Source organism: Ruegeria sp. HKCCA5839, from assembly GCF_013035585.1.
Taxonomy (GTDB): Bacteria; Pseudomonadota; Alphaproteobacteria; order Rhodobacterales; family Rhodobacteraceae; genus Ruegeria.
In genome coordinates this window covers 57672-112673 of the sequence record NZ_WQIE01000003.1, presented here as the reverse complement: position 1 = coordinate 112673, position 55002 = coordinate 57672, and the positions used below count along the sequence as shown (strand labels likewise).

60 protein-coding genes (2 of these 60 running past the window's edge) are annotated in these 55002 nt (G+C 57.4%); 29 read left to right on the top strand and 31 right to left on the bottom strand.

The genetic code is table 11. The annotated features are described in order from the left end of the window. A protein-coding gene (metF, locus tag GOV38_RS10165) for a methylenetetrahydrofolate reductase [NAD(P)H] (RefSeq protein ID WP_171213007.1) crosses the window boundary here: on the top strand, nt 1-769 show its 3' portion. Its footprint begins 98 nt before the window's first position; the window shows 769 of its 867 coding nt (coding positions 99-867); its start codon lies off the left edge, out of view; its stop codon occupies nt 767-769. A 212-nt stretch (nt 770-981) separates the two neighbouring features. Further along, nucleotides 982-1626 (top strand): J domain-containing protein, encoded by a 645-nt coding sequence (locus GOV38_RS10160; protein ID WP_254430634.1) that lies wholly within the window; start codon nt 982-984, stop codon nt 1624-1626. A 67-nt stretch (nt 1627-1693) separates the two neighbouring features. On the opposite strand, the gene GOV38_RS10155 is transcribed toward GOV38_RS10160, so the two are convergent. After that, nucleotides 1694-2212 (bottom strand): YHS domain-containing (seleno)protein, encoded by a 519-nt coding sequence (locus tag GOV38_RS10155; protein ID WP_171209946.1) that lies wholly within the window; start codon nt 2210-2212, stop codon nt 1694-1696. Nucleotides 2213-2456: 244 nt separating this feature from the next. Here GOV38_RS10155 and yghU point away from each other — a divergent pair, with 244 nt between their 5' ends. Next, nucleotides 2457-3332 carry a glutathione-dependent disulfide-bond oxidoreductase gene (gene yghU, locus GOV38_RS10150; protein WP_171209947.1) on the top strand — a complete coding sequence of 292 codons (876 nt, stop codon included), beginning with the start codon at nt 2457-2459 and terminating at the stop codon, nt 3330-3332. Between the two features lies 1 nt (nt 3333). On the opposite strand, the gene GOV38_RS10145 is transcribed toward yghU, so the two are convergent. Together GOV38_RS10145 and GOV38_RS10140 are read right to left on the bottom strand one after the other, a co-directional pair. After that, a complete protein-coding gene (locus GOV38_RS10145) occupies nt 3334-4122 on the bottom strand; it encodes an SseB family protein (RefSeq protein WP_171209948.1) in 789 nt (262 codons plus the stop codon). Then, nucleotides 4115-4702 (bottom strand): uracil-DNA glycosylase family protein, encoded by a 588-nt coding sequence (locus GOV38_RS10140; RefSeq protein WP_171209949.1) that lies wholly within the window; start codon nt 4700-4702, stop codon nt 4115-4117. Before GOV38_RS10140 ends, GOV38_RS10145 begins: the two co-directional genes overlap by 8 nt. 215 nt (nt 4703-4917) lie before the next feature. Here GOV38_RS10140 and GOV38_RS10135 point away from each other — a divergent pair, with 215 nt between their 5' ends. The 4 genes from GOV38_RS10135 to GOV38_RS10120 are packed head-to-tail and all read left to right on the top strand — an operon-like array spanning nt 4918 to nt 9474. Next, entirely contained in the window at nt 4918-5577 is a 660-nt protein-coding gene (locus GOV38_RS10135) for an ABC transporter ATP-binding protein (protein ID WP_171101920.1), read from the top strand. Then, nucleotides 5555-7123, top strand: coding sequence for a capsule biosynthesis protein (locus GOV38_RS10130; RefSeq protein ID WP_171209950.1), 1569 nt, complete (start codon nt 5555-5557; stop codon nt 7121-7123). The genes GOV38_RS10135 and GOV38_RS10130 overlap by 23 nt, the downstream gene beginning before the upstream one ends. A 5-nt stretch (nt 7124-7128) precedes the next feature. Next, nucleotides 7129-7962: a 3-deoxy-8-phosphooctulonate synthase gene (gene kdsA, locus GOV38_RS10125; protein WP_171209951.1), complete on the top strand. Its 834-nt coding sequence runs from the start codon at nt 7129-7131 to the stop codon at nt 7960-7962. Between the two features lie 15 nt (nt 7963-7977). Then, the gene (locus GOV38_RS10120) at nt 7978-9474 is read left to right on the top strand and encodes a phosphomannomutase/phosphoglucomutase (RefSeq protein WP_171209952.1); all 1497 of its coding nucleotides are present in this window, start codon (nt 7978-7980) and stop codon (nt 9472-9474) included. 35 nt (nt 9475-9509) lie between these two features. Here GOV38_RS10120 and GOV38_RS10115 read toward each other — a convergent pair whose 3' ends face one another. Further along, nucleotides 9510-11480 carry an AsmA family protein gene (locus tag GOV38_RS10115; protein WP_171209953.1) on the bottom strand — a complete coding sequence of 657 codons (1971 nt, stop codon included), beginning with the start codon at nt 11478-11480 and terminating at the stop codon, nt 9510-9512. 98 nt (nt 11481-11578) lie between these two features. Between GOV38_RS10115 and rimO the strand changes: the two genes are divergently transcribed. Next, entirely contained in the window at nt 11579-12976 is a 1398-nt protein-coding gene (gene rimO, locus GOV38_RS10110) for a 30S ribosomal protein S12 methylthiotransferase RimO (RefSeq protein ID WP_171209954.1), read from the top strand. 9 nt (nt 12977-12985) lie between these two features. Here rimO and GOV38_RS10105 read toward each other — a convergent pair whose 3' ends face one another. Beyond that, nucleotides 12986-13342, bottom strand: a complete 357-nt coding sequence (locus GOV38_RS10105; protein ID WP_171101798.1) for a diacylglycerol kinase — start codon at nt 13340-13342, stop codon at nt 12986-12988. 524 nt (nt 13343-13866) lie between these two features. Between GOV38_RS10105 and GOV38_RS10100 the strand changes: the two genes are divergently transcribed. Further along, nucleotides 13867-14109: a CDGSH iron-sulfur domain-containing protein gene (locus GOV38_RS10100; protein WP_171209955.1), complete on the top strand. Its 243-nt coding sequence runs from the start codon at nt 13867-13869 to the stop codon at nt 14107-14109. 28 nt (nt 14110-14137) lie between these two features. Here the strand turns inward: GOV38_RS10100 and GOV38_RS10095 are convergent, their stop codons facing one another. The 3 genes from GOV38_RS10095 to GOV38_RS10085 form a co-directional block, all read right to left on the bottom strand. After that, nucleotides 14138-14389: a DUF6455 family protein gene (locus GOV38_RS10095; protein ID WP_171209956.1), complete on the bottom strand. Its 252-nt coding sequence runs from the start codon at nt 14387-14389 to the stop codon at nt 14138-14140. 77 nt (nt 14390-14466) lie between these two features. Next, a complete protein-coding gene (locus tag GOV38_RS10090; protein WP_171101795.1) occupies nt 14467-14829 on the bottom strand; it encodes a YigZ family protein in 363 nt (120 codons plus the stop codon). Then, nucleotides 14826-15530 carry a M48 family metalloprotease gene (locus tag GOV38_RS10085; protein ID WP_171101794.1) on the bottom strand — a complete coding sequence of 235 codons (705 nt, stop codon included), beginning with the start codon at nt 15528-15530 and terminating at the stop codon, nt 14826-14828. The genes GOV38_RS10090 and GOV38_RS10085 overlap by 4 nt, the downstream gene beginning before the upstream one ends. Nucleotides 15531-15650: 120 nt before the next feature. Here GOV38_RS10085 and GOV38_RS10080 point away from each other — a divergent pair, with 120 nt between their 5' ends. The 3 genes from GOV38_RS10080 to GOV38_RS10070 all read left to right on the top strand — a co-directional run bounded on the left by GOV38_RS10080 (nt 15651) and on the right by GOV38_RS10070 (nt 17284). After that, the gene (locus tag GOV38_RS10080) at nt 15651-15899 is read left to right on the top strand and encodes a hypothetical protein (RefSeq protein ID WP_171101793.1); all 249 of its coding nucleotides are present in this window, start codon (nt 15651-15653) and stop codon (nt 15897-15899) included. Nucleotides 15900-16016: 117 nt separating this feature from the next. Beyond that, on the top strand, nt 16017-16595 hold the full coding sequence (locus GOV38_RS10075) for a nitroreductase family protein (protein WP_171209957.1): 579 nt from the start codon (nt 16017-16019) through the stop codon (nt 16593-16595). Next, entirely contained in the window at nt 16592-17284 is a 693-nt protein-coding gene (locus GOV38_RS10070) for an EI24 domain-containing protein (protein WP_171209958.1), read from the top strand. The genes GOV38_RS10075 and GOV38_RS10070 overlap by 4 nt, the downstream gene beginning before the upstream one ends. Here GOV38_RS10070 and GOV38_RS10065 read toward each other — a convergent pair. Further along, on the bottom strand, nt 17281-17556 hold the full coding sequence (locus tag GOV38_RS10065) for a DUF1467 family protein (RefSeq protein WP_171101790.1): 276 nt from the start codon (nt 17554-17556) through the stop codon (nt 17281-17283). The two genes, GOV38_RS10070 and GOV38_RS10065, sit on opposite strands and share 4 nt — an antisense overlap. Nucleotides 17557-17560: 4 nt before the next feature. Continuing rightward, a complete protein-coding gene (gene mce, locus GOV38_RS10060; RefSeq protein WP_171209959.1) occupies nt 17561-17965 on the bottom strand; it encodes a methylmalonyl-CoA epimerase in 405 nt (134 codons plus the stop codon). 134 nt (nt 17966-18099) lie between these two features. On the opposite strand from mce, the gene GOV38_RS10055 reads away from it, so the two are divergent. Continuing rightward, on the top strand, nt 18100-18813 hold the full coding sequence (locus tag GOV38_RS10055; protein WP_171209960.1) for a response regulator: 714 nt from the start codon (nt 18100-18102) through the stop codon (nt 18811-18813). Nucleotides 18814-19001: 188 nt separating this feature from the next. Here the strand turns inward: GOV38_RS10055 and aspS are convergent, their stop codons facing one another. From aspS to GOV38_RS10035, 4 genes are all read right to left on the bottom strand, one after another. Next, nucleotides 19002-20777: an aspartate--tRNA ligase gene (gene aspS, locus GOV38_RS10050; RefSeq protein ID WP_171209961.1), complete on the bottom strand. Its 1776-nt coding sequence runs from the start codon at nt 20775-20777 to the stop codon at nt 19002-19004. A gap of 79 nt (nt 20778-20856) precedes the next feature. Further along, nucleotides 20857-21528, bottom strand: a complete 672-nt coding sequence (locus tag GOV38_RS10045; protein WP_371808538.1) for a CPBP family intramembrane glutamic endopeptidase — start codon at nt 21526-21528, stop codon at nt 20857-20859. Further along, the gene (locus GOV38_RS10040; RefSeq protein ID WP_171209962.1) at nt 21525-22172 is read right to left on the bottom strand and encodes an aminotransferase class IV family protein; all 648 of its coding nucleotides are present in this window, start codon (nt 22170-22172) and stop codon (nt 21525-21527) included. The genes GOV38_RS10045 and GOV38_RS10040 overlap by 4 nt, the downstream gene beginning before the upstream one ends. Continuing rightward, a complete protein-coding gene (locus tag GOV38_RS10035) occupies nt 22127-23248 on the bottom strand; it encodes an aminodeoxychorismate synthase component I (protein WP_254430635.1) in 1122 nt (373 codons plus the stop codon). The genes GOV38_RS10040 and GOV38_RS10035 overlap by 46 nt, the downstream gene beginning before the upstream one ends. A 181-nt stretch (nt 23249-23429) precedes the next feature. On the opposite strand from GOV38_RS10035, the gene carB reads away from it, so the two are divergent. Next, nucleotides 23430-26774: a carbamoyl-phosphate synthase large subunit gene (gene carB, locus GOV38_RS10030; protein ID WP_171101784.1), complete on the top strand. Its 3345-nt coding sequence runs from the start codon at nt 23430-23432 to the stop codon at nt 26772-26774. Nucleotides 26775-26969: 195 nt separating this feature from the next. After that, nucleotides 26970-28094 (top strand): beta-ketoacyl-ACP synthase III, encoded by a 1125-nt coding sequence (locus GOV38_RS10025; protein ID WP_171209964.1) that lies wholly within the window; start codon nt 26970-26972, stop codon nt 28092-28094. Nucleotides 28095-28282: 188 nt separating this feature from the next. Here the strand turns inward: GOV38_RS10025 and GOV38_RS10020 are convergent, their stop codons facing one another. After that, entirely contained in the window at nt 28283-28744 is a 462-nt protein-coding gene (locus GOV38_RS10020; RefSeq protein WP_171101782.1) for a hypothetical protein, read from the bottom strand. Between the two features lie 353 nt (nt 28745-29097). Here GOV38_RS10020 and GOV38_RS10015 point away from each other — a divergent pair, with 353 nt between their 5' ends. Next, the gene (locus tag GOV38_RS10015) at nt 29098-29697 is read left to right on the top strand and encodes a thymidine kinase (protein WP_171209965.1); all 600 of its coding nucleotides are present in this window, start codon (nt 29098-29100) and stop codon (nt 29695-29697) included. Here GOV38_RS10015 and GOV38_RS10010 read toward each other — a convergent pair. The 5 genes from GOV38_RS10010 to GOV38_RS09990 form a co-directional block, all read right to left on the bottom strand. Continuing rightward, a complete protein-coding gene (locus GOV38_RS10010; RefSeq protein WP_171209966.1) occupies nt 29673-30623 on the bottom strand; it encodes a D-glycerate dehydrogenase in 951 nt (316 codons plus the stop codon). The two genes, GOV38_RS10015 and GOV38_RS10010, sit on opposite strands and share 25 nt — an antisense overlap. Further along, entirely contained in the window at nt 30623-30961 is a 339-nt protein-coding gene (locus GOV38_RS10005; protein WP_171101779.1) for a tRNA-binding protein, read from the bottom strand. Before GOV38_RS10005 ends, GOV38_RS10010 begins: the two co-directional genes overlap by 1 nt. Beyond that, a complete protein-coding gene (gene proC / locus GOV38_RS10000) occupies nt 30954-31769 on the bottom strand; it encodes a pyrroline-5-carboxylate reductase (protein WP_171209967.1) in 816 nt (271 codons plus the stop codon). The genes GOV38_RS10005 and proC overlap by 8 nt, the downstream gene beginning before the upstream one ends. 36 nt (nt 31770-31805) lie before the next feature. Then, complete coding sequence (locus GOV38_RS09995; protein WP_171101777.1) at nt 31806-32306, bottom strand: YbjN domain-containing protein; 501 nt, start codon at nt 32304-32306, stop codon at nt 31806-31808. Between the two features lie 320 nt (nt 32307-32626). Beyond that, the gene (locus GOV38_RS09990) at nt 32627-32875 is read right to left on the bottom strand and encodes an accessory factor UbiK family protein (RefSeq protein ID WP_050604795.1); all 249 of its coding nucleotides are present in this window, start codon (nt 32873-32875) and stop codon (nt 32627-32629) included. 97 nt (nt 32876-32972) lie between these two features. Here GOV38_RS09990 and lgt point away from each other — a divergent pair, with 97 nt between their 5' ends. The 4 genes from lgt to GOV38_RS09970 all read left to right on the top strand — a co-directional run bounded on the left by lgt (nt 32973) and on the right by GOV38_RS09970 (nt 37173). Then, the gene (lgt, locus tag GOV38_RS09985) at nt 32973-33860 is read left to right on the top strand and encodes a prolipoprotein diacylglyceryl transferase (RefSeq protein ID WP_171209968.1); all 888 of its coding nucleotides are present in this window, start codon (nt 32973-32975) and stop codon (nt 33858-33860) included. Beyond that, nucleotides 33857-34924 (top strand): class I SAM-dependent methyltransferase, encoded by a 1068-nt coding sequence (locus GOV38_RS09980; RefSeq protein ID WP_171209969.1) that lies wholly within the window; start codon nt 33857-33859, stop codon nt 34922-34924. The genes lgt and GOV38_RS09980 overlap by 4 nt, the downstream gene beginning before the upstream one ends. Further along, the gene (gene pgeF / locus GOV38_RS09975) at nt 34921-35679 is read left to right on the top strand and encodes a peptidoglycan editing factor PgeF (RefSeq protein WP_171209970.1); all 759 of its coding nucleotides are present in this window, start codon (nt 34921-34923) and stop codon (nt 35677-35679) included. Before GOV38_RS09980 ends, pgeF begins: the two co-directional genes overlap by 4 nt. A 711-nt stretch (nt 35680-36390) precedes the next feature. Further along, on the top strand, nt 36391-37173 hold the full coding sequence (locus tag GOV38_RS09970) for a Hint domain-containing protein (protein WP_171133264.1): 783 nt from the start codon (nt 36391-36393) through the stop codon (nt 37171-37173). 120 nt (nt 37174-37293) lie between these two features. On the opposite strand, the gene GOV38_RS09965 is transcribed toward GOV38_RS09970, so the two are convergent. Further along, nucleotides 37294-37794, bottom strand: a complete 501-nt coding sequence (locus GOV38_RS09965) for an Lrp/AsnC family transcriptional regulator (protein ID WP_171209971.1) — start codon at nt 37792-37794, stop codon at nt 37294-37296. Nucleotides 37795-38021: 227 nt separating this feature from the next. Here GOV38_RS09965 and trxB point away from each other — a divergent pair, with 227 nt between their 5' ends. The 4 genes from trxB (at nt 38022) to GOV38_RS09945 (ending at nt 43653) form a co-directional block, all read left to right on the top strand. Then, nucleotides 38022-38963, top strand: a complete 942-nt coding sequence (gene trxB / locus GOV38_RS09960; RefSeq protein ID WP_171209972.1) for a thioredoxin-disulfide reductase — start codon at nt 38022-38024, stop codon at nt 38961-38963. Between the two features lie 116 nt (nt 38964-39079). Then, complete coding sequence (locus GOV38_RS09955; RefSeq protein WP_171133266.1) at nt 39080-40765, top strand: adenylate/guanylate cyclase domain-containing protein; 1686 nt, start codon at nt 39080-39082, stop codon at nt 40763-40765. A 200-nt stretch (nt 40766-40965) separates the two neighbouring features. Next, nucleotides 40966-42684 (top strand): bifunctional sulfate adenylyltransferase/adenylylsulfate kinase, encoded by a 1719-nt coding sequence (locus GOV38_RS09950; protein WP_171209973.1) that lies wholly within the window; start codon nt 40966-40968, stop codon nt 42682-42684. A 111-nt stretch (nt 42685-42795) separates the two neighbouring features. Beyond that, a complete protein-coding gene (locus tag GOV38_RS09945; RefSeq protein ID WP_171209974.1) occupies nt 42796-43653 on the top strand; it encodes a hypothetical protein in 858 nt (285 codons plus the stop codon). Here GOV38_RS09945 and GOV38_RS09940 read toward each other — a convergent pair. The 4 genes from GOV38_RS09940 to GOV38_RS09925 all read right to left on the bottom strand — a co-directional run bounded on the left by GOV38_RS09940 (nt 43650) and on the right by GOV38_RS09925 (nt 46140). Continuing rightward, entirely contained in the window at nt 43650-44519 is an 870-nt protein-coding gene (locus GOV38_RS09940; RefSeq protein WP_171209975.1) for a glycosyltransferase family 10, read from the bottom strand. The genes GOV38_RS09945 and GOV38_RS09940 overlap by 4 nt on opposite strands. After that, nucleotides 44516-45403: a PhzF family phenazine biosynthesis protein gene (locus GOV38_RS09935; RefSeq protein ID WP_171209976.1), complete on the bottom strand. Its 888-nt coding sequence runs from the start codon at nt 45401-45403 to the stop codon at nt 44516-44518. Before GOV38_RS09935 ends, GOV38_RS09940 begins: the two co-directional genes overlap by 4 nt. Before the next feature lie 93 nt (nt 45404-45496). Next, entirely contained in the window at nt 45497-45721 is a 225-nt protein-coding gene (locus tag GOV38_RS09930) for a DUF1150 family protein (RefSeq protein ID WP_171101765.1), read from the bottom strand. A gap of 5 nt (nt 45722-45726) precedes the next feature. Then, nucleotides 45727-46140 (bottom strand): Hsp20 family protein, encoded by a 414-nt coding sequence (locus GOV38_RS09925; protein ID WP_058275530.1) that lies wholly within the window; start codon nt 46138-46140, stop codon nt 45727-45729. 163 nt (nt 46141-46303) lie between these two features. Here GOV38_RS09925 and GOV38_RS09920 point away from each other — a divergent pair, with 163 nt between their 5' ends. From GOV38_RS09920 to GOV38_RS09905, 4 genes are all read left to right on the top strand, one after another. Next, the gene (locus GOV38_RS09920; protein ID WP_050604880.1) at nt 46304-46528 is read left to right on the top strand and encodes a YdcH family protein; all 225 of its coding nucleotides are present in this window, start codon (nt 46304-46306) and stop codon (nt 46526-46528) included. 76 nt (nt 46529-46604) lie between these two features. After that, the gene (gene purE, locus GOV38_RS09915) at nt 46605-47090 is read left to right on the top strand and encodes a 5-(carboxyamino)imidazole ribonucleotide mutase (protein ID WP_171101764.1); all 486 of its coding nucleotides are present in this window, start codon (nt 46605-46607) and stop codon (nt 47088-47090) included. Beyond that, the gene (locus GOV38_RS09910) at nt 47087-47842 is read left to right on the top strand and encodes an NAD(P)-binding domain-containing protein (protein WP_171209977.1); all 756 of its coding nucleotides are present in this window, start codon (nt 47087-47089) and stop codon (nt 47840-47842) included. Before purE ends, GOV38_RS09910 begins: the two co-directional genes overlap by 4 nt. A gap of 2 nt (nt 47843-47844) precedes the next feature. After that, complete coding sequence (locus GOV38_RS09905; RefSeq protein WP_171209978.1) at nt 47845-48918, top strand: 5-(carboxyamino)imidazole ribonucleotide synthase; 1074 nt, start codon at nt 47845-47847, stop codon at nt 48916-48918. Nucleotides 48919-48974: 56 nt separating this feature from the next. Here GOV38_RS09905 and GOV38_RS09900 read toward each other — a convergent pair whose 3' ends face one another. The 6 genes from GOV38_RS09900 to GOV38_RS09875 form a co-directional block, all read right to left on the bottom strand. Then, the gene (locus tag GOV38_RS09900) at nt 48975-50126 is read right to left on the bottom strand and encodes an alpha-D-ribose 1-methylphosphonate 5-triphosphate diphosphatase (RefSeq protein WP_171209979.1); all 1152 of its coding nucleotides are present in this window, start codon (nt 50124-50126) and stop codon (nt 48975-48977) included. Then, nucleotides 50123-50896, bottom strand: a complete 774-nt coding sequence (locus GOV38_RS09895; protein WP_171209980.1) for a triacylglycerol lipase — start codon at nt 50894-50896, stop codon at nt 50123-50125. Before GOV38_RS09895 ends, GOV38_RS09900 begins: the two co-directional genes overlap by 4 nt. A gap of 38 nt (nt 50897-50934) precedes the next feature. Continuing rightward, nucleotides 50935-51777 carry a DMT family transporter gene (locus tag GOV38_RS09890; RefSeq protein ID WP_171209981.1) on the bottom strand — a complete coding sequence of 281 codons (843 nt, stop codon included), beginning with the start codon at nt 51775-51777 and terminating at the stop codon, nt 50935-50937. Between the two features lie 182 nt (nt 51778-51959). After that, complete coding sequence (gene groL / locus GOV38_RS09885) at nt 51960-53603, bottom strand: chaperonin GroEL (RefSeq protein WP_171101758.1); 1644 nt, start codon at nt 53601-53603, stop codon at nt 51960-51962. A gap of 55 nt (nt 53604-53658) precedes the next feature. Further along, nucleotides 53659-53946 carry a co-chaperone GroES gene (gene groES / locus GOV38_RS09880; RefSeq protein WP_170423103.1) on the bottom strand — a complete coding sequence of 96 codons (288 nt, stop codon included), beginning with the start codon at nt 53944-53946 and terminating at the stop codon, nt 53659-53661. A gap of 172 nt (nt 53947-54118) precedes the next feature. After that, entirely contained in the window at nt 54119-54793 is a 675-nt protein-coding gene (locus GOV38_RS09875; protein ID WP_171101757.1) for a DUF2161 domain-containing phosphodiesterase, read from the bottom strand. A gap of 110 nt (nt 54794-54903) precedes the next feature. Here GOV38_RS09875 and GOV38_RS09870 point away from each other — a divergent pair, with 110 nt between their 5' ends. Continuing rightward, a protein-coding gene (locus tag GOV38_RS09870; RefSeq protein ID WP_171209982.1) for a TraB/GumN family protein crosses the window boundary here: on the top strand, nt 54904-55002 show its start. 882 nt of this gene lie beyond the right edge of the window; only the first 99 of its 981 coding nucleotides appear in the window; its start codon is at nt 54904-54906; its stop codon lies off the right edge, out of view.

Here is a 55002-nt window from a genome sequence, read left to right as displayed (position 1 = left end):
CCCCCGGTTTGTTTCGGTTACCTATGGCGCAGGCGGGACAACGCGTGAGTTGACACGGGACGCGGTGGCCACATTGCACAAATCCTCTGGATTGCAGGTTGCGGCGCATCTGACTTGTGTTGATGCATCGCGTCAGGAAACGCTGGAGATCGCTGACGGGTTTGCCCGCGCCGGGGTTCAGGACATCGTGGCGCTCAGAGGTGACCCGCAGAAAGGACAGGACAAGTTCGAGCCTCATCCAGACGGGTTCGCCAATTCGGTGGAACTGATCTCTGCGCTGGCGGAGACCGAGATGTTTTCGATCCGCGTTGGCGCTTATCCCGACATTCACCCCGAAGCGCGCGATGCGCAGGCCGATGTGGATTGGTTGAAGGCTAAACTGGATGCGGGCGCCGACGAGGCTTTGACGCAATTCTTCTTCGAAGCCGAGACCTATTTCCGGTTCCGCGATGCGTGCGAAAAAGCCGGGATCGACAAGCCCATCGTTCCGGGCATCCTGCCCATCGAGAACTGGAAAGGTGCACGGCGCTTTGCCCAGCGCTGCGGCACCAACATCCCGGTTTGGGTCGAACAGGCATTCGAGAAGGCTGTGCGCGACGACCGCGAAGACCTTTTGGCCACAGCTCTGTGCACCGAACTGTGTTCAGATCTGATCGACGGCGGTGTCGACAAGCTGCATTTCTATACACTGAACCGCCCCGAACTGACGCGGGATGTGTGCTTTGCGCTTGGCATCACACCGCAAACTGAATTGCAAAACGTCGCCTGAAAATCCACCACCTCACAAACCCCGGTCGCACCCGCTATGCGGGTGCGATCTGGCGTTGCAGGCACCAAAATCCACAAAAAAGGAGACAATGGGCGGCAGCGATTGCCATTGTCAGAAATCTAGGGCCAATCCTTTGTAAAATTTGACAAAAACGTGACCAGTGTAAAAGTAGGCTCAGTGTAATGAGTACGAGTTTTTTGAGTATGGAGCCAATGACGACAATAAAGGCTCGGTCCGATGCTCTGTTAGAGCTGGGCCTATCAGCAAACGCAACCGCGCGGGATATTCGTGAAGCATGGCGTAATGTCGCGTTTCACGAACATCCTGACCACGCGGGCGGCGACTATTCCGAGTTTTCAAGGGCCAAAGCTGCGTATGATTTCTTGCGCGAACAAGGATTAACCACAGCTTCCCGACCCCAAACAAAGAAACCGCGCCGCCCACAACTGCGTAAGCGTGTGGTTGAATTGACAGCAGAAGAAAAAGAGACCTGCGATACTCTGTTGCGCAATGAGCGCGCGCTTTCTTCAGACAGGCTCAACTCAGCCGATAATGGGATTTGCGCATCGTGTGACCATCTGCCTGACGCCATAGGCTGCCACGGGCGCGACTTGACTTATTTCGTGCCGACCCCGGTGCGCGAAGGCCAGAACCGTGTGGCCCTGCCCATTTCTGTCCTGTCCGGCGCGCGGAATGCTGACCCTCAGATCGTGACCTTCAAGGCCAAGAGTGCAGGACAAGGGGAAATTGTTGTTCCCGACAATATCCGCGAGCGAAAGTTCCCCGGTGCGCGCAGTGTCCGCATCAGGTTCAACGCGGATGAACAGATGCGCGACTCGTTCTGGCTTGCCAGCTAGACACCACTCGCGTCGAATGAAAAAAGCCCGGCCTAATAAGCCGGGCTTTTCTGTGAGCGGTGGATGATCAGTTGGCGATTGGGCCTTCAGATGTCCATTTCGGAATAACGCTGGTTGAAGCTGCGTCGCCTTCAATGCCAGGCCAGTTGCCTTCAGCCAGATTGATGTTGCCGGGAACATCCTCTTCCCAGAAACCCACAACAACATCAGTGATATTCAGGTAGAGTTTGTCGTCGACAATCCGCCACAAGTTCGGATTGGCAGGTACTTTGCCGCCTTTCGAAACCCCATAAGCGCAGTGGCCGTCATATTGGGGGGCATAGTAGGCAGGGTTCTCCAGAAACTTGTCGCGGTTCTCGGCGCTTGCGAAAGCCCAAGTCGCACCGTTGTACTCGGCAGTGTAGTTCGAGTTTCCGCGCACTGGTGCTGGCTGCGACTGGCCTACAGGAACCTGGTCGAGGGTGCGATAAGCCACAACATCATAGCCCGACACGGCAAAACCTGTACCGTCGATATACTGTTCACCAGCGAAAGCCGGCAGGGCAAAGGCCACCGCTGCGGCAAAGCTCAGGGCAAAACGTTTCATGTGATATTCCTCTTGTCCTTTGGATTACGGGGCACCCGGGGGTCGGGCTTGGTAACAGAATAGGCGATTCTGCGATCCAGCGTAGTAGTCCTCGCGCCGCTGTGACATCGGACGAGCAAATGTGAGCGCAGCAGCGGCCTTTGTTACAAAATAAGGATGAATTGCGGGGTTGGACTCGGGCAATTGCAATATTAGCTGTGATGGCAACGGCATTTTGTCTGCGAACGCGCAAGAAAGGCACGAGATGAGCGACGATACCACCTATACCCCTCCGAAGGTTTGGACCTGGGACAGCGAAAGCGGCGGGCGTTTCGCCAATATCAACCGGCCGATCGCCGGGGCGACACATGACAAGGACCTGCCGGTGGGCAAGCACCCCCTGCAGTTGTATTCTCTGGCAACACCGAACGGCGTCAAAGTGACGATCATGCTGGAAGAGCTGTTGGCGCTTGGACATACTGATGCGGAATACAATGCCTGGCTTATCAATATCGGTGAAGGTGATCAGTTCGGATCAGGTTTTGTCGAAGCCAATCCAAACTCGAAAATTCCCGCGTTGTGGGATCGTTCGGGGGACAGGCCTGTTCGGGTCTTTGAAAGCGCTTCGATCCTGTTCCATTTGGCCGAGAAATTTGATGCGTTTTTGCCTGCCTCAGGCCCTGAACGCACCGAAGTTATGAACTGGGTTTTCTGGCAGATGGGCAGCGCGCCCTACCTGGGTGGTGGTTTTGGTCATTTCTACGCCTATGCGCCCGAGAAATGGCAATACCCGATTGACCGCTTTGCGATGGAAGCCAAACGGCAGCTTGATGTGCTGGACCGTGAATTGGCCGACAAGACCTATATCGCAGGTGAAGACTATACCATTGCCGATATGGCGATCTGGCCCTGGTATGGGCAATTGGTGCTGGGCCGCCTCTATGACGCGGCAGAGTTTCTTGACGTCACATCCTACAAAAACGTTATGCGTTGGGCCAAAGCCATCGACGCGCGACCGGCTGTCCAACGTGGACGCATGGTGAACCGCGCCTTCGGAGAGCCGCATACCCAGCTGCACGAGCGTCACGACGCCAGCGATTTTGAGACCCGGACTCAGGACAAGCTGGAACCGACGGAATAGCTTATCGCAGGATCGGGGGCCGCTGCGGATCACTACCCGGAGCGGCCCGTTCCAGCTGCGCAGCCTGTGGTTGTGGCAGGTCGAACCGCAACCCAACCTTGGCCAATGCAGCGGTTTGCGGCGCGTCGGGCTCGAAAAAGCCCACATCCAGCACACCCGCTTCGATCCCTGAGAACGTCAGCACCTCGGACACGGCTTGCGTCAGCGCCGGTTTGGCCTCTTCCACAGCAGCAACAAAACCCAGAAGATGGCCCTGCCCTCCGCTTTCCGTTTTTGTACCCACTAAATAGGCTGTTGCAGCCAAACCCGCTGCGGTCGCAAGCTTGGTATCCAACGCGGTCAGCAGCACTTCGGGCAAACCGGCCGGTGGTAGAAATTCTATAACCTTCTGTTGAAGCTCTTCAGGATCGTTTTGAAGGGTTGCCGACAACCAGGTCAAAGCCTCGGCCGGGATTAGCATCGAAGACGGCGCGGTATCCAGATTGAGCCCCAATCCAATCCCCTGCCCCTCAAGCATCTGCGCCAATACGCGCCCAGACAGCGCGATATAGGGCACCGCGTGCCCCGCGAACTGAGCCAACCTGTCCTCGCGGTCGAACACGAGCACGAACCGACCGTCCGCGACATCAAATAGTTCGGGAGAAACGTTCTCGCCCTTCGCTTCTTCGGTCAGCATCAAGAACAATTCGCTGTCGGCCAAACGTTCGAAAAACCGCAATCTGGCGGCATCATCGTCGGGATTGTCTTGCATCTTGCTATGCGCAAGATCCAGTGCAGTTGTCTCAGCCATCAAGAACCTCTTTGACACGGGCCCGCAGTACCGGCAGCAGATCCGCCTCGAACCAAGGGTTTTTCTTTAGCCACCCCGTATTGCGCCAAGAGGGATGAGGCAAGGCAAAGACGCGCGGCGCATGAGCGCGCCAATTACGCACCGTCTCGGTCACAGCCGTTTTTGCACCCAGATGATATTTGTGCGCATGGCCGCCCACCAGAACCGTCAAAGGCACTTTGCCCAGCTCGGACATGACGCGGTCATGCCATGTGGTCTTGCACAGCGGTGGTGGTGGCAAGTCGGCACCCCGGTCGTTGTAGCCCGGAAAACAAAAGGCCATGGGCACAATCGACACGCGAGACTGGTCATAGAACACCTGCTGGTCGATCCCCAACCAATCGCGCAACCGATCACCAGACGGATCGGTGAAGGGCCGGCCTGACTCGTGCACCCGCGCACCAGGTGCCTGCCCCGCGATCAGCAAACGTGCCCCGGGCTGGAACCAAACGACAGGGCGCGGTTCATGCGCTGTTTCGGTCTTTGCGAACCGGTCAGCGCATAAGCGACACGCCGATATTTCGTCCGTCAGTTTGGTCATATATTTCCGCGCTGGTCTGGAACAGTTCACATCGACATAGGCGTCAGATCATCGAAATCAAAGCTTTAACACAAGGCAAGCTGATCACACCTGGTGTGAACTTGCCCTTGGCGCATTGATCATTTGTTTCATAATTCGGCATACTGTCGCCAAAGTCGATCGGTGGCGTGCATGCCAACAATCCGGTGCGGCGCAGAAAAATGAGCAGTTCGCAAATGCTGGAATTTGAAAATGTCAGCAAGTCTTTCTGGACCGGAACACGCCGCAAGGTGATCCTGGATCAGGTGTCTTTTCGGGTCGAGCTTGGTCGTTCGATCGGCATACTCGCGCCCAATGGAACCGGCAAAACCACTCTGATCAACATGATGGCAGGACTGGAAAAACCTGATGAGGGCGTGATCCGCCGTGACTGTCGTGTATCCTTTCCGATGGGATTTACCGGTGGCGTCGCCAAAAAGCTTTCGGCGCTGGAAAACGCGCGATACATCGCCAAAATCTATGGCATGGACCCGGATTATGTCGAAGCCTATTGTCGTTGGCTGTGTAACCTGGGTGAATATTTCGATCAGCCCTTGGGCACCTATTCGACCGGTATGCGCGGGCGTTTTACCTTTGCGTTGATGCTGGCGCTGGATTTCGACATGTATCTGATCGATGAAGGCATGCCCGCGTCGACCGATGTGGAGTTCAACAAAAAAGCAGGCGACATTCTGCGCGAGCGTTTGCGTACCACCACGATGGTGATTGTCTCGCACAATCCTGAGGTGCTTGAAAAATTTGCGCAGCAAGCTGCGGTTCTCCTGGACGGGCAGCTTTACGTGTTTGAAACCCTGGAAGAGGCAAGACAGTTATATGACTACCAAACCCAAGGTTAACAAATACAGCGCCAAGCGAACGCCGCAAGGATCTGGCACGGCCGAGGCCCGCTCGAAAGCCATGGCCAAAATTCGCCAGGCGACACAAGACCAGGCAAAGGGCGACCCTTCTTCCGACATAGAAAAAATCAAGAACGAAGGACTAACCGGTCGCCAACTACGCGTTGCAAGACGGCTGGCACAGAAACACGGGCTGGACGCGCAATCCGATTTTGAAGCGGTCAAATTGCTGCGAGAAATGGGAATCGATCCCTTTCAACGTGCCAACTTGTTGGATCTGGCGGCAAATGACCAAACGGGCCCGAGTTCGACAGCTCAAGAGAATACCAAAATTCAGCTACCGCAAACCTTTGACGAAAAATCGAAGTCCGTGCCCGGGCTGGAACTCAGCCCAGCTCAGCGGCGTGAATATGAGATCGGTCAGATCCAGAAAGATGTTGCGCGGCGGCGGCGGCGCAAGCTTGTCGCGCTGTTCATGCGTCTCGCGGTGTTCGTATTTATCCCGACCTTTGTGGTGGGCTACTACTTTTACCGAGTGGCGACACCGATGTACGCCAGTTCCTCGGCCTTTTCGATCTTGCAAGCGGATGGCGGAACCGGGGCGGTCGGCGGGTTTCTTTCCGGCACACAATACGCAACCGCACAGGATTCCGTCGCCAGTCAGGAATTTCTGGAATCGAAGGACGCTCTGGAGAGGCTCAATCGCGACATTGGGTTTAGCGATGTGTTCAAACAGGACTGGATCGATCCCATTCAGCGTTTGTCACCGGATTCAACGCTTGAAGAGGAACACAAGCTCTACAAGAAGGTGGTGACAATCGGGTACGATCCTTCGGACGGGATTGTCCGAATGGAAGTCGCAACACCGGACCCTGAATACTCGGTCGAAGTGTCGCGGCGACTTATTCACTATGCTGAAGAGACGATTAACAACCTGTCCGAACTGAAACGCGAAGACCAGATGCGCGAAGCGCTCAAAAGCTTTGAGATCGCGCAAGAGGCGCGCCAGCGCGCGCAAGAAGACCTGATCGAGTTGCAGTTGCAGGGGGCCATTCTGGATCCGCAAAGCGTAATTGCCAGCTTGCGTGCCCGCAGCGATCAGGTGGAAATTCAGTTGCAGGACAAGGAATTGGAACTGGCCGCCCTGCTGGACAACACCCGCCCGAACCAAGCAAAAGTCGATGGTGTCAGCCGCGACATCGCCCGGCTTGAGGCTGTTCTGGCGGAGCTCAACGCCGAGATGCTGGACATGTCGGCAGGCGAAAACTCGCTGGCGCGGTTGAGTGTGCGCATTCAGATGGCTCAGGCCGATCTGGCCGCGCGCGACATGATGCTGCAATCGGCCATGCAGCAAGTGGAAACAACCCGGACCGAGGCCAACCGGAAAGTGCGGTATCTGACCGTATCGGTGAACCCCGTGGCCAGCCAGGAACCCACATATCCGCGTAAATTCGAAAATACGATTTTGGCATTCCTTCTCTTTGCTGGTATCTACCTGATGATCTCGCTTACTGCGTCGGTCCTTCGTGAACAGGTATCCTCGTAAGACACATGAAACATGTAAAAATCGCTGACCTTACGGTTGGCAACGATCTTCCGCTGACGATCATCGCGGGCCCCTGCCAGCTGGAAACGGCTGACCATGCCCAAATGATTGCCGGTACAATGAAAGAAGCCTGCGCTGCCGCGGGCGCGCAATATGTGTTCAAAGCCTCATATGACAAGGCGAACCGCACATCTCTGTCGGGCAAACGCGGCATGGGCATTGATGCGGGGCTCAAGGTGCTCGACGACATTCGTCGCACCATGGGCATCCCGGTGCTGACCGATGTTCATACCGAGGCGCAATGCGCCGTTGCCGCTGAGGCGGTCGATGTTCTGCAAATCCCGGCTTTCCTGTGCCGCCAGACAGATATGCTGCTGGCAGCAGGCAACACCGGCGCCGTGATTAACGTCAAGAAAGGGCAGTTCCTGGCGCCTTGGGAAATGCCCAACATCGTGGCCAAGATCGAAAGCACCGGAAACCGGAATGTTCTACTGACCGAACGCGGAAGCTCATTTGGATATAACACATTGGTGGCGGACATGCGCTCGTTGCCGCAGATGGCCCAGACCGGTTATCCTGTGGTGATGGACGCCACGCATTCGGTGCAACAACCGGGTGGGAAAGGCGGATCTTCGGGTGGACAGCGTGAATTCGCACCTGTCATGGCGCGCGCTGCAGTGGCGATTGGCACGGCGGCTGTGTTTATCGAAACCCACCAAGATCCCGACAATGCCCCCAGCGACGGACCAAACATGATCTACTTGGACCAGATGCCTCAACTTGTTGACACATTGATGCAGTTTGATGCGCTGGCCAAAGCGAATCCAATTCAAATTTAACGATTGAGAAGAGTTATGATGAAACCCATCCCCGAGGTGACCCCCAACACCTGGAGCTTTCTGCGCGACCCGATGATCAAACCCACCGGGTTTCGCGAATACGATGCGCGCTGGAAATACGTTGATGAGATCAACCTGCCGGGCATGACAGCGCTTGGCCTTGGTCTGGGCACCCAGATGCACAAACGCGGCATCGCTCCGGTGATTGCAGTGGGCAATGACTATCGCGACTATTCCCTGTCGATCAAAAATGCACTGATCGTGGGCCTGATGCAGGCGGGTATTCAGGTCAAGGATATCGGCCCGGCGCTCAGCCCGATGGCATATTTTTCCCAGTTCCATTTGGATGTGCCCGCAGTGGCCATGGTGACCGCCAGCCATAACCCCAACGGTTGGACCGGGGTCAAGATGGGTTTTGATCGTCCCCTGACTCACGGCCCGGATGAAATGTCGGAACTACGTGACATTGTCCTGAATGGCGAAGGTGTTGCCCGTGACGGCGGATCTTATGAGTTCGTGGATGGCGTGAAAGAGGCCTATATCGACGATCTGGTTGGGGATTTCAAAATGTCCCGCCCGCTCAAGGTGGTTTGCGCCACGGGCAACGGCACCGCCTCGGCCTTTGCGCCCGAGATCTTTGAGCGCATGGGCGTTGAAGTTGTGCCCAGCCATAATGAGCTGGACTATACCTTCCCCAACTACAACCCAAACCCCGAGGCCATGGAAATGCTCCATGACATGTCGGACACACTGAAAGCCAGCGGCGCGGATCTGGCGCTTGGCTTTGACGGTGACGGCGATCGCTGCGGCGTTGTCGATGATGAGGGCGAAGAGATATTTGCCGACAAGGTTGGTGTCATCATGGCGCGCGATCTGGCAAAGCTGCATCCCGGTTCGACCTTTGTGGCGGATGTGAAGTCAACCGGCCTGTTTGCCAGTGACCCGGAACTTCAGGCTCTTGGCGTCAAAGCGGATTACTGGAAAACCGGCCACAGCCATATGAAGCGCCGGGTCAAGGAAATCGGCGCGCTGGCCGGGTTCGAGAAATCGGGCCACTACTTTTTGGCCGAGCCCATCGGGCGCGGATATGATTGCGGGATGCGAGTAGCGGTTGAGATCTGCAAATTGATGGACCGCAACCCAGACAAAAGCATGTCGGACCTTCGCAAGGCGCTGCCGAAAACATGGTCGACCCCCACCATGTCGCCCTATGCCACTGATACTGAGAAATACGACATCCTTGCTCGGCTGGTCGAAAAGCTGGTGGCCAAAGCGGATGCGGGCGACAGCTTTGCGGGGCGTGCTATCAAAGAGGTGGTCACCGTCAACGGGGCGCGTGTCATTCTGGACAATGGCAGCTGGGGTCTGGTGCGTGCATCCTCGAACACGCCCAATCTGGTTGTGGTCTGTGAAAGCAGCGACAGCGAAGACGAAATGCGTGCCATTTTTGCCGAGCTTGATGCGGTGATCCGTACTGAACCCGGCGTTGGCGACTACGACCAAACCATCTGATTAAACGATCGCGGCAGGGCAAAACCCTGCCGCTCTCAATCCCCGCCAAAGAGCTTCAGCAGACCCTTTTTGGCCTCGTCCTCCAGTTTGTTTTTGAGGGCATCACCGATCTGATCCGTATCGGTAACTTCGGTATCCAACTCTTTACCAACTTTCTTGAGAACTTGGTTCTTGGCGTCGTTTTCAAGATCTCTCAGCTCGGCCTCGGCCGCAGCTTCGATCACTTTGGTCAGATCGGGTTTGATCGAAGGACTCTCCCATGGGCCTTCGATCCGTACTGGAACAGAAATGCCCTTGCCGGAATTGGCCCGCAAGGCAACCGGCGTAAACAGATAGTCGATGTCACGTTGTGCCAGCCCAACGCGCCCCGATCCATCGGCACGGAAATTATCCAGTTGCATCAGCAGGTCGTTATTTCTCAGGTTGCCGTTCTTCATCGTAAAGCTTGCGGTCAAACTGTTGAATACGGTCGTGCCGCCTGTCCCTTCTCCGCGGCCCATCAGCCGATCCAGATCAAAGCCCGAAATCACACCGCTGCCTACGTTGATATTCCCCTCACCACTCAACGAACGCATGATCTGGTTTTCGTTCTGACCGACGCCCAGGAATTTCAGTCTGCCGGATGCCGTGCCTGACAGGCGTTCAATCCCGCCCAGAGCAGACAGCGCTTCTTGCAGATTGATGCCGGTCGCCGTCAGGTCGCCACCAACCGAAAGGCCGTTTCGGTTATTTGCCACGACCTGACCATTCAACGTCCCAGAGAACAAAGTTGCGGGCTGCATCTTCAGAACCGCACGCGAATTGCTGAGGTTCAGCCTCAGATCGCTGGGCCCTAACGTCAGGTCCGGCACAGCAATCGAGTTCGCCTTGAGGCGAACAGATCCATTTGCCAACGCCAATGCCGACGCATCAATCGGTGCTCTAGACCATCCCGTGCTCGCGCTCGCCCCACCGCCGCCATTGCTGCCACTGCTGCCAGTACTTTCAGAGGCAAGTGCTTTAGTCAGGTCCAGATCGCCTGAATTGATCTGCGCGGTCACTTTGGGCGGCGACGAGATTTCTATGTCGGCCTCACCGGTCATTTGATTATTGTCCAGCACTGCTACCATATCCCGCAGCGCAATGCGTCCGTCGCGCGTATAGGTCATGTGCGCCGAGATTTCGGCCTTTCGACCAAGCCCGTTCGGAATGGAAACCCCTTTTTGACCAAACGCGGCCAACATCCTTTTTGTGTTGCGCGAGACCACCTGGGTTTCGCCATCCATCTCGCCGGCCAGGTTCACCCGTCCATCAAAACTGATTTCGCCGCCCGGAGCTTTCAGCGCGATTGTTAACGGGGTCACCACACCGCTGGAAAACGCTGGCAGATCCGGGATCGTGAGGTTTACGTCCACCGACCCTCCGGGAGCGGCCATGCTGGCCGACATCGCCATCGGGGCAGTGACATCCGGCCAGCTCGCCGACAGATCGACCCCCGAGAAGTCCATTTGAACCGCACCATTGTCCACGTAAACCAGTCGCGCATTGGTCAGTTCAAGCTGATCGAGCGTGACCGCAGAAGGGGTCGCAGAGGGTGATCCACCACCGCTGCTGCTTCCTGTACTCTCTGCGGAAGAAGCCGCTGGCGTATTCAGCTCCCAATTGCCGCGCCCATCCGACAGCTCAAGACGCAGCACTGGATTGTCGGCAAAGACGCGTTTGATCCGCAATTGGCCATTGATCAAGGCGGCGGCATCTACGCCAATATCAAGACTTTCGGCGCTTAGCATCGGCTGCGGTCCGGCCCAGGGTGCGTTGCTGAAGGTAACCGCCCCAGTAGAGATACCCAGAATTGGCCAGAAGGTTATTCCAACGTCACCAGATATCGTCAGGTCGCGCCCGGTCTGGGCTTTGACTTGCTCGGTCAAAATGGCGCTCAACTTGTCCTTGGGCATCAATAGCAATGCGCCGATGACCAGGCCAAAAGCCGCGATAACAAAGAAGAGAATTCTTATCAGCCATTTCATGTTGTGCCACCTGCCTGCTCGGTCAGATTGTTTTGCCTTAGTCATCCTTGTGCGCGGAGCAATTGCAAGGGAAAGCTTTCCCTACTATACGCCGCAGCATGAGCTCGAACCCACCCAATCTCCGCCCCGACCTGGCCCCTGCGGCCCAGATCACCGACACGCCGCGTCGTGGTCAGCCGACCCTTGGCATGGTGTCGCTTGGCTGCCCAAAGGCCTTGGTCGACAGCGAACGCATTTTGACGCGCCTGCGCGCGGAAGGGTACGGCATTTCACCCGATTATTCAGGGGCCGATGCCGTGATCGTGAATACCTGCGGGTTTTTGGACAGCGCCAAAGCGGAATCCCTGGACGCGATTGGCGAGGCTTTGGCCGAAAACGGCAAGGTAATTGTCACAGGTTGTCTGGGGGCAGAGCCGGAATACATCCGCGAGCATCACCCCAAAATTCTCGCCGTTACCGGGCCACATCAGTATGAACAGGTTCTGGATGCGGTGCATTCGGCCGTTCCGCCCGATCCTGATCCCTTTATCGACCTGATGCCGTCTTCTGGCGTCAAGCTAACACCGCGCCATTACAGCTATCTGAAAATCTCGGAAGGCTGCAATCACAAGTGCAAGTTCTGCATCATCCCCGATATGCGCGGAAAACTGGCCAGTCGCCCCGCCCATGCGATCCTGCGTGAGGCCGAAAAGCTGGTCGATAACGGTGTGCGCGAGCTGCTGGTGATTTCTCAAGACACCTCGGCCTACGGCTTGGACCGTAAATACGATGTGAACCCGTGGAAAGATCGCGAGGTGCGCAGCCATATCACCGATCTGGCGCGCGAGCTGGGTCAGTTCGACGCCTGGGTCCGTCTGCACTATGTCTACCCCTACCCGCATGTGCGCGACCTCATCCCTCTGATGGCCGATGCCGGATGCAACCTGCTGCCCTATCTGGACATTCCATTTCAGCATGCGCACCCGGATGTACTGAAACGCATGGCCCGCCCTGCGGCTGCGGCCAAAACTCTGGACGAGATCGCCGCGTGGCGGGCGATCTGCCCTGACATCACTCTGCGGTCGACTTTTATCATTGGATATCCTGGTGAGACAGAAGCCCAGTTTCAGACCCTTCTGGATTGGATGGACGAGGCGCAGCTGGATCGCGTCGGCTGTTTTCAATACGAAAATGTCGCGGGCGCGCGGTCAAATGACCTGCCAGATCATGTTCCCGATGAGGTCAAACAGGACCGCTGGAACCGGTTCATGGAAAAGGCGCAGTCCATTTCCGAGGCCAAATTGGCGGCCAAGGTCGGTCAGACGTTACAGGTGATCGTGGATGAGGTCGACGACGAGGCCGCAACCTGCCGGACAAAAGCTGACGCCCCCGAGATCGATGGCAATCTGTTCGTGGATGAAGGTTTCGAAGATTTGAAACCAGGCGATATGCTCACTATCGAGGTGGACGAGGCCGGCGAATACGATCTTTGGGGACGCATCGCGAACGATACCTGAATAGTATCGTCACAAGAGGCCAACCACCGCTACGATCCAGGCGACCCCTGCAGCAATCGCTGTCAAAGCGACCGCAGCACTTGCCGCGTCCTTCGCCTGACCCGCAAGCGGATGATGATCCAGAGAGGTGTGATCAACGGCGCGTTCGATGGCAGTGTTGAACAGTTCGGCGACAAGAACCAGGATACCCAAGACAAGGATCAACGCACGCAGGGATGGGCTGACGGGAAGCACCAAGACAAGAATTACCGAAACGAGATTCAACCAAATCCACGACCTGAAAGAGTGTTCATCGGCATAGGTTTTCACCAGCCCCTGCCAGCTCCATCTGGTTCTATCCCTTAGCCGTGAAAAAAAAGTCTGCATGCGCTCATCCCCTCAAATGTGTGGGCATTATGCGCAGTGATCCCCAAAAGACCACTCCGTTGGGGAACGAAGAATTGCATGAGGTCGCGGGCGACCCATAGTCGAGTCGCCCGTCTTTGAGGTTACTGGGTAACCGGGTTACATACTGTTTGGCCAGCCTGGGTTGTGGCCAGATCGTAACCTGCTGGGCAACTGGCTGTCCCGGCTTTGTCAAAAGTTGGTTGAACATACACGGGAGCGGGCTCTTCTTGCTGAGCACAAGCAGCCAGAACTAATGCAGTGGCACAAATTGCAGCGAATTTGGGTTTCATGTCCGTCGATCCTTATTACTTTCCTGATATTGCCCGGTTTTTCAGGGCTGATTTCAGGATACGTCTGGGATTCCGCGCTGGCAACTATAACAATCACGAATTCGTGAATATGGCGAATACGCGCTAATTCTCGACGCATCGGATTGTGCTACCCAATTGCATTCTCTGCACTAAACTGTGGAAAAGACATCAGCCAGTGAACGGAGAAGCCAAATGTCAGACAAACCGCATATTGCCCAGAAAGCCCCGCTTCCTATCGAAGTGACCGAGGGAAAAACCTACTTCTGGTGTTCGTGCGGCAAATCTCAGAACCAGCCCTTTTGCGATGGCTCGCACAAAGGAAGCGGGTTCGAACCGCTAAAATATACGGCTGAGGCAGACAAGAAGGTGTTCTTTTGCGGATGCAAACACAGCAAGACACAACCGCTTTGTGACGGATCGCACAAAGATCTTTAGCGAAGCCGCTGAAGGAATGATGCCTGTTCTAGCCCGTCAGCCGTTCCAGCAAATCTTTGTTCCGGCAATAGTCCGGGGTATGAATCGCCGATGAAGTTTCTGCCAGAAACGATTGGCAGTGACCGGGGTTGGGGCATTGCGTGCATCTGAGTACCGCATCCGCGATGTCACCGAATTCCAACTCACCGCGCAATGTCGCCTCTTCCAGGTCAACACCCAGCGTGCTGGCCATGTCATCTACCAGTTCAGCATGGCGTTTCAGTGTCTGTCGGTCGGTCATTGCGGTTCCCCTTGTCTGTTCGCACCGATAGCTACAGCCTAGCGGGCCGGGACTTGCACGCTTTGATTCAGGTCAAGTCAGCTTTTGAGGTGATCCAGGTAGGCCCGCGTCGCGTCCTGTACCCGCCGAAACCGGTCGCCGCCAAGCTTTTTGCCGCCGTACCATCGGGTTACAACGATCACATGATTTGACAGATCTTCGCGCTGCATCATACGCAGGATGACCATCGCCGCGCCTGCCTCACCATCATCGGCCTTAAGCGCCCCAGTGGGTAGCATGGCAGCCCAGGTGTTATGAGTGGCCTTGGCATAGGCCTTGTCACCCTTCAATTCAGCAAGCAAGGCATCGACATCCTCGCGGCTGGACACGGGCCCGCCACTGACCGCGTATTTCGATCCCCGATCGCTAAGCACAACACCCAGCCGGGTTACTGTGCTCATCGGACCAAGCCCAGTGAGCGGGCGGCTTTCAAAACCGCCTCTTCACGTTCGGCATTGGGGGGATGCGAGGCCAAAAATTGATCGCCGGGGTCTGGGATGCGCTGAAAGAACGCCATTCCGATCAGGGGATTGTAGCCGGCGGCATAGGTAATGTTCACTCCCATCCTATCAGCTTCAAGCTCGAACTGCTGCGCATAGCTTTGCGCCCCGACATTTGCGCCAATTTCCTGCGCACGTTCTATCCCTGCGGCGTTCTCACCCTGATCACGTGCAATATCGCCAAAGATTCTGGCACTTTCCTGCACGTTCTGCCGCTGCCTGTCGATATGGTCCAGAATATGATGCGCAGCCTCATGCCCCATCACAAAGGCCATTTCCTGATCGTTCTGCGTGGCTTCCAGCATCGCTCGGGTGAAAATGATGATCGGGCGACCCGTCTTGTCGCGCGTCTGAAAGGCATTAGCCTGCGCCCGTGGGTTCGGATCAACAAAAACGGCAAAGTCACAGTTTTCATCCGATGAAGCGCGCAAACACTCGCGCCTGGCCGCTCCTCCAACCGCACGGCTCACCTCGGCAAATTCACGCGCTTTGACCTGAAGCTCGGGTGAACTTGGCCGCCATTCCGCAGCCGGTATCAGTACAAGAGTGGATGTGTCACAGGCCGCAAGCACAAAAGCCAGCAACAAAGCCAGACGACGCATTCCGTTTCCTTTCGCTCGACCCATTCGGCAGATCAACATAGCGCGGCCAATTCGGGGCGACCACTCCATATTCTGTAATCCCGGGTTGCATTGCCGAAATTCGAGCGGCACTGTGCCCATATGTTTTCGATTGAGCATGAATTCGACTCGACGGTCGTCACGCTGGTGGATGAAGGCCCAAAACCCTTGCAAGAGGATGTGGTCATCAACAGCTTTGCCGAATGCGTCACGATCGAGCAATTGGACCCGCGCACAGATACGATGCAAAAGATCACCCTGTCCGTCGAACAGGTCAGGGACCTGGCCGCTGCGCTGGACCTGCCAGAGGGTGTGTATCAGATACGGGAAACTGACGCGCAGGGCGGCTAGGACCGCGTGCAAAACGATAGACGAGCTTGCGTTTTCGCATCTTTGCAACCTCTTTACCCTTGAAACCCTGCATGGCCCGGCCAACATATGTGCGGGCCATGTAAAGAAAGTTAACATATGTCATTGAAGAACCCTGCCGCACTGGAATTTCTGCAGCTGCGCCGGTCTCGTCCTGCCAAAACACTGGTCGCTCCCGCGCCCACCCGGGAAGAGCTGTTGCCATTGCTAACCGCAGCTGCGCGCAGCCCCGATCATGGCAAGCTTGAACCTTGGCGGTTTATCGTTCTCGAAAAAGGCGCAATGCCACGATTGGCACAACTGACCGAAGACCGGGCGATTGCTTTGGGCAAGACCGAAGAAGAGATTACCAAAGCCCGCAGCCAGTTCGATCTGGGACAGCTAGCGGTTGCTGTGATCGAGGTGCAGAAACCGTCCGAGAAGATCCCTACCCTGGAACAGACCTATTCCGCCGGCGCGGTGTGTCTGGCCCTGCTGAACGCAGCGTTGGCCGCAGGTTGGGGCGCGAACTGGCTGTCGGGCTGGCAATCCCATGACCGCACATTCTGTCAGCAGGCATTGGGGTTGGCAGAAAACGAACGCGTTGCAGGCTTCATCCATATCGCCACAGAAAGCGTCGCCCCACCCGAACGCCCACGCCCAGACATAGCAGCTCTGACACAGTGGGTTTCCGAATGACCATCCTAAACGCGTTTTTCGCGGCCTTGGGTCAGATTGGCGATCCCAGATTTCGCTCGGTTCTGCTGCGGGGTGTAGGACTGACCATCCTACTGCTCGTTCTGGCCTGTGCGGCCGCGATCTGGGTGATCAATAAATTGGCCGGGAATGAAATTTCCCTCCCCTGGATTGGTGCGGTGCCTTGGTTGAACGACCTGCTGAACTATTCAGGCATCGTCCTTGTACTGATCCTGCCTATCTTTTTGATGGTGCCCGTAGCCTCGGCCATTACGTCGATGTTTCTCGACGAGGTCGCTCAGGCCGTCGAAGACCAGCACTATCCGTCCTTGCCAAAGGTTCCCGGTGTCTCTTTCGGGGACGCGCTGTCTGACAGCTTGGGCTTTTTGGGCGTGTTGATCCTGGCCAACCTTTTGGCCCTGGTGCTTTACGTGGTTTTCACACCGCTGGCACCGTTCATCTTCTGGGCCATGAACGGGTTCTTGCTGGGTCGCGAATACTTCACCCTCGCCGCGATGCGTCGGATCGGGCGGGTCGAAGCCCGAAAGCTCAGATCAAAACACGCCACGACGATTTGGGTTGCCGGAACCTTGATGGCGATCCCGTTGTCAATCCCGTTTGTAAACCTGGTCATTCCTATCATGGGTGCTGCCACATTCACCCATATCTACCACACCCTCTCGCAACGCTAGTCGCGGGGCTCCAACTGATTGAGCCAGTCGAAATCCCGCACCGAGATCACACCTGAGATGATGATCCCGGCGATGATGGCCCACAAAACAATAGTGATACCGGTTGTGATCCACAGCTTTTTGCGCATGTGATGGATTTCGGGCGCCCCCGCATGGGTGCCCGGAACGATGTCGCCCAGATCGCCTTGGGTTTTGATCCGAACCGGCAGCACGACCAGAAGCGTCAGGAACCAGATGACGGCAAACAAAACCAATGCGGCGGTGATCGTCATAGGCTCAGACCTCTTCCAACTCGACCAGACAGCCGTTGAAATCCTTTGGATGCAGGAACAGCACGGGCTTGCCATGCGCACCGATCTTGGGCTCTCCGGTCCCCAGAACGCGTGCCCCGTTGGCTTTCAGATGGTCGCGGGCAGCGATGATATCTTCGACTTCGTAACAGACGTGGTGAATGCCGCCTGACGGGTTCTTTTCGAGGAAACCGTTGATCGGGCTGTTTTCGCCCAGCGGATAGAGCAGTTCGATCTTGGTGTTGGGCAGTTCGATGAACACAACGGTCACACCGTGATCGGGTTCATCCTGCGGTGCGCCAACCTTGGCACCCAACGCATCGCGATACTGCGCCGAAGCCGCCTCGAGGTCTGGGACAGCAATGGCAACATGGTTCAAGCGACCGATCATGAGAAGTCCTCCGTACTGCATTACAGCGGTTATGGGGGCAGTCAGACCAAAGGACAAGTGCGCCAAATCGCCCGTTAACCTCGTATTAGCCAGGAGTTCCTAGCGTAAGGCATCTGCTGATTAGGAGTTCTGCCATGGTCGATTCGGACCCTCTCGCCACCCCTGCTGCCACAGCGCTGCGGCCCTTGCTGGGCCAGACCATTCTGGTGGTCGAAGACAGCCGCTATGCCTGCGACGCGATCCGCCTGATGTGCCTGCACAGCGGCGCGCGCATCCGAAGGGCCGATTGTTTGCGCTCTGCACGGCGTCATTTGCAGATCTACCGCCCCTCTGTGGTCATCGTTGATATCGGCCTGCCAGACGGGTCCGGGACCGACCTGATTGCCGAACTGACCCACGCCGTGCCGCGTGTCAGCGCCATTCTGGGCCTGTCCGGTGACGACGGCGCAAGCGAGGCGGCGCGACAGGCCGGGGCCGACGGGTTTCTATCCAAACCCCTGACATCACTGGCCTATTTCCAAAAGACGATCCTGGAACTTTTGCCAGAAGATCGGCGCCCAAGCGGGTTGCACAATGTCCGAGACGAGCCCATCCGCCCGGATTGGTTGGCCTATCAGGATGATATGGCCCACATCTCGGACATTCTTGCAGGTCCCACGGATTCGCGCGCGCTGGACTACGCGGTGCAGTTTCTTCAGGGCGTCGCCCGCGACGCCGAAGATCAGATTTTGGCCGAGGCAGCAGAACAACTCGCCGCATCGCGGGCCAAAGGGGTTCCGGTCACGGCGATGGCTGCGCGCGTCGCTGGGCTGGTCCAGAACCGCCTGGAGCGGCAGGAGGCGATCTGAGGTGATCACTGCCTATTTCATTACCGCCAGCTTGCTTAGTCTTTGGGCGTATAGCCGCACCCGGTCGTCAGCACGTAGCATTCGGGACAATCGGAAATCTGTAGACATTGAAATACGCTGACTCGGGCCGGGGGCCAGCGTTTTCCGTATTTCGCGAAACGATCCGCGTTCCGACCGTCAACCGATGCCTAGTCCTGCGGAATAACGCGCAGCCCCAGCTCCATCAACTGATCCGAGGTCGGGTTTGAGGGCGCATCCATCATCAGATCTTCGGCACGCTGGTTCATCGGGAACATCATGACTTCGCGGATGTTCGCCTCATCCGCCAGCAGCATTACGATCCGGTCGATCCCCGCAGCGCAGCCGCCGTGCGGCGGCGCACCATAATGGAAGGCATTGAACAGCGCACCAAAGCGGGATTTCACCTCATCCGCGCCGTAGCCCGCCAGTTCAAAGGCTTTCAACATGATCTCTGGCTTGTGGTTCCGGATCGCACCCGACACCAGCTCGTACCCGTTGCAGGCCAGGTCATACTGATAGCCACGAACGTCCAGAGGATCACCTTTCAGCGCCTCCATCCCGCCCTGAGGCATCGAGAACGGGTTGTGTTCGAAATCGATCGCACCGGTTTCTTCGTCCTTCTCATAGATCGGGAAATCCACGATCCAGGCAAAGGCAAACCGATCTTTCTCGGTCAGACCCAGCTCCTCCCCGATCACATCACGGGCCTTGCCCGCCACCTTTTCAAAGGCTTTCGGTTTGCCACCCAGGAAAAACGCTGCATCACCAACACCCAGACCCAGCTGTTGCCGGATCGCTTCGGTCCGCTCTGGGCCAATGTTCTTGGCCAAAGGACCGGCGGCCTCCATCCCGTCGCCCTGATCGCGCCAGAAGATATAACCCATTCCGGGCAGGCCTTCTTGCTGCGCGAACTTGTTCATCCGGTCACAGAACTTGCGGCTGCCGCCACCCGGCGCAGGGATGGCGCGGATCTCGGTGCCGTCCTGCTCCAACAGCTTCGCGAAGATCGCGAAGCCAGACCCGCGGAAGTGGTCGGAGACCACTTGCATTTTAATAGGGTTCCGCAGGTCGGGCTTGTCACTGCCGTACCACAGCGCCGCGTCCTTGTAGGAAATCTGCGGCCAGTCCTGATCTACCTTGCGACCACCACCAAACTCTTCGAACACACCAGTCAGAACCGGCTGGATGGTGTCAAACACGTCCTGCTGCTCGACAAACGACATCTCAAGGTCAAGCTGATAGAAATCGGTGGGCGAGCGGTCTGCGCGCGGGTCTTCGTCGCGGAAGCACGGCGCAATCTGGAAATATTTGTCAAAGCCCGACACCATGATCAGCTGTTTGAACTGTTGTGGTGCCTGCGGCAGCGCATAGAACTTGCCTGGATGAAGGCGCGAAGGCACCAGAAAATCGCGCGCGCCTTCTGGCGACGATGCTGTAATGATCGGTGTCTGATACTCGCGGAACCCTTGATCCCACATGCGTTTGCGCATCGAGGCCACAACGTCCGACCGCAGGGTCATATTGCGTTGCATCGCCTCGCGGCGCAGGTCCAGATAGCGATAGCGCAGGCGGGTTTCCTCGGGGTATTCCTGATCGCCGAAGACCATCAGCGGCAGTTCATCCGCCGCGCCCAATACTTCAAGCTCACGCACATAGACCTCAATCTCACCCGTGGGCAGTTTCGGGTTCACAAGCTCAGGATCACGCGCCTTGACGGTGCCATCGATGCGGATACACCATTCCGAGCGAACCTTTTCCAACTCGGCAAAGGCTACGCTGTCGCCGTCACACAGAACCTGCGTCACACCAAAATGGTCGCGCAAGTCGATGAACAGCACGCCGCCATGATCTCGGACCCTATGCACCCAGCCAGACAGGCGAACGGTTTCGCCGACATTGGCGGCGGTCAGAGCGGCGCAGGTGTGGCTGCGATAGGCGTGCATGGATCATATCCCTTCGGGCGCAGAATTCGTCGCGCCGATACACCCTGTCAGGCTTGGAAAGTCAAGGCGGGTCGCGGGATCAAAACGGCCTTTGCACGTTGCCGGAATAGAAATAGATGCCCAGACCAACAGCAAAGATGATATTCCCAGCGATCGCGTGCAGCAGAACCGCGTAAAAGAACGAGCCGCGTTTGCGATAGGCCCAACTGAACAGCAGCCCGCCCGCAAAGGTCATCACCGCCACGATCCAACTCCAGTACATCAGGTGCGCAAAGGAAAAGACCGCCGCATTCAGCAGATCGGCTTTGCGCCCCTTGGGCAGAATGGCGCGGTAGCGCCGGAAAAAGAGCGGCCGGAACAACAGCTCTTGCGGCAGTGCGGACAAAAGTGGGTAGCCGACCCAGATAAAGGCCAGCATTTCGGGCCGGTGTTTGAGCAGGAAAAATGCCGCATCGGGCCGGGTGAGATAGATCAGCGCTGTACAGAAAGCAGCAGTAACAAGGGCGAACACCCCCAACTCTGCAGCCGACCAGTTGGCCCAGCCATAGCGCAGCTCGGCCCAGGCAAAACCCGGCGTGGCGTGCAGCAGAACGATACCCAGGCCTGTGAAGGCAAAGAGCGCTGGAAACATCCAATCAGGTGGAAAGAACACCGCAATGACCAGGGGTACCGCGATGAAGAACAGACCAAACTCGAACCGCAGCCGCGTCATCGTGGCCAAGGGCTCTGCCATAGTGTCGTTTTTGCTCACAGGTTCACCATCTCTACCGGGATCAAGCCGCGCAAAGCGTTTCCCATGAATACGGCTCGGGCCTGTTTCAGATCAGTCAAAGTCAAAACCGCCTCGGCCCATTCGTCGTTTTCCAGCAGTTCTTCCCGCAGAATACCTGGCAGCACGCCACTGCTTAGGGACGGAGTCAAACGGGTTCCATTGGGCATTTCAAGAAACAGGTTGGTGATCGTGCCTTCGCAAAGTTCACCACGTTCGTTTAGAAACAAAACCTCATCAATGCCCTTCGGCAGCGTCGCGCGCACCTTGTCATAGAGAGATCGCCGCGTGGTTTTGTGGCGCAGCCACGGGTCCTCTGACTGCAAGCGTGTTTGCGCAAGAGCCAGCCGCCATTTAGAGGCAGTATCTGCAAGGGCAGCGGTGGTGAGCTCGAAATGGCCTGAAACATCCATGGTAAAACGGCACCGCAATGGCGCCTCGCCTGCGATCCGATCCAGCATCGCCTGCGCAGCATCCAGGTCAAAGGGTAAGGACAGAACCTTCGCCGTGCGCGCCATCCGCACGAGGTGCATGTTGCCTCTGATCACCCCCTGCCTAGGGCGAAACGCAAAGGTTTCGATCAGGCGGAAATCAGGCTCAGTTGGCGCGCGAAGCGGGCTTTCCATAGCGCCTCCTCATATTCTGATGTGGCTGTGCTGTCCCAGACCAGACCGCCGCCGACGTTCAGCGTTGCCTGGCCCTTTTCAACCATCAATGTGCGGATCGCCACGTTGAACTCCGACCGCCCATCCGGCGCGGCCCAGCCGATGGTGCCGCAATAGATATCGCGGGGCCAGGGTTCCAGATCAGACAGGATCTCCATCGCGCGGATTTTGGGCGCGCCGGTGATCGACCCGCAGGGGAATAGTGCTGTTAAGATGTCCGACAGCCCTATACCGCGATGCAATTGTGCCTGCACAAGCGACACCATCTGATGAACGGTTGCGTAGCTTTCCACCTTGAACAGCTCGGGCACAGTAACAGAGCCGGCCAGCGCAATACGGCTGATATCGTTGCGCAACAGGTCAACGATCATCAGGTTCTCGGCCCGGTTCTTTTGGTCGCGCCCCAAAAAGGCGCGGCGGCGCTCATCTTCAACCGGATCGTCACTGCGCGGTTGAGTGCCCTTCATCGGGCGCGTTTCGATCCGCCCTTCGGCATCTGCGCGGAAAAACAACTCGGGTGAGCGGCAAAGAAGGTCGGGCAAACCGTCTTGTTCGATCAGCACGCCATGACCTACCGGCTGGGACTGGACAAGCGCAGCATAGAGGTCGGCGCTGTTGCCTTTGACCTCAAGGTCAATCGGGAAGGTCAGATTCGCCTGATAGATGTCGCCCGCGCCAATGGCATCGTGGACCTGACGAAAGGCTTTGCTGTACCGTGGCTGATCCCAACGCGGCTTGAACCCTTTGATCTCGGCGAAGTCACCCGAAAGGCCAACGCGGTCCGGCGTTTCGAACACACCGAAACACAGCAGCGGCAAGCGGCGTTTTCGGGGTAAGCGCTCGGCGAGCCGTGGCTCCAACACATAACCCAGCTCATAACTGGCATAACCGGCCAACCACGCCCCATCCGCACGCGCCTGATCCAGCGCCGCCAGGGCCTGGGGCACCTCTTGGGCAGAATCCGCACGGATGATCCGTATGGGCTGCGCAAACCGGGTTCCGCGCCCGGCTGGTCCCTGATCGAAACGAATGCGCAATTGCTTCTCCATTTGCCGTGCTGCGCGATATAGAGAAACGCGACGCGAGAAAAGACAGAAAAGCGGCAATTTCACATCTGTTTCCGATCCCCCTTGCACCTTTTCGCCCGGTCCCTATAACGCAGGACAATTTGGGCGCTGGGGCGGCGCCCTGACTCGCAGACATCAAAGGAACAAGGCCATGCCGAGAAGAACCGACATCCAGTCGATCATGATCATCGGGGCAGGCCCCATTGTCATCGGTCAGGCCTGCGAGTTCGACTATTCCGGTGCTCAGGCGTGTAAGGCGCTGCGCGAGGAAGGGTATCGGGTCATTCTGGTAAACTCGAACCCCGCGACGATCATGACGGACCCGGAACTGGCCGACGCAACCTATATTGAGCCGATCACGCCCGAAGTTGTGGCCAAGATCATCGAAAAGGAACGCCCCGACGCCCTGTTGCCCACCATGGGCGGACAAACCGGTCTGAACACCTCGCTCGCGCTTGAAGAAATGGGCGTGCTCGAAGAGTTCGGGGTCGAGATGATCGGCGCCAAGCGCGACGCCATTGAAATGGCCGAAGATCGCAAGCTGTTCCGCGAGGCGATGGACCGGCTGGGTCTGGAAAATCCCAAAGCCACGATTGTGACGGCTCCTAAGAAAGAAGACGGCAGCGCCGATCTGGATGCGGGCGTGCAAATTGCGCTGGATGAGCTGGAAGAGATCGGCCTGCCCGCGATCATTCGCCCGGCCTTTACGCTGGGCGGCACCGGCGGTGGTGTGGCCTATAACCGCGAGGATTATATCCATTTCTGCCGCTCGGGCATGGATGCGTCGCCGGTGAACCAGATCCTTGTGGATGAAAGCCTGTTGGGATGGAAAGAATACGAGATGGAAGTGGTGCGTGACACCGCCGACAACGCCATCATCGTCTGTTCCATCGAAAACGTTGACCCGATGGGCGTTCATACTGGTGACTCGATCACCGTGGCCCCGGCGCTGACGCTGACTGACAAGGAATATCAGATCATGCGCAACGGCTCGATCGCCGTTCTGCGCGAGATCGGGGTTGAGACCGGTGGCTCGAACGTACAGTGGGCAATCAACCCGGAAGATGGCCGCATGGTTGTGATCGAGATGAACCCGCGCGTGTCCCGGTCCTCGGCGCTGGCATCCAAGGCGACCGGATTCCCGATTGCAAAGATCGCTGCAAAACTGGCTGTGGGCTATACGCTGGATGAGTTGGACAATGACATCACCAAGGTCACGCCAGCGTCGTTTGAGCCGACCATTGACTATGTGGTCACCAAGATCCCGAAATTTGCCTTCGAGAAATTCCCCGGCTCTGAACCGTACCTGACCACCGCGATGAAATCGGTGGGTGAGGCTATGTCCATTGGTCGCACGATCCACGAATCCATGCAAAAGGCGCTGGCTTCGATGGAATCGGGGCTGACCGGCTTTGATGAGATCGAAATCCCGGGCCTGAACGTCGGTGTTTGGGATGAAGCCGATGATAAGGCCGCCGTGATCAAAGCGATCAGCCAGCAAACGCCCGACCGTCTGCGTACCATCGCGCAGGCCATGCGCCATGGTCTGACAGATGATGAGATTTTTGGCGTCACCAAGTTCGACCCCTGGTTCCTGGCCCGCATCCGCGAGATCATCGAGGCCGAGCGTCAAGTCCGCAAAGACGGTCTGCCGATGACCGAAGATGGTATTCGCAAGCTGAAAATGCTGGGCTTCACCGATGCGCGTCTCGGAAACCTGACCGGTCGGGATGAGGCGAATGTGCGCCGCGCCCGGCGCAATCTGGGCGTGACGGCCGTGTTCAAGCGCATCGATACCTGCGCGGCCGAGTTCGAGGCGCAGACGCCTTATATGTATTCCACCTATGAAGCCCCGATGATGGGCGAGGTCGAATGCGAAGCGCGGCCCAGCGATCGCAAAAAGGTTGTGATTCTGGGCGGCGGCCCCAACCGGATCGGTCAGGGGATCGAGTTCGATTATTGCTGCTGCCACGCCTGTTTTGCGCTGACCGATGCGGGCTATGAGACGATCATGGTCAACTGCAACCCCGAGACCGTTTCGACCGACTATGACACCTCGGACCGTCTGTATTTTGAACCGCTGACCTTTGAGCACGTGATGGAAATCCTGACGAAAGAGCAGGAGAACGGCACCCTGCACGGTGTGATCGTTCAGTTCGGCGGTCAGACGCCGTTGAAACTGGCCAACGCGCTAGAGGCCGAGGGCATCCCGATCCTGGGCACGACACCGGACGCCATCGACCTGGCCGAAGACCGTGAACGGTTCCAGGCGCTGGTCAATGAATTGGGGCTGAAACAGCCCAAAAACGGCATCGCGTCGACCGACGAACAGGCGCTGGAGATCGCCGAAGAGATCGGCTTCCCGCTTGTAATCCGCCCTTCATACGTTCTGGGTGGTCGCGCGATGGAGATTGTGCGCGATATGGATCAGCTGCGGCGGTATATCAACGAGGCCGTGGTGGTTTCGGGCGACAGCCCGGTCCTGCTCGACAGCTATCTGGCTGGAGCCGTTGAGCTGGATGTGGACGCGCTTTGTGATGGGGCCGACGTGCATGTCGCCGGAATCATGCAGCATATCGAAGAGGCGGGCGTGCATTCGGGTGACAGCGCTTGTTCTTTGCCACCCTATTCGCTGTCCAAAGAGATTATTGATCAGATCAAGGATCAGACGTTCAAACTGGCCAAAGCGTTGAACGTGGTCGGCCTGATGAATGTGCAGTTTGCGATCAAGGATGACGAGATCTTCCTGATCGAAGTGAACCCCCGCGCCAGCCGCACCGTGCCCTTTGTGGCCAAAGCCACCGACAGCGCCATCGCCTCGATCGCGGCGCGCGTCATGGCCGGAGAGAAACTGTCCGGTTTCCCGATGCGCCCGGCCTATAAGACGGTTGATGATACCAAGATCGCGGATCAGATGACGCTGGCCGACCCCGACATGCCGTGGTTTTCGGTCAAAGAGGCGGTGCTGCCTTTTGCCCGTTTCCCCGGAGTGGACACGATTCTGGGCCCCGAGATGCGTTCGACCGGTGAGGTCATGGGTTGGGATCGCAGCTTCCCCCGCGCCTTCCTGAAGGCGCAGATGGGGGCTGGCATGGTCCTGCCGTCGTCGGGCACCGCCTTTATCTCGATCAAGGACGCTGACAAAGGCGCAGACATGCTGGAAGCCGCCCGGGTTCTGGTGGATCAGGGCTTTAAGCTGGTCGCAACACGCGGCACACAAAGCTGGCTTGACGCTGAAGGCGTGCCATGCGGTGTGGTCAACAAAGTTTACGAAGGTCGCCCGGATGTCACAGACCTGATGAAAGATGGCGGCGTTCAGCTGGTCATGAACTCGACCGAAGGGGCGCAGGCGGTCGAAGATAGCCGCTCGATCCGCTCTATCGCGCTTTATGACAAGATCCCTTATTACACCACCGCTGCGGCCAGCTATGCCGCTGCTTTGGCCATCAAGGCGCAGGCCGAAGGGGATGTTGAGGTTCGATCCTTGCAAGGCTGATCGATCAACTCAAGAACCACTTAAGACCCCGGCCCGGTGCCGGGGTTTTGCGTTTCAAACACATCGTGCTCGAGCTCCGTGGCAAGAATCGACGCCGAAAGTGACCGGAAGCCCCTATTCCCTTGGGTCAACATCTCTTGATCAAAACGGTCTGTGACTGCATTTTGAGCAAATCTGAAAAATTCAGGACCCGCTATGTATACGCCAGCCATCACTGGAACCGGTGTTTTCACACCTCAGAGCAGTATTTCCAATGCCGAGCTTGTTGTTGCGTTCAACGCCTATGCCGACCGCAAGAACGCCGAAAACGCGCAAGCCATCGCCGCGGGTGAAATCGAGCCGATGCAACACTCGTCAGAGGAATTCATCGTAAAGGCATCGGGCATCGAGAACCGATATGTGATGGACAAATCCGGCGTGCTGAACCCCGAAATCATGCATCCAAGCCTACGGCAGCGCGACGATGACGAGCCAGGCATCATGACCGAGATGGCGGTTGATGCCTGCAACAAGGCACTGGCGCAGGCGGGGCGTCGCGCGGAAGATGTCGATCTGGTGATCTGCGCGGCCTCGAACCACGAACGCGCCTATCCCGCGATCGCTATCGAAATCCAACAGGCGCTTGGCATTGATGGGTTTGGGTTCGACATGAATGTCGCCTGTTCGTCTGCGACCTTCGGTATCCAGGCCGCTGCTGACATGATCCGGTCCGGCTCGGTCCGCGCAGCACTGGTTGTGAACCCCGAGATCTGCTCGGGCCATCTGGAATGGCGCGACCGCGATTGTCATTTCATCTTTGGCGACGTGGCAACGGCCACTCTGATCGAACGCATCGAAGACGCTCAAGGCCCACATTTCGAGATCTTGTCGACGCGATGCGCCACCCAGTTTTCCAACAATATCCGTAACAACAACGGCTTCCTGCGCAGGTCACGCCCAGATGGTCTGGTTGACCGGCGCGATATGCAGTTCATGCAAAACGGTCGCAAAGTGTTCAAAGAAGTGCTGCCGATGGTCAGCAAGCACATCTCTGATCACATGGAGTCCGAGGGGATTGCCAGTGGCGACCTCAAGCGTCTGTGGCTGCATCAGGCGAACAAGACCATGAACGACTTTATCGGCAAAAAGGTTCTCGGCCGAGAACCCGATGCCGATGAACACCCCAACATCCTGCAGGATTACGCGAATACCTCATCCGCCGGATCGATCATCGCGTTTTCGAAATACTCGGATGATCTTGAGGATGGCGACCACGGTCTGATCTGCTCGTTTGGCGCCGGATATTCAGTGGGTTCGGTGATCGTGAAACGGTGCGGGTGAAGGTTAAGACGCGCCGGTCTCCGCCGCCAAGCCAGAACTCGAATCTCGATATCAATATAGCAGTGCCTCACCCGAACTTGGGAGAGTCGAAATCGGCGCTTCGTCGGCAGTATGGTTTTCCTAACTGTCTAATGCCGAATGCAAACGGATGACCCAGACAAACTGACTGGTCAGAAAACTCCGCAGGCTCAGCTCACGCTCTCTTCTTCAAGGTGCAGCTTCATCTCGATCAAAACCTGCTGCAACATGCTGGTTTCTTTCAGCAACCGCTTGGCTTCGTTGACGGTGATGATCCCGTCTTCGATCGCCGCCTGATATTCGGTCATCAGCATCGCAAAACGCTGGCTCAGCGCGATGACGTCCGAGTTTACACCACCGGTGCGTGGCTCGCTGCTGTTGCGACCGTCATAAGACAAGGTGATGTTCTTAAGATCAGCCAAGGCAGATGTGACATGCGGATAATTGGCTGCATTTTCAAGCTTGGCCACCGAATCCACTGGCATGAACCTGTCGGCGTGCTCGGCATTGTCCGAATAATACCGACCCAAAGTTGCCTTGGATTTTCCGGTTATCTCACATGCGGCCTCAATGCCAACGTCCTTAACAAGTGCTTCTGTATGCTTCTTCAGATAGGCCCCGATATCCGCCATTTTTTAACCTTTACTGCCTGCGCCCCGTCCCCGGCCTGTCCGTGCAGGGGAATGGGCAGGGAAATTTCCCATATTTATTTAGTAATTGAAATGCCATCTTTTGGCTATCCCTCAGAGATGCAGGGATTTTGTGAGTGAGTGGCGGTTTTTTTCGAACCGGTAAAGAGTTTGCATGGAACAGTTTTCAGTTTCATGCCGGTATGGCCAATTCTTGGTCACGGGCGCCGTCGTTGCAGGAACCGGGTATCCATCCCCAAAGAGCTTTTGCTCAGCCCGGATCCCAGCAGCGGCGTCGTCGATTCTGGTAAACGAGATGTCTTGCCGACCGGGATGAGGCCAATTAGACCACCATCATGGCCAAGCTCTACTTCAACTATTCCACCATGAATGCGGGCAAATCGACCGTGTTGCTGCAGGCGTCACACAACTATCGCGAACGCGGGATGGACACCTATCTGATGACCGCGGCGATCGACGGGCGCGCGGGCACCGGACGCATCGCATCGAGGATCGGGATATCCGAACAGGCTGACACGTTTGCACCAACCGACGATATTTTCGGCATGATCAACACGCGCCTGTCGCAAAGTCAGGTTGCCTGCGTTTTTGTGGACGAAGCGCAGTTTCTGACCGAAGAACAGGTTTGGCAGTTGGCTCTGGCGGTTGATGAGTTGAACGTTCCGGTTCTTGCATATGGTCTAAGGGTCGATTTTCAGGGCAAACTTTTCCCCGGATCAGCAACATTGCTGGCTTTGGCTGATGAAATGCGAGAGGTCCGCACAATCTGCAAATGCGGGCGCAAGGCGACCATGGTGATCCGTCAGGACGAAGCCGGTAAGGCAATCACCGAAGGCGCGCAGGTTCAGATCGGCGGGAACGAGACCTATGTCTCGCTGTGCCGTAAACACTGGCGCGAAGCGATGGATGGTCAGACCGGATTGGGTAAGGGCTGACCCGCGATAAAGGCCGCGACATTGTCGAGCACCATATGTCCCATGCCCGAGCGGACCTCTTCGGTCGCGGTACCCAGATGCGGCAACAACGTTACAGTCTCAAGATCGCACAGCGCTGTTGGGACACGCGGCTCGAACTCATAGACATCAAGGCCAGCCCCCGCGATTTGGCGCGATTGCAACGCCTCAATCAGCGCGGCCTCATCGACCACTTCGCCCCGTGCGATGTTAATCAGAATGCCCGAGGGTTTCATTGCCGCCAGAACATCCGCATCAATCAGGTGTTCGGTCTCGGCGCCACCGGGCACAGCCAAGACCAAAAAGTCTGAACTTGACGCGAGGGAACGCAAATCGCTTAAAAACTCAGCAGGAAAGTCCAGCTCTTTGGCGCTGCGTGAGAAATACCCGACCGACATGCCAAACCCATAATGGCAACGACGGGCTATCGCCTGCCCGATTCGCCCCATCCCGACAATGCCCACCCGTTTTCCCGTCACATGATGGCCCAGCATTTGGGTTGGATGCCAACCACGCCAGTTGCCGCTGCGCACAAGGCGTTCGCCTTCGCCCGCGCGCCGTGCGGTTGTCAAAAGCAGCGTCATGGCAATGTCTGCTGTGGCATCCGTCACCGCACCCGGTGTGTTGGTGACCTCAATACCCGCGGCCCGCGCAGCCGCCACATCGATATGATTGAAACCCACACCAAAATTGGCCAGCAACTGGCACCGCGGTTGATCTGCCTTCGCGAAAATCTGGGCCGAGAACTGATCTCCCAAAGTGGGCACCACCACGTCAAAGTCGTGCAGCGCTTGCAGCATTTCCTGCTCGGTCAAAGGCTGAGTGTTTTCGCGAAACTCGACGTCAAACTCTGTACGCGCACGAGCTTCGACGGCTGCTGTCATGGGCCGGGCGATGAACAGTTTCATCAATGCATCCGCCCGCCGACCGGAACCTCTCCATCCGGGCCGATCAGAACGATTTCGCCCGTCTCATCCGGCAAGCCCAGCACCAGAACCTCAGACATGAACTTGCCGATCTGGCGCGGCGGAAAATTGACAACTGCCATCACTTGCTTTCCGACTAATGCCTGCGGATCGTAGTGCGCCGTGATCTGGGCCGAGGTCTTGCGCTCACCGATCTCATCCCCGAAATCGATCCACATCTTGATCGCCGGTTTGCGGGCTTCGGGAAAGGGTTCGGCGCGGATGACCTGACCCACACGGATATCGACTTTCAGAAAGTCATCAAAACTGATCTCACTCACGCGAAAGCTCCTTGGATCGGTCTGTGGCGGCTTTGACCGCCCTGTGCAACAGGTTCGGGAATCCATCCTCCGAGTGCATAAGCACTTCAAGCGCGGCCTGTGTCGTGCCATTGGGCGATGTCACGTTGACCCGCAGTTGCGACGGGTCTTCCTCTGCCGCCGCCGCCAACGCCCCTGCCCCGGCAACAGTCGCTTTGGCCAATCGCATCGCCAAGTCAGAGGGTAGCCCTTGGGCCGCACCTGCCGCGGCCAGAGTTTCGATCAGGTGAAAGACATAGGCCGGGCCAGAACCGCTGAGCCCTGTAACCGCGTCCATCTGTGCTTCGCTGTCCAAACGGACGGTCTCACCAACGGCAGACAGCAGGTTTTCCGCAAGCGCGATATCGGCATCGGACGCGGTCGCATTCCCAATCAAGGCGGTGATGCCCTGCCGGATCGCAGCTGGTGTGTTCGGCATGGCGCGCACAATCGGGGTGCCACCGCCCAGGACAGATTCGAAACTGGCAATCGAGGTGCCGGCTGCGACCGAGACAAACAGGCTGCGACCACCGCCCAGCGCTTTGATGGCAGGCAAGGCCTCGCCCATCATTTGGGGTTTCACGGCGACCAGCACCACTGCAGGCGCTTCGGGCAAGGGTGTGTTGATATTGACACCCTGCGCTTTCAGCCAGTCTGATGGAAAAGGATCGATCACCCAGACCGATGACGCAGGAAGGCCATGATCTAGCCAACCGGCGAGCATGGCCGACCCCATCTTGCCGCATCCCAGAAGCACCAGCCCCTGTTCGGCGACGCGTGACATGTCCATGATTGCCCCTCTCCTCAGTTGGTTCGGGGCAAAGCTTTACGCGCGGCCATAGGCCTCTGCAATGGCGACTTGCATCGCGTCTTCAGCAGACCGGTTCCCCCAGGTTACCAATTGGATCGCGGGGTAATAGCGCTCGGCGCTCAGAACGGCGGCGTTGATCATCGTGTCTATCTGATCAGGGCTGGCCATCTGACCACCGGCCAGCACCAGACCATAGCGATAGACCATCAGTTTCTGGTTGGCCCAATAGGTGAACGCCCCCGCCCAGCATTGATCGTTCATGCGGTTCAGCAATTCATAAAGCTGGGGCTCGCGTTCGGTCGGCGGCTCCATCTCGAACGAGCATACCATGCGCAGTGTTTCGTCATAGTTCGACCACGCCAGGGTAATCGAATAAGTGCGCCACTGACCTTCCACCGCCATGGCGATCTGATCATCCCCGATCCGGTCAAAATCCCAGTCGTGATGTTCAGCAAGATGTTCAACAATATCGATCGGATGAAGGTCTTCTTCGAGAAACTGCTCGGAAAGGGCCATAATGCAACCTCACTAGTCTCTAGCATTCTGGGGTCGGCAGCGCCCCAGCGCTAGTTGCCTGCTCAACAAGCCGGGCTTCCCCCGTTGGCTTGTACTAGATATGGTGCGCCGGGTTGCTTTGCCTGACAACCCCATTTCTTGGGGATAACATCAATAAGTTGTGGACAGCCGGACACGGCGTCCAAAATATTGGCGCCGCAGGAAGCTTTGACTTGATTAAATCCTGGGATGCGTCAAACTACACTTCACCGCTCAACCGCATGTGCGATTGCGCGACAGAAGCGTTGGCCAAAAACTTGAAATACCCGAAGGCGAAGGTGCTATTTGTCCAGCTTCGCTTCCAGCGCGGCGATGCGGGCCTCAAGTGCCGCGTTTTCTTCGCGCGCCTTCTGCGCCATGGCACGCACAGCATCGAACTCTTCCCGCGTGACGAAATCGCGATCCGCCAACCAGCGGTCGATCATCGACTTCATCGCGTTTTCGGCCTCTTCCCGCGCGCCCTGCGCCACGCCCATGGCGTTGGTCATCAGTTGGGAAACATCGTCCAAAATCTTGTTGCGGGTCTGCATGGTGTCACTCCGAAATCTGGGCTGCTCTCTATATGGGGAAAGAAAGCGCCGGGCTCAAGGTTGACTTGCCCCACAAAGCCCGGGCAATGAGACGCATATGCAGGCTGTGTTAAATTTCCCCGATCTATCGCCCGAAGTTTTCTCGATTGCTCTGTTCGGGATGCAGTTTTCGCTGCGGTGGTATGCGTTGGCTTACATTGTCGGCATTCTTATCGCCTGGCGAATGGCGATCATCGCGCTGCGGCGGCCGAACTTATGGCCCAACAAAACACCCCCGATGCAGCCCGGTCAGGTCGAAGATCTGATCACCTGGATCATTCTGGGCGTCATCCTGGGCGGTCGGCTGGGATTCGTCCTGTTTTACGAGCCCGCCTATTACCTCTCCCACCCGCTTGAAATTTTGAAAGTCTGGCAAGGCGGGATGTCCTTTCACGGCGGCCTTCTGGGCGTCATTGTTGTGGCCTTTGTCTATGCCAAGCGCCACAATATCCCGCCCCTTTCGATGGGGGATCTGGTCGCCCACACCGTGCCGCCCGGGCTGTTTTTGGGCAGGTTGGCCAATTTCAACAATGCCGAACTTTGGGGTCGTCCGTCTGAGCTGCCCTGGGCTGTTGTTTTCCCCGGCGCGGCGGCACAGGACTGTCCAGGTGTTGTCGCGGGGCTGTGCGCGCGGCACCCTTCGCAGCTTTATGAGGCTTTGCTTGAAGGCCTGCTGCTGGGCGCCCTGCTGGTATGGCTCGCTTATCGGCGTGGTGCATTTCACAGGCCAGGCCTTGTTATGGGTGTGTTTCTGGTGGGATATGGCCTCTCGCGCTTTATCGTCGAATTCTTCCGCCAACCAGACGCCCAATTCGTGTCACCAGGAAACCCGCTGGGGTTGGCATTTCAAGTCGGCGGTTATGGCCTGACGATGGGGCAGTTGCTTTCGCTGCCCATGATTGCCATCGGGCTTTGGTTTGCTCTAAGGGCACGCGCCCGCGCATGAGCTTGCTCGATCACCTTATAGAACGTATCGCGCAAGACGGCCCTATGACCGTTGCCGAATATATGAGCACCTGTTTGCTGCACCCCAAGTTCGGCTATTACGCCACACGCGACCCGCTTGGGCAAAAGGGGGATTTCACCACTGCCCCTGAGATCAGCCAAATGTTCGGCGAATTGATCGGCCTGACTTTGGCAAAATGCTGGCTGGATCAGGGGCAGCCGAAAGACTGCCTGTTGCTGGAGCTTGGGCCCGGACGCGGTACATTGATGGCTGACATTTTGCGCGCCACCCAGGCTGTGCCCGGCTTCCATGCAGCCTTGCAGGTGACACTGTTCGAAGCCTCGCCTGTTTTGCGTGCCGCTCAGACCAAAACTCTGAAAGGCTATGACCCGGACTGGATCGAAACGCTTGAAGCCTTGCCTGACAGGCCTGTCTTTATGGTGGCCAATGAATTTTTTGACGCCCTGCCGATCCGACAATTCGTGAAAGATGGCGACAGCTGGCGCGAACGTCTGATTGGATCAAACGGGACGACCCTGAGCTTTGGCTTGGGGGCAACCGCGCCGCAACCAGCTTTGCAAGCACGTCTGGACGACACCGAAGACGGAGACCTGGTTGAGCTTTGCACCCCCGCGTTACCCGTAATCGAAACCCTGTCAAACCGTATCGCTTCGCATGGGGGCGCGGGGTTTATCATCGATTATGGCGACTGGCATTCACTTGGCGATACGTTTCAGGCCCTGCGCGCCCACATGCGCGCGGACCCGCTGGAATGCCCGGGGCAAGCCGACCTGACCGCACATGTGGATTTCGAACCCTTGGCGGTCACCATTCGCGCGCATGGCTGCTGTCATACGCGCCTGACACCGCAAGGTGTGTTCTTGGAGCGGCTTGGCATAACTGCACGCGCGCAAGCGCTGGCGTCCAATTTGGCGGGTGAGGCACTTGATGGTCTGATTGCAGCACATCGACGGTTGACGCATCCCGATGAAATGGGAAACCTGTTCAAAGTACTGGGTCTCTACCCCCAGCACGCAGCGCCACCACCGGGATTGGAACCATGACCTTGGAAATTCTGACTTCGGACATGCTGTCACCCGTCCGTCACGGGTTCTTCAGCCGCCGCGGCGGTGCGTCGTCGGGGATTTTTTCCGGTTTGAACTGCGGGCTTGGGTCGTCGGATCAGACTGAAGCTGTCGCGCTGAACCGTCGACGCGTGGCGGAAGCCATGGAGGTTGATCCGCAGGCCTTGGTTGGCGTCCATCAGGTCCACTCGCCCACCGTAGTGACCATCGATTCCCCCCTGAACGGTGACAAACCCAAAGCGGATGCAGTTGTCACTGCCACCCCAGGGCTTGCGCTAACCATCCTGACGGCCGATTGCCAGCCTGTTCTGTTTGCTGATCCTGACGCAAATGTGATCGGCGCTGCACATGCGGGATGGCGCGGTGCGTTAGATGGCGTATTGGAGGCCACTCTTGATGCGATGGAGGCTCTGGGGGCTCGCCGCGAAAACACCTGCGCGGTGATTGGACCGTCGATCTCACAACGCGCCTATGAGGTCGGACCGGAACTCATGGACAGCTTCATGATGGAGACGCCTGAGAATGCCCGTTTCTTTGCAGGCGGGACCGGAGATCGCCTGCAATTCGACCTGCCGGGATATGGTTTGAACAAACTGCGTGAGGCCGGTGTCAAATCCGCCGAATGGACCCGCCATTGCACCTATTCCGACCCTGACAGATTCTATTCATATCGGCGCTCGACTCATGCCAAAGAAGCCGACTATGGCCGCCTGATTTCAGCGATCAGGTTATAGAGTTAGACGCAATTAAGGCAGCTTTGCCAACTTTCCGCCACATTTATTGTGTTTATTTTTCGCAGAATCGTATGAGTTTTTTTCCGGTCCTCAAGTGGTTGTAACGCCACGCTTTCAGGGGCACTGGATTTGTTAGTGAATGAGGTGCCGCAGACCTTCAATTTGTCCTCAATTCATCCTGAAACAGCCTTATCTGTGCCGCAAAGCCCGGTCACAAAGGAGTTACAAAGGATGCCAGGGCTTCTTGCCCCAAAGACAAGAGCAGGACAGAAAATGAAGACAAGATCCCGTTTTCTTCGCGCTGTGATCGCAAGCGCTCAGATCCTGCAACCAGAAATGCCTTGGAAACGAGTTTCCAGCGGCTCTGTCAGGGTAGCACGTCGATTGGCTGAGCGTCGCTGACACAAGAATTAAGTCGGGAATATCTGTCACTTCCCGAACTAGATGAGAATACCGCATCAGGCTTGGCTCTGACCTGATGCCGGAAGCTGCCAAGAGCCAAAAGGCGCAGACCAATTTTGTCTGCTTAGTAAGAGTATGTCTGGGGGTCGGTAGAGTGAACAGTTTGTTATGGTTTTCTGAGAAGACGGTGCGCTGCACAGGCGACGTAGTGAACAGCTTACGCAGCCCGGGCAGAGACGACACTGGTTGGGCAATGTTGTTCGGGGGTTCAACGGCTTGGCCTGCACAATGCGAGGGGACGGAATAAAAATGAACATTCCAAACACACTGTCTCGTGCAGCTCGGAACGCGGTCGAAACATCGGCCATGTTGCGTGAAGCGCCAAGACAGGGAACAAAACAAAAAGCGCAGCTGCGGCGCTATGAGGTGAGCACACTTCTGAGCAATGGCGAGGTAACACAGACCCGCCACATTGCCCCGGCCTTACCGATGTTCGAAGATGCTTTCTGCGCCTTTACCCGAGGATCGATTGTGGAAACCACTCAAGGTCCGATGGCTATCGAAGATCTGCTGCCCGGTGACGAAGTGCAGACACAAGATGGCGGTTCGCAGCCGGTTGTTTGGAAAGGGTCCGTAACGCTTGTTCCCGGGCGCGAAGATTCACGCGGCCGCATGCGCCCATTGACGCGCATCATGGCCGACACTTTCGGCATGCAAAAACCGATGTCTGGAGTGATCACAGGTCCTGCGGCCCGGCTTCTCGGTGTGCCAGCACATTTGCGGCACCTAAGCGGCGGCCAACCCATGTTATGTCCCGTCAGCGAGTTCCAGGATGGGATGAACGTCATCGAAACGCTACCGCCCACACCGGTCGAGCTGTTTCACATTTGCGTACCGCGACATTCCGTTATTCAAGTCGATGGGCTGCAGTTCGAAACCTATCACCCTGGTACGAACGCAGTGCGAATGATCAGTCAATCCTTGCGCGCGGTCTATCTGAACCTGTTCGCGCATATTGACACATTAAGCGATTTCGGACCGCTGCTGATGCCGCGCGCCGGAGATGGAGAGGTGGACGCAATTACAGCGTGAGCCAAAGAATTGAAACTGCAAGTCGTGGGGGCATTATGCAGATATTATTAGGCTGGGTTTTTTCCTTGGCGGTGGTCGCTTGGCTGCCACCTCGAATCCCCGAAGCGGAACATCTGGGTGTTAGGCCGTTCGGTTCATCCGGTCTTCCAGGACATCGAATGGCACGCCTGGCTCGTCTTTGGCGCCGCGAATAACAAGTGACGTTTTAACACTTGCCACATTGGGTGTTGTCAGCAGTTCCCCGGTCAGGAACTGCTGAAAACTGCTTAGATCAGGGGCGACACATTTCAGCATGAAGTCGACTTCACCGTTCAGCATGTGACATTCGCGAACCAAGGGCCATTCCTGGCACCGCGCCTCAAACGCGCTGAGTTCGGATTCGGCCTGGCTCTCCAAACCGACCATCGCAAATACCTGAACTTCAAACCCAAGCTCGCGCGCGTTGACCTCGGCGTGATACCCACGGATAAAACCCGCTTCTTCCAGTGTCCTGACGCGGCGCAAACAGGGCGGCGCGGAAATTCCAACGCGTTTGGCCAGTTCCACATTGGTCATACGCCCATCGGCCTGCAATTCCGCCAGTATCTTGCGGTCTATTTCGTCCAGCCGGGTGGTGACCATTATTTGCTCCTCAAATTTTTGGTTGTTATATCAGCACCCCCAAAAGGCGCAATATTCTTTCGCATCAGAGCAATAATCTTTGCTCCATCCTGTAAGAACCAGATGTTGCGCGTTCGATTTTTCATCAATTTGACCCCGACTGAAGGGGGTTTAAGCCCGGCGCGGGCATCGCTATATCCAACCGCATTGGGGCGTTGCGCCCGCACGGCAGATCAATTGGGGGAACCATGGCCGAGACACGACATACCAAAGTTCTGATCATCGGCTCGGGCCCGGCCGGATATACCGCCGGCGTTTATGCCAGTCGTGCGATGTTGCAGCCCATTCTGGTTCAAGGGATCGAACCCGGTGGTCAGTTGACAACAACAACCGAGGTCGAGAACTGGCCAGGCGACACGGAAGTACAGGGCCCCGATCTGATGGTGCGCATGCAAGATCATGCCAAGGCCATGGGCTGTGAGGTCATTGGCGACATCATCAACGATCTGGACCTAAGCCAGCGCCCGTTCACCGCCAAAGGCGACAGCGGAACCGTCTATGCCGCCGATGCGGTCATTCTGGCCACCGGCGCCCGGGCCAAGTGGTTAGGACTGCCGTCAGAAGAGAAATTCAAGGGCTTTGGCGTTTCAGCCTGCGCAACTTGCGACGGCTTCTTCTATCGCGGGCAGGAAATTGTTGTGATCGGCGGCGGGAACACAGCGGTCGAAGAAGCGTTGTTTCTGACCAACTTCGCCAGCAAAGTGACCCTTATTCACCGCCGCGATGAGTTGCGGGCCGAAAAGATCCTGCAAAACCGCCTACTCAAGCATGAAAAGATCGAACCGCTCTGGTTTCACGAACTGGATGAGGTGATCGGGACGGACGCCCCGCTGGGCGTCGAAGGCGTCCGCGTGAAACACGTCAAAACCGGCGAGGTGACCGAAATCCCCTGTAAGGGCGTCTTTGTCGCCATTGGTCATGCTCCGGCCAATGAGTTGGTCAAGGATGCGCTTGAAACCCATATGGGCGGGTATGTGGTGACCAAGCCCGGCTCGACCGAAACATCGATTCCCGGGGTTTTTGCCGCCGGTGACCTAACCGACCATATCTATCGCCAAGCCGTCACGAGTGCCGGGATGGGATGTATGGCCGCGCTGGATGCCGAACGGTTTCTGGCCGAACAGGACTGACCTGCACAAGTCGGGTTCCGCAAGACCCATCACGATCAAGATCAGGAGGGGTCTATTGACCCCTGCCCCTTGGCATCCCAAAATCCTGATAGACAAAACGACGACAGGTGAGATCGGTGGCGAGCATTCTATGGCGCGGCGGATGGGCGAGCCGGCTTAGGATCGCTAGCGGCCTTGTGCTGTTTGTCTTTGCGTTTTTCCACTTCTTGAATATCGGTATGGGACTGTTCCACACCGACCTGCTGCATGACATGCAGGACGGGCGGAAATTCGTCACGCGCCATAACATCATGAGTGCGATACTCTATGTGGCGCTTGTGACCCATGCGGGTTTGGCCCTTATCTCGATCGCCCAACGCCGCACTTTGCGCATGCCGTTTTCGCTGGCATTGCAGGCAGTTCTGGGGCTGTTGATCCCGTTACAATTGATCACCCATATCGTTCAGACCCGCTATGCCCATGAGGTTTTCGACGTCAACGATGAGATGGGTTATATCATCATCCTGATGTGGCCCAGCACTGCGATCTGGACCCAAAGCCTGCTATTGCTGATCGTCTGGATCCATGGCTGCATCGGGCTGCACATGTGGCTGCGCCTGACCAGGTGGTGGGGGTCGCTTGTTCCTTATCTGATCGGATTTGCGGTTTTTGTTCCCGCTTTCGCCCTGTCCGGTGTTTTGACCGAAGGGCGCCGTCTCTGGTCTGATTTCGCCGATCCTTTTCTACGTGAGCAGTATATCGAGCACTATAACTGGCCGACACAGGACGAATTTGCAGCGCTGTTTGCGGTCGGCGACACCTCTAAGAAAGTGTTCTGGGGGCTGCTTGCCTTGACCGCGTTGACCTATTTCGGTCGCAAGCTGTGGCGGCGGCGGCATTCGGTCCATGTGCGCTATGTCAATGGCCCCGATGTCACCTCTGAAAAGGGCATGACATTGCTTGAGATGTCTCAGTCAAATGGGGTTCCCCATACCGCGCTGTGCGGGGGCAAAGGCCGTTGTACGACCTGCCGGGTGATCGTCGAGGACGGCGCGGGCAAACTGCCACCACCCAGTGAGGCCGAAGCGCGCAGCCTTGCTGCTGTCGGTGCTGCTGAAGGCACGCGGCTGGCCTGCCAGTTGCGCCCGACAGAGCCGCTGACCGTGTTTCGGGTATTTCGCCCCGAAGGCGGGCGCGACCGCGCACACGCAAGCCAGGGGCAGGAACGGCAACTGGCCGTGCTGTTTCTGGACATGCGTGGGTTTACCGCGCGCACCACAGGTCAGTTACCCTATGATATCGTATTCCTGCTGAACCGGTTTTTTGACGCCATTGTCCCATCAATCACCGCCCATGGTGGAACCGTCGACAAATACATGGGTGACGGGTTGCTTGCGATGTTCGAGACCCCCGATGCCGAAAGCTCGGCCCGGGCCAGTCTTGCGGCTGCGGCGGATATCGGCCGTGCTTTGGCGCGGTTCAACCAACAGCTTGAAGCCGAAGGCAGCCCCGCCATTCGCATCGGCATGGGTTTGCACTTGGGCGATTTGGTACTTGGTGAAATCGGTGCGGCCAAACACGCGCCTAGGACCATCATCGGTGACGCGGTTAACGTCGCCAGCCGTCTGGAAGGTGAGACCAAGGCGCTGAGTGTCGAGCTTTTGGCTTCGGCAAAAGTTCTTCAAGCGGCCGGCATAGAACCAGACCGCTCTCAACTGCGAGAATTCCGGCTGCGGGGTGTGGCAGACCCGGTTCCTGCACTTCCCCTGAAACACGCAGTAGATCTTGATGCTCTGACCGCCCCGGAAGAGCAGATCGCCTAGACCCCGACCCGCCATCAAAATACTGCGGACAATCTGTCACCTATTGGCTGGAATCTGGAATACTCTGTCCAAAACCGGCAAAATCAGCGCATTTCGTCCTTTGTTCGCCGACATCTCTGGACATTGCGCTCAGACCGGGGCAAATGCGCGACGAAACTATCCGCAACGCCGCCACGGCACATGTCCCTAAGAGTATTACGATGACGATGTTAAACAATTTGGCCCCGATCCCAGAACTCTATGTTTCTTACGAATCTGCACAAAAGCTGAAGGTCGAAGCGGCTGACCTTACCAGCTGGGATTTGACACCACGCCAAATCTGCGACCTCGAACTGTTGATGAATGGCGGCTTCAATCCGCTCAAGGGATTTCTGAGCGAAGCAGACTATGACAGCGTTGTCGACACCATGCGCTTGGCCGATGGCACGCTATGGCCGATGCCGATCACGCTGGATGTAAACGAAGAGTTTGCCGACAGCATCGAACTGGGCCAGGACATCGCGTTGCGCGACCAAGAAGGCGTGATCCTGGGCACGATGACTGTGACCGACCGTTGGACGCCCAACAAAGCGCGCGAAGCCGAAATGGTCTTTGGTGCCGATGACGATGCGCATCCGGCTGTGAATTATCTGCACAATGTTGCGGGCAAGGTTTATCTGGGTGGCCCTGTGACCGGGATCCAGCAGCCGATCCACTACGATTTTCGCGCCCGCCGCGATACACCGAACGAACTGCGCGCCTATTTCCGCAAGCTGGGATGGCGTCGCATCGTTGCGTTCCAGACCCGCAACCCGCTGCACCGCGCGCACCAGGAACTGACTTTCCGCGCAGCCAAAGAAGCACAGGCCAACCTGCTGATCCACCCGGTTGTCGGCATGACCAAACCCGGCGATGTCGATCATTTCACCCGCGTGCGCTGCTATGAGGCGGTGCTGGACAAATACCCGGCCTCGACGACCTCGATGTCGCTGCTGAACCTGGCGATGCGTATGGCTGGCCCGCGCGAGGCCGTTTGGCATGGGCTGATCCGTGCGAACCATGGCTGCACTCATTTCATCGTGGGCCGCGACCACGCCGGCCCCGGCAAGAACAGCCAGGGCGAAGATTTCTACGGCCCCTATGACGCGCAGGACCTGTTCCGCAAATTCCAGGATGAGATCGGCATCGAAATGGTCGATTTCAAACACATGGTCTATGTGCAGGAGCGCGCGCAATACGAGCCGAATGACGCGATCGAAGATCGCGACAATGTCACGATCCTGAACATCTCAGGCACCGAGCTGCGTCGCCGTCTGGCAGAAGGTCTGGAAATCCCTGAATGGTTCAGCTTCCCCGAGGTTGTGGCCGAGTTGCGCAAGACCAAGCCGCCGCGCAGCCAGCAGGGCTTTACTGTGTTCTTCACCGGCTTCTCGGGGTCGGGCAAATCCACCATCGCCAATGCCTTGATGGTCAAACTGATGGAGATGGGTGGCCGTCCTGTTACCCTGCTCGATGGGGACATCGTGCGTAAGAACCTGTCGTCGGAGCTGGGTTTCTCGAAAGAGCACCGCGATCTGAACATCCGTCGCATTGGTTATGTGGCCTCTGAGATCACCAAGAACGGCGGCATCGCGATCTGCGCCCCGATCGCACCTTACGCCACCACACGACGCGCGGTCCGGGAAGAGATCGAAGCCTTTGGTGCCTTCTGCGAGGTTCATGTGGCCACCAGCATCGAGGAATGCGAACGCCGTGACCGTAAGGGTCTCTACAAACTGGCGCGCGAAGGCAAGATCAAAGAGTTTACCGGCATCTCAGACCCCTATGATGTGCCTGAAAACCCCGAGCTCAGCGTCGAAACAGAAAATGTCGATGTCGACAACTGCGCCCACCAGGTTTTGCTGAAGCTGGAAAGCATGGGCTTGATCGCCGCGTCCTGATCGCCGACAAAATGGTTTCAAAAGCCTCCGGTTTCCGGGGGCTTTTTTTGTGGCGATTGACAAACCTGGTCGCGGTCGATGCAATTGTCAGGCCATGCAAGCGAACCGAATATGAATACTGCCCTGCCCACCATCGCCGGTTTCTGGTACGGATCAGACCTGAGCTGGCTGGAGGCGCTATGCATTCGCTCTTATCTGGATCGCGGCCACCGGTTCGTTCTTTATACATCTCATCCTGTCGCAGGCCTCCCAGACGGGACCGAGATGCGTCCTGCCGCGGAAATCCTTTGGCCCCCACCGTTTGCAATGGATCACACGGACAGGCTGAAGGTCGCAGTTTTCTCGGATCTTTTTCGACTTCGACTGTCTCAATTGACAGATTTCATCTGGGTCGATTTGGATGCCTATTGCGTCAAACCTTTCGCATTCTCATCGGTTTATGTTTTCTGTCGGTCGCAAACGGGTGAGTTTCCCAATGGCGTCCTGCGCCTGCCCCCAACCTCGCGGGCTCTCGAGCTCATGCTGGCATTTCTGACCTCGCCGAACCCGACACAGCCCTGGCGCGGACCTCGGATGCAGCGCAGAAACATACAACGTGTTCGACAAGGCGAGAGCTGGGGGATCGAGTCGCTGCCCTGGGGCAGTTCCGGCCCCAAAGCATTGCAACACTTTCTGGCGCAAACCGGCGAAGACCGATATGCAATGGAAGCGGATGTGTTTTATCCGCTGGCTAAGGCCGATTTCCTCCACTTGCACGACCCGGCTGTTCGGACCAGCCAGATCGAACGACCAAACGTCCATTCGGTTCACGTTTATGGCCATCAAAAGAAGCTTCTTTCGCAGACGGCAAATGGTTTGCCTTTTGTCGGGTCATATCTGCATCGCTTGTGTCAGAGGCACGGGATCGAACCAGAGGCCAATCCGATCCGACCGGTGGGGTGGCTGGCACCATCTGCCACCGAGCATTAGTCTGCCTTCACTTGTTCCAACAGGGTACGTGCGGCGCGGGATTCGAAATCGCCATAATCGGCTGCCACTGGTTGTATCGCCTGCAAGCGCGGCAAACGCGCCGCATAGTCCTGCGGCGATGTCGACTGAATGGCGCGCTGAATCTCCGCCTCGGACTCGCACAGGATCATGCCTGAAGTGTCAAAGAAATCATCAATATTCGGGCAGCCCCAATAGATGGGTACCGTGCCGCACAGGATCGCGTCGGTGAGTTTTTCGGAAAAGTAATTCCGCTCACGCACGTTTTCGATCACCACGGAATAGCGATACGGGGCCAGACCGTCGGATTTATGTTCGAACGGTGTATAGCCGCGCCCCATGATATCGATATCGGCGCCAGTTTCGCGCGCCCAGTCAATCACCTTGTGGCGCAGTTGATGGCCTTCCAGATCACGCTTGGCAGACGCGATCAGAGAACAGTTTTTTGTTTTCTCTGCCGATAACTCTTGCCAATCCGGCACCATCGTCACGCCATAAGGCAGAAACACTGCGTTGGGCAGCGACTTGAGCAATACATCGTGAAACGTCATCACCCGAAAGAACCGCCGCCAAGTATAGCGCAACATCCGGTCGTGCTTGCCGTGGATCGCCGAGGGCTCACCCATCATCAACGAGATTTGCGCCCGCGTGCCGCGACGCAGTTTGAGATGCACGCTTGAGTTCGGGAACATGATCAGATGATCGCTACGCTCAAGATCCCCAACCGTTTTGCCACGCAAACGATCCGGGCAGCCAAGTGGCCAGATCAGCTCGGCCAATGGTAGCTTGGCCAGAGAGGGGCCAAGCCGGTGACCATAGGGCAAAATGGCAATTGCGGGGTCGGTCACAGAGCGGCCTCAGGCAGATCGACCTGGCCCCGCATCAAAATATGACCACGCCCAGCCACCTTGATACCGGTCATTGCCTCGGGCGGCCCGACACGCGTCACCGTAGCCTGACCGGGGCGGCCCATATCGTGGCCTTGCTCGGCGGTAAAACTGTCTTTGTTCAACAGCCCGTATTTCCACAGATAGGCAGCCATCGCACCGGTGGCTGATCCGGTAAATGGGTCCTCAGCCGGGTTTGGCGGGGCCATCAATAATCGAGAAAACGTGTCACCCCTTTCGGTTGCGCCCTGCAGCGTGACCAGAAAAGGCTCGGCCATATCCGAACCGGAATGCCCCGCAGATTTGGCAACCTCGCGCAACGGCTCCTCGACCAGACGCGCGGCGCGCAATGCTGCATGATCGCGCAGAACGGTGATGCAAAACGGCAGACCGGTTGAGACAAATTGGGGCGGAGAGATGATCGCATCCACCGGCAGATCAACCGTCGCGGCCACCAGTTCAGCAGGCACATGGGCACCGAACTGGGGTGCCACCTGCGTCATCTCTATCTCATCCCCGTTCAGCTGGATGGCTACAATCCCGGCCCCCGTCTCAAGCGTCAGATGATCCACTTGCACCAGCCCGCGCGACCGCAAGGCCGCGACGGTGGCAATGGTGGGATGTCCGGCAAAAGGGATCTCGCGGCTGGCCAGAAAATACCGCACGCGAAGGTCGGCAATGTCAGAAGGCCCGGTAAACGTGCATTCGACCAGAGAAGTCTCACGGACATAGGCCTTGCAAACATCCTCGGTCAGTTCAGCCCCGCCATGCACAACAGCACATCCATTGCCACCAAAGGCGCGGTCGGTGAATGCATCTACCCAGTCAAAGTCGTACCAGCCCATGCCCAACGCCCCTTTCCTTTGCAAAACCCATCGGGTTCCGCATATCTCGCCTTTGGGGCGGCAGATGTCACGTGGAAATCACAAGGGGCCGTTTCAGTGAACGGCCACCGGTGACAGGTCGTGCTGACGAGCCAGCACAAAGGCCAGCTTGCGATCGGCCACAAGTGCCAGTTGCTGGCCGTCTGAGTCGTGAACGGCGTAAAGCTGATCCAGATCGCCTGCTTGATCGCGCAAATCGCTGGGCAAATCAGCGACATCAATTGTCTTTACATAGACGATGCGGTCGCCTTCGGCATTGATTTCAATCGGTGTATTCATTGCTCTTACCCCTTTCTTATGTTGATCGTTTGCACCACGGTTTCAGGCACAGCGCGGGTCAGGTCCACATGCAACAGACCGTTTTCCATGATCGCCTCGCCCACTTCCACGCCATCGGCCAGCACGAACATGCGCTGAAACTGTCGCGCCGCGATCCCGCGGTGCAGGAAAATGCGCCCTTCGCTGTCGTCGCGTTGACGGCCCCGGATCACCAATTGACGGTCTTCGATGGTGATCGACAGGTCCTCTTCGGCGAACCCGGCCACGGCCAACGTGATCCGGTAGGAAAAATCCGATGTTTGTTCGATATTGTAGGGCGGGTACCCTTCATTGCCAGCCTTTGCAGACCGTTCCAGAAGGCGTTCCAGCTGCTCGAACCCCAAAAGATGCGGGTATGAGCCAAGAGTAAGTTTCGACACGTTTTTCGTCCTTTTTTGTCAAAGCGACGTCGTTTGAGGCCCCATTCTGGCGACCATCTGATATAGAATATGGGAAGAATACAGGATGTCCACAAGGTCTGGCGTGATAACGTCTGACACACTATCTTGTTTGCAACGCACCAGAACAAACCACGAGTCGCCAATGAACGCGCCCACAGACCTTTCCATGAAAACAGATGAAGTTCTGCGGGTCGAGCTTGAGGTTTTTCGCCGCCAGCACAGGGATCTCGATGAGGCGATTGAAGCGTTGCATGACCGTGGAACAGCTGATCAACTGACCTTGCGGCGTCTCAAGAAAGAGAAACTGCGGCTGAAAGACATCATTCGCATTATCGAAGATCGCCTGACACCAGATATCATCGCCTGAAGACCCTCTCGCTCATTGCCAGCCTTAGGGATTTGGCTATAGTGCGCGCTCTTTCTGAGCGCGGAGACAAAAGCGGATGAGCGATGTGAAAGTGGGGATCATCATGGGCAGCCAGTCGGATTGGCCCACGATGAAGGACGCTGCTGATATTCTGGACGAGTTGGGTGTCGCTTACGAGGCGCGCATCGTTTCGGCCCACCGCACCCCTGACCGGCTTTGGGACTATGGCAAAACCGCCGTGTCGCGCGGATTGCAGGTTATCATCGCCGGAGCCGGAGGGGCCGCGCATTTGCCGGGCATGATGGCATCGAAAACACGTGTGCCGGTCATCGGCGTGCCGGTTCAGACCCGCGCATTGTCGGGCGTCGATTCGCTTTATTCCATTGTGCAGATGCCCAAAGGGTTTCCCGTGGCGACCATGGCCATTGGATCGGCGGGGGCTATCAATGCGGGCCTGATGGCTGCCGGTATTCTCGCCTTGCAGGATGACGTGCTGGCGGGGCGGCTGGATGCCTGGCGCGCGGCCCTGTCAGATTCGATCCCGCAGGAACCGCAGGGATGAGCCGCATCGGGTTTATCGGAACCGGCCATATCGCCGCGCCGATGGCCCGCTTCTTGGCTGCCAGAGGGCATGAGGTTTCCGTCACTCGGCGCAATATCGACGCATCAACTGAACTACAGCGCGAGATAGGCGCGCAGGTCGCGGACCCGCAGGGGGTAATAGACGCCTCGGACATCGTCTTTTTATGTCTGCGCCCGCAGGTCGCGTCCGACGTCTTGGCCCCGCTAAGCTTCCGCGCAGATCAGCGGATCGTTTCGGTGATGGCCTCTGTCTCGGCCCAGCAATTGGCGCAGCTATGCGCACCCGCGTCCGATTTTGTTCAGACCATCCCCTTGGGGTTTCTGGAAAACGGTGGCTGCCCGTTGGCAGCTTACGGCAATGACAGCGTTCTGGCCGAGTTGTTCGAGCCAGAAAACCCTGTTGTCAAAGTCGCGGATGAAGCCGCGTTGAACGCCCATTTTGCAATCTGCGCCATGGTTCCCGGCCTGCTCGATCTGATGGCCAGCGGCGCGGCCTGGTTGGGTCGCACAACCGGAGATGACGCCGGGGCCGAATTCTATACCACGCAGTTAATGGCAGGCTTTTTGGCGAATATGGACAAAGGTGCCGCCGGGCGCCTTGCACGGGAACGGGATGATCTTGCGACAGACGGCACGCTCAGCCTGCAGATGACAGAGACATTGCGCAGCCACGGGGCGCATGAAGCACTGCGCGTGGCGCTTGATGCAATCGGCAAACGTTTGGAGACTTGAACATGGCGGAAATGCTGGCCCCAGGCGCAGTGATCGGAATTTTGGGCGGTGGCCAATTGGGCCGGATGTTGTCCGTGGCCGCAGCCCGGCTGGGCTTTGTCAGCCACATCTTTGAGCCGGGAGCCAATCCGCCTGCCGGTCAGGTGGCGGACCGGGTGACAACGGCGGCCTATGACGATGTCGAGGCGCTCAAGCGCTTTGCCGACAGCGTCGATGTCATCACCTATGAGTTTGAGAATATCCCCACCGAGGCGCTGGATATTCTGGAAGCGCACCGGCCAATCCGCCCCGGGCGCGAGGCGTTGCGAGTTAGCCAGGACAGGCTGACGGAGAAAACCTATCTCCAGGATCTGGGGCTGCAAACGGCTCCTTTCGCCGACATCGCTGATCTGGCCAGCCTTGAGGCGGCAATTGATCGGATCGGAACCCCTTCTATCTTGAAGACCCGGCGGTTTGGCTATGATGGCAAGGGGCAGGCCCGGCTGCGCACACCCGAAGATGCCGCAGCTGCGCTGGCCGACATGGCCGGAGCACCGGCGATTCTAGAGGGGTTCATCGAATTTTCGCACGAGGTTTCCATCATTGCCGCACGCGGGCTTGACGGTGCGGTGGCCTGTTTCGATCCCGGTGAAAACGTGCATCGCGACGGTATCCTGCATACTACAAAGATCCCGGCCCGGCTTTCGGCAACTCAGCGAACAGATGCTGTTCTGTTGGCAGCCAATATCCTGAACGCTTTGGAGTATGTCGGGGTCATGGGTGTCGAGCTGTTTGTCACACCGCAGGGTTTGATCGTGAACGAGATCGCACCGCGTGTGCATAACTCGGGCCATTGGACGCAGAACGGTTGCGCCGTTGATCAGTTTGAACAACATATCCGCGCAATTGCTGGCTGGCCGCTGGGCGACGGGCAACGTCATTCGGACGTGGTGATGGAAAACCTGATCGGCGATGACATTAACCGCGTCCCACAATTGGCGCAGGAACGTGACGTGGCGCTGCATCTTTATGGCAAGGCCGAGGTAAAAGCAGGCCGCAAGATGGGCCATTTCAACCGGATCGTCCGCAAGTCGTAGTCGCGCTTGTGCGCGATGCCTCCGGCGGGGATTTTTTTGGCCAGGTAAAGCGCGGATCAGCGCAGAAAGCGGGCCGCGATATCTCCGGCCATATAGCTGACCCGCCCGGCTGATAATGTGGCTGCAACGCGGTGGGTGTCTGCGTCCAGTATGACCAGATCGGCGCGTTTTCCGGGGCTGAGTTCTCCGCGATCTGACAGGCCCAGCACGCGTGCCGGACCGGACGAAACCAACGCCCACGCACCTGCCAGATCAACCAGTCCGGATTTGGCGAGCATCAGGGCGGCGCGGCGCGGGCTGGGATAGTGATAGTCGGAGGCAATGGCGTCACATAGCCCCATGGCGATCAGGTCCAACGCGCTGACATTGCCTTTGTGCGACCCGCCACGCACCACATTGGGGGATCCAAGAATAACGTGATCTCCGGCCTGCTGCGCCGCTTCGGCGGCTTCAAGCGTCTCGGGAAACTCCGATATTTGCGCACCCCGCGCGCGCCAGGTTGCCCGATCCTCGGATGTTGAATCGTCATGGCTGCCCAGACGCACGCCCTGCTCTCTGAGTTCGGCACAAAGAAGGTCAAGCGCAGCAGGCACCTCTCCGCGCCGCGTATGCATGTCCAACAGCATTTGGAAATGCGCCTCTGGGTTGCGCCCTGCCTTCAACGCCTGCCCGGTCAAACGCGGGGGTTTGCGCCCCTCGGCCAAACGGTCATGCGGCAGATGATCGTTGAACACAACATAGGGAATCTTCCAGGCGGCGATGCGGTCTGGCAGTTCCGCGTAGTGATCCAGCATATGAGTTTCGAACCGCAACTGAGGGATCAGATCCGTCACGGTCGCTGGACCCACGGCCGCGATGGCGTCAAAGACCTGTGCTGCAAAGTCGGGCCCGCGCACACCGCCTTCCCAGCTGTAGAACTGGGCCAAAACCGCTGTCGTGATCCCGTTTGCGGCAAGCTCGGCCTCGACGGCCAGAATGCCTTCGGTCATCTGCTTCATCGCCCCCCGGCGCGGCGCGATATGGCGTTCGAAACCATCGCCATGCAGATCGATGATACCGGGCAGGACCCAATAGCCAGACAGATCCACTTGGCGAGCAGACGCGTTCGTACAAATGACACCGTCAGCCAAAGACAGATCCGTGGCGAACAGCCCCCGATCAGGCGTCAAAACCTGAGCGCCTGTCAGCGTTAACGATAATGCGCTCATTCCGACCGCTCGGAATCAGGTTCGGAGCAATCCAGACCGATGCAGATCTCGTCAATAATGTCCGTAACCCCGTCCAGCCAGGTGATCTCCGGATCAAAACGACCAAATTCGATGAAATGCAGCGCCTGCGCCATGACCCAAGGGTTGTTCATCATGAATGTGTGCGTCACCGGCAGAACGATATGGTCCTTCATCCCGTCGACCTTTGTGGTCTCAATCGAAACCTTGCCATCATCCGGGCCGTCGATCAGCGAGGAAAACAGCAGGTTCAACGAATTTTCACCCGCGATCACCCCAAGCTCGAATGTGACCGGGGGCAGTTGTCGCGGGATACCTTCGGGGCCTGTCCCTAACGCCAGACCTGCCGGTCCGTTCAACATGCCGAACACCTCGTAAGCGCCCAACTCGTCGACCAGTTGGCTGCCTTGGTTGGGCGGCCCAAGCATGACCGTTCTGCCCAGATTTTGCGGGTGATTGTCCTGCAGCCAGTACCGCAGAAGAATGCCCCCCATCGAATGGGCCACAACGTTCACCGTATCCTCGCCGCAGGCTGCAAACGCTTCGGGCATCGTTTGATCAGCCAATTCCGGAATCGTCAGGTCAGTCGAAGGATAGCCCGGGCGGACAACGTGATAATCATGCGCCTTGAACAGTTGCTCCATCACCGTAAACGACGCCTCTGTACGGGCCAGACCATGCAGCAACACCACGCATTTGGCATGGAGCAGTCCGGGGGCCAGACACAGAACAAAGGCAAACACAAACTTCATAGCCGCCAAATACGCCCAAACTTGGGGTGATAAAACCCCTAGCGCGGCGTCAGGCGCAAGACGGCCAACGCGATACCACCCAAAACAAGCGCAGCACCCAGGATCAGGCGCAGGCTTGCGGCCTCGCCCAGCAAGACCACGCCCGCCACAATGGCGATGATCGGAACGCTGAGTTGCACGACCGCTGCCGTTGTAGCGGCCAGTTGCGGCAAAACCCGATACCAAAGCGCATAACCCAAGCCCGAGGTAACCCCGCCGGACAGCGCTGCCAGAGCGTATCCAGCAGCGCTCATGTCCCAATTGCCGCCCAGCGGGATCAACCCCAGTGCTGTCACCGGCAAAGCTACAATGAAATTGGCTGCGGTTCCGGCCAACGCGTCGGGTTCGGATCGACCCACCAGCGAATAGATTGCCCAACCAACGCCAGCAGCCACCATTAGCATCGCTCCGATAGGATCGACCCGCACATCCCCTGACGGCCAAAGCACATATGCAAGCCCCAACAGCGCAATCGCCGCGCCTGAAACTTGCCGCATCGTCGGTGCCGCACCAGTGACCGATGTCACCGCAAACATGGTAATTTGCACCACCCCGAACAGGATCAAAGCGCCCAACCCTGCATCCAGGGTCAGATAGGCCAGCGAGAACCCTATCATGTAAAGCGACAAGGATCCCGCCCCCGCGATCCGCCGCCTGTTTCTCAGCGGTAAATGCCCGGACCTCAGCACCACCAGGGCTGCCAGCACCAACGCCCCTGACAAAACCCGGATCACGGCAAAACCCGCTGGATCGCTCGCGCCGCTTTCAACGGCCAGCCGATTCAGAATCGAGTTTGACGCAAAGGCGCACATGGTCAGGGCAGTCAGAAGAAACAATTGCATCCCAACCGCATAGCGGTTTCGAAAAGCTTTGCACACTCCCTTTCACGCAGACGCGCCACCCCGCTTCTTCTGTTCAAAAATACCTCCGCCGGAGGCATGGCCGCACCAGCGGCCATTCAAAACAAAAACGGGGCCGCCCCAAGGCGACCCCGTCTCAATTCGCAACTGCGTAAGCGGTAAGCTTACATCATGCCGCCCATGCCGCCCATGTCGGGCATGCCACCGGCCGGTGCCGCGCCTTCTTTGGCAGGCTTGTCGGCGACCATGGCTTCGGTGGTGACCAGAAGGCCTGCAACCGATGCCGCGTCTTCCAGAGCGGTCCGAACAACTTTGGCCGGGTCGATGACGCCGAACGAGAACATGTCGCCATATTCTTCGGTCTGAGCGTTGAAGCCAAAGGACGCATCCGAGGATTCACGAACTTTGCCCGCAACAACCGCACCGTCGACGCCTGCGTTCTCAGCGATCTGGCGCAGAGGCGCTTCGATGGCCTTGCGTACGATGTTGATACCCGCGTCCTGATCGGCGTTTGCACCTTTCAGGGCTTCCAAAGCTTTACCGGCCTGAACCAGAGCAACACCGCCGCCCACAACAACGCCTTCCTGTACAGCAGCGCGGGTTGCGTTCAGAGCATCGTCCACACGGTCTTTACGCTCTTTCACTTCAACTTCGGTCATGCCGCCGACACGGATAACAGCAACACCGCCTGCCAGTTTGGCAACGCGCTCTTGCAGTTTCTCACGGTCGTAGTCGCTGGTGGTTTCTTCGATTTGAGTGCGGATCTGACCAACACGCGCTTCGATCTCGGCTTTTTCGCCTGCACCGTCAACGATAGTGGTTTCGTCTTTGGTGATCTCGATCTTTTTGGCAGTGCCCAGCATGTCCATGGTGACGGACTCGAGCTTCATGCCCAGATCTTCGCTGATGACCTGACCGCCGGTCAGGATTGCGATGTCTTGCAGCATGGCTTTGCGGCGATCGCCGAAGCCCGGTGCTTTGACAGCAGCAATTTTCAGGCCGCCGCGCAGTTTGTTGACAACCAGAGTCGCCAGCGCTTCGCCCTCAACATCCTCGGCAATGATCAGCAGCGGCTTTTGCGACTGGATCACTTGCTCCAGCAGCGGAACCATCGGCTGCAGCGAAGACAGTTTCTTTTCGTGCAGCAGGATCATGCAGTCGTCGAGCTCTGCGATCATCTTGTCTGCGTTGGTCACGAAGTAAGGCGACAGGTAGCCACGGTCGAACTGCATACCTTCGACAACGTCGGTCTCGGTTTCCAGACCTTTGTTTTCTTCAACGGTGATGACGCCTTCGTTGCCAACTTTTTGCATCGCGTCTGCGATCTGCTGGCCGATTTCAGCTTCGCCGTTGGCAGAGATTGTACCAACCTGAGCAACTTCTGCCGAGTCTTTGACTTCGCGCGAAGCCGACTTGATGCCTTCAACAACCTTGGCGGTCGCCAGGTCGATGCCACGCTTCAGGTCCATCGGGTTCAGGCCCGCTGCAACCTGCTTCAGACCTTCGCGCACGATGGCTTGGGCCAGAACAGTAGCAGTGGTGGTGCCGTCACCGGCTTCGTCATTGGTGCGGCTGGCGACTTCTTTCACCATTTGCGCGCCCATGTTTTCGAACTTGTCTTCCAGTTCGATTTCCTTGGCAACCGATACACCGTCTTTGGTGATGCGCGGTGCGCCGAAGGATTTGTCCAGTACCACGTTGCGGCCTTTGGGGCCCAGTGTCACTTTAACAGCATCAGCCAGAACATTTACGCCGGCCAGCATGCGGTTACGGGCATCGGTGTCAAATTTGACGTCCTTTGCAGACATGTCGTTTCTCCTTGAGAAATATGTTGAGACGGAAGATCAGAGAAAGCGCCAGGGCTTACTCGATGATCCCCATGATGTCGCTTTCTTTCATCATCAGCAGCTCTTCGCCGTCGACCTGAACCTCGGTGCCCGACCATTTGCCGAACAGGATCTTGTCGCCAGCTTTTACAGCCATTGCGATCAGCTCGCCGCTGTCCTTGCGCGCGCCTTCACCGGTCGCAACAACTTCGCCTTCGCTGGGCTTTTCTTTTGCGCTGTCAGGAATGATCAGGCCGCCTGCGGTTTTCTCTTCGCTTTCAACGCGACGAACCAGCACACGGTCATGAAGCGGTTTCAATGCCATCTTTGCAGCTCCTTGGGCTCAAAGTTATCTATCCTCCCCTCGCGGAAACGCGAGGCGTTAGCACTCACACCTACCGAGTGATAACGACGCATAGCTAGGCAGTCGCCGCGCCCGAGTCAACAAGTTGTGAGGGATTTTTCCAAAATTCAGGATCTGACGGAATAAGGTCGGATTATTCGCTCTGTTCCCAGCTATAAGCCCAGTGTTTCAAACCGTCCTGCCCGGCCTTGGAAAGTGCATAGACACCTTTGTCTACTTTGTCGAACCAGCCATAGTGATTTTCGCGCATCAAACGCGTCGCTGCATCAACACAGGTCGCCTTTGCAACATCCGACCCTTTGGTTGCGCCATGTTCCGCCAGATGCGCCGCGCATTTCAGAGCGTCCTGTCGGTAGGCCGTCACAATCCCATAACGTGTCGCGCCGCCTGCATTGGGGTCGCCCTGCAACCGGTCAAACTCACGCAACAACCGCGCCGCTTTGGCCTTGTCCTTGCGCGGCGCATAGGGCCCGGGGTCGCAATGAACCTCAACCCGGCCGTCTGGGCGCACAGTGATCAACCCCAACCCGAGCCTGCGGCACAGGTTCAGATTGTCCTTGAGCGCGCGCCGCGCCGTCCGCCCTTTGGGCTTGCACACGGCAACATAGACCTGATCCGTGATCCGCAACCGCGTGATCGCCTGATGGAACAGCGCAAGCGCAAAACGCAGTTTCAATTCGACAATAACAGGGGCTTCGTCCCCCCGCACGGCGACAATGTCGGCGGCCCCAACCTCGCCTTTCACAGTGTACCCCTGACGCTCTAACAAAGCCTTGATGGGGGGATAAAGATCCTGCTCGCGGTCCATGGCGCAATGCTAGGCAAATTGCGGGTAAATACCAGCCGATTAACGTGCTTGCACCTACCGGCTCTGCGCGGCAGTGTTCCGGCACCACTGATTTGCAAGGGTAAATTCCAATGCGCATATTTCTGCTCTTACTCTCGATGCTGCTGCCTGTATCTGCTTACGCCGCTTGCGAGGGTCGCGATCTGATGCAGGATTTGTCGCCCGCCTCA

What these genes read in the sequence shown, in the direction of transcription:
- lgt (WP_171209968.1), top strand. Translation starts at nt 32,973, where the DNA reads ATGCAGGCTGTGTTAAATTTCCCCGATCTATCGCCCGAAGTTTTCTCG.
- GOV38_RS10115 (WP_171209953.1), bottom strand. Translation starts at nt 11,480, where the DNA reads ATGAAATGGCTGATAAGAATTCTCTTCTTTGTTATCGCGGCTTTTGGC.
- GOV38_RS10155 (WP_171209946.1), bottom strand. Translation starts at nt 2,212, where the DNA reads ATGAAACGTTTTGCCCTGAGCTTTGCCGCAGCGGTGGCCTTTGCCCTG.
- GOV38_RS10095 (WP_171209956.1), bottom strand. Translation starts at nt 14,389, where the DNA reads ATGACCGACCGACAGACACTGAAACGCCATGCTGAACTGGTAGATGAC.
- GOV38_RS10090 (WP_171101795.1), bottom strand. Translation starts at nt 14,829, where the DNA reads ATGAGCACAGTAACCCGGCTGGGTGTTGTGCTTAGCGATCGGGGATCG.
- proC (WP_171209967.1), bottom strand. Translation starts at nt 31,769, where the DNA reads ATGGACATGTCACGCGTCGCCGAACAGGGGCTGGTGCTTCTGGGATGC.
- trxB (WP_171209972.1), top strand. Translation starts at nt 38,022, where the DNA reads ATGGCCGAGACACGACATACCAAAGTTCTGATCATCGGCTCGGGCCCG.
- GOV38_RS09995 (WP_171101777.1), bottom strand. Translation starts at nt 32,306, where the DNA reads ATGGCCCTTTCCGAGCAGTTTCTCGAAGAAGACCTTCATCCGATCGAT.
- GOV38_RS09905 (WP_171209978.1), top strand. Translation starts at nt 47,845, where the DNA reads ATGGCGGAAATGCTGGCCCCAGGCGCAGTGATCGGAATTTTGGGCGGT.
- GOV38_RS09910 (WP_171209977.1), top strand. Translation starts at nt 47,087, where the DNA reads ATGAGCCGCATCGGGTTTATCGGAACCGGCCATATCGCCGCGCCGATG.
- yghU (WP_171209947.1), top strand. Translation starts at nt 2,457, where the DNA reads ATGAGCGACGATACCACCTATACCCCTCCGAAGGTTTGGACCTGGGAC.
- GOV38_RS09890 (WP_171209981.1), bottom strand. Translation starts at nt 51,777, where the DNA reads ATGCAATTGTTTCTTCTGACTGCCCTGACCATGTGCGCCTTTGCGTCA.
- GOV38_RS10040 (WP_171209962.1), bottom strand. Translation starts at nt 22,172, where the DNA reads ATGGAAAGCCCGCTTCGCGCGCCAACTGAGCCTGATTTCCGCCTGATC.
- groES (WP_170423103.1), bottom strand. Translation starts at nt 53,946, where the DNA reads ATGGCATTGAAACCGCTTCATGACCGTGTGCTGGTTCGTCGCGTTGAA.
- GOV38_RS09970 (WP_171133264.1), top strand. Translation starts at nt 36,391, where the DNA reads ATGAACATTCCAAACACACTGTCTCGTGCAGCTCGGAACGCGGTCGAA.
- GOV38_RS10070 (WP_171209958.1), top strand. Translation starts at nt 16,592, where the DNA reads ATGACCATCCTAAACGCGTTTTTCGCGGCCTTGGGTCAGATTGGCGAT.
- carB (WP_171101784.1), top strand. Translation starts at nt 23,430, where the DNA reads ATGCCGAGAAGAACCGACATCCAGTCGATCATGATCATCGGGGCAGGC.
- GOV38_RS10105 (WP_171101798.1), bottom strand. Translation starts at nt 13,342, where the DNA reads ATGCAGACTTTTTTTTCACGGCTAAGGGATAGAACCAGATGGAGCTGG.
- GOV38_RS10025 (WP_171209964.1), top strand. Translation starts at nt 26,970, where the DNA reads ATGTATACGCCAGCCATCACTGGAACCGGTGTTTTCACACCTCAGAGC.
- GOV38_RS10160 (WP_254430634.1), top strand. Translation starts at nt 982, where the DNA reads ATGACGACAATAAAGGCTCGGTCCGATGCTCTGTTAGAGCTGGGCCTA.
- GOV38_RS10020 (WP_171101782.1), bottom strand. Translation starts at nt 28,744, where the DNA reads ATGGCGGATATCGGGGCCTATCTGAAGAAGCATACAGAAGCACTTGTT.
- GOV38_RS09930 (WP_171101765.1), bottom strand. Translation starts at nt 45,721, where the DNA reads ATGAATACACCGATTGAAATCAATGCCGAAGGCGACCGCATCGTCTAT.
- kdsA (WP_171209951.1), top strand. Translation starts at nt 7,129, where the DNA reads ATGAAACATGTAAAAATCGCTGACCTTACGGTTGGCAACGATCTTCCG.
- GOV38_RS10130 (WP_171209950.1), top strand. Translation starts at nt 5,555, where the DNA reads ATGACTACCAAACCCAAGGTTAACAAATACAGCGCCAAGCGAACGCCG.
- GOV38_RS09965 (WP_171209971.1), bottom strand. Translation starts at nt 37,794, where the DNA reads ATGGTCACCACCCGGCTGGACGAAATAGACCGCAAGATACTGGCGGAA.
- purE (WP_171101764.1), top strand. Translation starts at nt 46,605, where the DNA reads ATGAGCGATGTGAAAGTGGGGATCATCATGGGCAGCCAGTCGGATTGG.
- GOV38_RS09945 (WP_171209974.1), top strand. Translation starts at nt 42,796, where the DNA reads ATGAATACTGCCCTGCCCACCATCGCCGGTTTCTGGTACGGATCAGAC.
- GOV38_RS10085 (WP_171101794.1), bottom strand. Translation starts at nt 15,530, where the DNA reads ATGCGTCGTCTGGCTTTGTTGCTGGCTTTTGTGCTTGCGGCCTGTGAC.
- GOV38_RS09935 (WP_171209976.1), bottom strand. Translation starts at nt 45,403, where the DNA reads ATGGGCTGGTACGACTTTGACTGGGTAGATGCATTCACCGACCGCGCC.
- GOV38_RS10145 (WP_171209948.1), bottom strand. Translation starts at nt 4,122, where the DNA reads ATGGCTGAGACAACTGCACTGGATCTTGCGCATAGCAAGATGCAAGAC.
- GOV38_RS10055 (WP_171209960.1), top strand. Translation starts at nt 18,100, where the DNA reads ATGGTCGATTCGGACCCTCTCGCCACCCCTGCTGCCACAGCGCTGCGG.
- mce (WP_171209959.1), bottom strand. Translation starts at nt 17,965, where the DNA reads ATGATCGGTCGCTTGAACCATGTTGCCATTGCTGTCCCAGACCTCGAG.
- GOV38_RS10100 (WP_171209955.1), top strand. Translation starts at nt 13,867, where the DNA reads ATGTCAGACAAACCGCATATTGCCCAGAAAGCCCCGCTTCCTATCGAA.
- GOV38_RS09920 (WP_050604880.1), top strand. Translation starts at nt 46,304, where the DNA reads ATGAACGCGCCCACAGACCTTTCCATGAAAACAGATGAAGTTCTGCGG.
- GOV38_RS10075 (WP_171209957.1), top strand. Translation starts at nt 16,017, where the DNA reads ATGTCATTGAAGAACCCTGCCGCACTGGAATTTCTGCAGCTGCGCCGG.
- GOV38_RS10010 (WP_171209966.1), bottom strand. Translation starts at nt 30,623, where the DNA reads ATGAAACTGTTCATCGCCCGGCCCATGACAGCAGCCGTCGAAGCTCGT.
- GOV38_RS10015 (WP_171209965.1), top strand. Translation starts at nt 29,098, where the DNA reads ATGGCCAAGCTCTACTTCAACTATTCCACCATGAATGCGGGCAAATCG.
- GOV38_RS09990 (WP_050604795.1), bottom strand. Translation starts at nt 32,875, where the DNA reads ATGCAGACCCGCAACAAGATTTTGGACGATGTTTCCCAACTGATGACC.
- GOV38_RS10065 (WP_171101790.1), bottom strand. Translation starts at nt 17,556, where the DNA reads ATGACGATCACCGCCGCATTGGTTTTGTTTGCCGTCATCTGGTTCCTG.
- GOV38_RS09895 (WP_171209980.1), bottom strand. Translation starts at nt 50,896, where the DNA reads ATGAAGTTTGTGTTTGCCTTTGTTCTGTGTCTGGCCCCCGGACTGCTC.
- groL (WP_171101758.1), bottom strand. Translation starts at nt 53,603, where the DNA reads ATGTCTGCAAAGGACGTCAAATTTGACACCGATGCCCGTAACCGCATG.
- aspS (WP_171209961.1), bottom strand. Translation starts at nt 20,777, where the DNA reads ATGCACGCCTATCGCAGCCACACCTGCGCCGCTCTGACCGCCGCCAAT.
- GOV38_RS10120 (WP_171209952.1), top strand. Translation starts at nt 7,978, where the DNA reads ATGATGAAACCCATCCCCGAGGTGACCCCCAACACCTGGAGCTTTCTG.
- GOV38_RS10080 (WP_171101793.1), top strand. Translation starts at nt 15,651, where the DNA reads ATGTTTTCGATTGAGCATGAATTCGACTCGACGGTCGTCACGCTGGTG.
- GOV38_RS09875 (WP_171101757.1), bottom strand. Translation starts at nt 54,793, where the DNA reads ATGGACCGCGAGCAGGATCTTTATCCCCCCATCAAGGCTTTGTTAGAG.
- GOV38_RS09900 (WP_171209979.1), bottom strand. Translation starts at nt 50,126, where the DNA reads ATGAGCGCATTATCGTTAACGCTGACAGGCGCTCAGGTTTTGACGCCT.
- GOV38_RS10140 (WP_171209949.1), bottom strand. Translation starts at nt 4,702, where the DNA reads ATGACCAAACTGACGGACGAAATATCGGCGTGTCGCTTATGCGCTGAC.
- GOV38_RS09950 (WP_171209973.1), top strand. Translation starts at nt 40,966, where the DNA reads ATGACGATGTTAAACAATTTGGCCCCGATCCCAGAACTCTATGTTTCT.
- GOV38_RS10135 (WP_171101920.1), top strand. Translation starts at nt 4,918, where the DNA reads ATGCTGGAATTTGAAAATGTCAGCAAGTCTTTCTGGACCGGAACACGC.
- rimO (WP_171209954.1), top strand. Translation starts at nt 11,579, where the DNA reads ATGAGCTCGAACCCACCCAATCTCCGCCCCGACCTGGCCCCTGCGGCC.
- GOV38_RS09980 (WP_171209969.1), top strand. Translation starts at nt 33,857, where the DNA reads ATGAGCTTGCTCGATCACCTTATAGAACGTATCGCGCAAGACGGCCCT.
- pgeF (WP_171209970.1), top strand. Translation starts at nt 34,921, where the DNA reads ATGACCTTGGAAATTCTGACTTCGGACATGCTGTCACCCGTCCGTCAC.